Genomic DNA, 57,671 nt, shown 5'->3' with positions numbered 1-57,671 from the left:
TCATAGTCATTCATAATTTGACGGGCTGTAATAAGCTCTGTATTGACATCAATGAAACATGGACATTTAGAGACAACCATATCTTTGTAGATAGCCAAAGAGTATTCAACATGATTAAATCCAAGTCTTCTACAAATTTCACTAGCCAAGACTTCATTAAAAGGTTGTAGTGTTTCGCTTTTATACCCACCCTTTAATAAATAGCGAATACCATCTTCAATAATCCAAGCCTTTCTTAACATACCATCCGTTGTATTATTTGGAGAATATAATGAAGATTCATTTTGAATACAATTCGTATTCTTTGATAAAGAAGCATCCATGAATGGAGCGTATTCAAAATCGTTTTCAAAGAAATTGATCTTATCATGGGATATATTCAAATCTATTGGTTTCAACCAATATTGATCGGATAAAGATAAGCCAAAAGCCTTATCCAATAATTCACTTGGTGCATGTACATTCAAACGGTGCATTAACAAATCCAACCGGTATCTATAAGATGGAATTCCACGATTTTTAAACCATTCACTCAATTCAACACATGAAACACACAAACGATAAGGCATATAGTCCGTATTATACAACGCATATATATTCGTGAATACACCAACACCACTCATATATTCAGCCTCTAATACAGGTGTATTTTTATTCATTAAGATACATCTCATATTCTTTTCTCCAATAAACAAAAGAAACGGGTAGGCGTACAGACCTACCCTCAGTATACGGGCTCTTCACCCTAAATTTGAATAGATATACGGGCTCTTCACCCTAATACGTATCCTCTATGCGTATTATGCCTTACATGCCGCAGAAAATCAACTATTATCCCTATAAATACAGAATATAATAGAATCACTATCCCAAGGCTGTTCCATCTTTTTACCATTTTCCTAGACCCGAGTGTGAAATAGAATCATATCCGATAATCGATCTGCAAGTTGTATTCCCTTTCTTGCTTCTTCTGTTTTAACACGTGCCATAAGTGATTGAATCACCTTTGTGTCTATTGGTTTATCTGGCATTTTCATTAGAAAATGCATTGGTCTGTTTGCTAAATGATAATATACAATTGCAATGATGAGGAAAGCTCAAAAAAAATATTGGATAAACAAAACCATGACAACCAAAACAAAACCTACCTTCTAAAATGTACACGTTTAGAAAAGGTGTTTTGCCTCGTATCTGATTTGTTTGCGATAGCGGAAAATATTAGGGTGAATAAACTAAAAGTTTCCGAAATGGGAAAACAATATGATATTTTGCGTATACTGTGCCATACTGAGAAAAAAGAAGGAACGCAGATATTTCCACGTTTCTTTTGAGCGACTCTTTTTTCCATTCAATATCCTTGAAATTTACAACTGGCATAGCTCCATACCTTGCATTTTACGCATTAAAAAAGATACCCAAAGGTATCTTAGTTTTAACCAGCCGTATCATCATAACTATCTTCACCATAATAGTTATCGTCTGGATTGTAGTAGTTTGAATCATCATAGCTTGAATCATAGTTATTACTATAATCATAATCATAATCATTGCTGCTACCATAACTATAATCATTGCCATAGTCATAATCATAATCATAATCATTACTACTATAATTTGATGAAGATCCACTATTATTGATAATGCCCATCGCTTCAAGTTCAGCAGTATTACCAATCGCATTGTCTTTGCTTGGTGTTTGAGAGAATCCAGAAGGATCTTCTACAGTTTCAGAACTCTTGCCATCAATGACAGCTTGAATTTTCTTTCTTGCCACTTCATTCATAATATCATTTTGCACTACAACACTCGCATAGCTTTGTGCTTGATAACAAAATTTAGTATCTGAATCCGCAACGATTGCGTAAGATTCAATCTTCCATTTAGGCATTGAATTTAATTCATACTTCACAAACTTACTGATTTCATTACCAGATAGGTTTGTATCAAACGCAACCGCTAAGGCATCCATAAACTTACCATAGTTCGTGATCATCTTAGGTGAGATCATACGTTTAAACATGGCTTTAAATACTTTTTGTTGGTTACGAACACGCTGGTTGTCACCATCCGCATACGCATGTCTTTCACGCGCAAAAGCTAATGCTGTTTCACCATCCACATGATGCTTACCAACACTTAAACCAGGCTGAGAATTCGTATAGAAGATATCGACTTCTTCACCTTTTTTAATATCCAAATCAATACCGTCTAAAGCATCTACTAAACTTACAACACTCGAAAAGTTAATACGAATATTATAATTAATTGTGATTCCCAAAGCTTTTTCAATTGTCTTTTCCGTACTCTTAACACCCATTAAACCCGAATGTGTTAATTTATCATAACTACCCTCAGGACAAGCTTGTTCTTCATTGTCTGGACAAACAAGTTCTACATAATAATCACGAGGAATACTTGTCATTAAAATCGTACCTGTTTTAGGATTGACCGTTAATAATAAGTTGGCATCACTACGCGTATTTGAATCTTGTAACGTACCATACGAATCATTACCACTCACTAATACAGTAAACGTATCCTTAGTAATATTATTTACTGGATCACTTGGATTATCTGTCTTAGTAACTTTTGTATAATGCACATTTTGATGCACGACGCGAGAATCCGTTTGGAAATTAAAATAAGAATCCCCCTCATGCAAAATATCACGATACTTTTCATTTAAACAAATCGCATCTACTTCATTATCATATAAAGCTTCCATCATATCATCCAATGAAGAATAATCCTTCGTCGTATATTTGATCTTGTCTGAATCCAAATCCTTCAACATACGACTTGTAGCCTCTTCATCCATATCCATGATCGTACCAATCTTAGCACCAGCAAGATCCTTCTCTTTTTCAATCGAAGAAGCCTTTAAAACAACAATCGAAGTAGAAGTGGCCTTACTATCCGCAAGACTTGTCACCTTGTCAAAAGTATTATCCGTTTTAAAAATAAAATAATTGCCAAAAGCTAAACCAGCACACATACATAGTGCAATTAGTCCCATTAAAAGTCTTGAAAAAAACTTACGAGCTTTAAAATGCAACATTAATATAATAATCAAAGTCAATATGATTAAGACTAAAGACACTAAGATCATGAGTTTCATTGGTAATAAATTCAAATTAATGATTTGAAAAATCAATAATGCCAAAGCTGCAATCATGAATATTGTCAAAAATTTACTGATTACTCTATTTGATTTTTTACCATTCTTTACATTTTTTTTAGGCATAAAAATAATCTCCTATAAACTTCTATGTGGCTCACAATTTCATATTATATAATAATTCCAACCCTTTTGGCAAATCAGCTAAAAAAATGAGATGGTCAATATAACCATCTCACTACCTACATATATCTTTCACAACGATAAGCAAAACCTTTAAAGCCATTCTCTTTAGCCTGGTATAAATGCTTTTCATAACCCAAACATTCAGCTTTGTGTTTATAATCCAAAGACTTTTCTAAGTATCCATTCAAACTATCAAAGAAGAATAGAAATAAACCGCCTAGAGTACATACAATACTTGCTAGAACAAGCCAAATGACAGGGATAATAATATAAATTACATTTAGTACAATCACTGCCATAAATGAACTAAAACACGCAATCATTAGTCCAATATGAATCTTATGATACTTATCTGATAAACCCTCATACCTTCTTATACAAGGATCTACTTGAGAAGCAATATAATCATCGCTAGACATATTACTGAACATCCTCACTCGATTTTCCTGCAAGAACAGCATTAATTTTATCCTTAGCCGTTTTAACCGTACTTTGATCTGGAACCATAACAGATGCAGCATCACCAAGTTCAGCACACATTAAAGTATCACCTGTACCATCAACCATATACTGCTCCATCTTCCAAGTTGGATTGTTGTTTAATTGATACTTAATTAAAGCCGTAATCTCCTCATTTGACATTGTCGTAGAGAATGTATTTGCCATCGTATCCATAATGGCTGCATAATTCGTAATCACACTTGGTTTTGTAGCCTCTTTTACAATACCCATAAGAACTTGTTGTTGATTCTTAGTACGCTGACGATCTCCTTCTGTATAAGAATAACGCTCACGCGCAAACGCAAGTGCTTGTTCTCCATTTAAGTGATTGACACCTTCATGCACACTAAATTCTGAAGTCGTAGTAGCATATCCAGGCTCTACATAAACATCCACGCCACCTAATACATCTACAAGTTCTGTTACTGTATCAAAACCAACTTTGAATGTATAGTTGATTTCAATACCCAATAATTGTTCTACAGTACGCTTTGTCGTATTTGTACCATGAATACCTGTATGCGTAATCTTATCTAAAGCTCCTTGCATACATCCATCTCCTGCATCACAAGCTGTTGTGACATAGAAATCACGTGGTACAGAAGTTAAAAGAATCGTGTGTGTTTTAGGATTAACAGTCGCAACCATAATCACATCACTTCGTCCATTTTCATCAAATCCACCACGAGAATCTGATCCAGAGATCAATACATTAAATGGTTTGGAAGTAATATCACTTACAGAAGATGCAGAATCATTATTTTTAACTTTATAAGAAGTTTGATATACAACACGCGTATTCGAATCAAAGTTCGAATAAGCTTCCATATCCAAGATTTGACTACGACTTGATTCATTAATAATAATAGAATCCACTTCCCCATTATAGAAAGCTTCTAATAAAGCGGTCATACTATCATATTCAGTTTGATTTAAAACAATACCTTCACTATTCAATTCCTTAAGTGCTTTTTTAGAACCCTGTTCATTCAAGCGTAAACTACCAACACTTATACCATTCAATTGAGACTTATTCTTAATTGAACTTGATTCTTTGACAACCACACTCACTGTATTTTTGGCATGTTTGGCAACACTCGTAATATTACTCAAAGCACCTTGGGTTTTTGAAATATAATACCCACCCATGCAGGATGCAGCACAAACAACTAGAGTTAATACAATACAAATAATTTTAGAAACCACATTCCTACTAAAATACACAAGTAATAACACAAAGATGGCATCTAATACAACCACACCAATCGTAAGTGGAAATAAGAATTTAGATGGCAATACATTCAAACGAATTACTTGATACAATAAATAGAATGAAGAAATCACCAATACAATACTTAACAGAATACTTAATGCTTTAGAAAATTTACTCTTCATAATTAAACAGCTCCCCTTCCATATAAAACTTGTTTTACTGTCTTACAAAGCAATGTAACATCCAGCCAAAATGACCAGTTACGATAATAATACTCATCTAATACTAAACGTTGTTCAAAACTTACATCACTACGACCATGACTTTGCCACATACCCGTAATGCCAGGCTTACACGCAACCACGTCCTCATAATATTCACCCATATCACTTTTTTCTTTAGGCAAATACGGTCGAGGACCAATCAAAGACATTTGTCCAAAGAACACATTGATAAATTGAGGGAATTCATCCAAACTCTTCTCACGCAAGAAATGTCCTGCACTTGTGATACGAGGATCATTTGCGAGCTTTTTATTCTTTTGATACTCTTCACGAATCTTAGGATCACTTACCATTAAATCCTCTAGAATCTGATCTGCACCAAGCACCATTGTACGATACTTATACATCTTAAATTCCTTACCATTCTTACCAATACGCTTCTGCGTAAAGAAGACAGGCCCTCTATCGCCTTCCATACGATTCTTAAAGAATACATAAACCGTTAAAGGAATTAAAATGATCATTCCACAAAGCCCTGCACAAATATCCATACAACGCTTTAAAATATAAGATCCCAATTGATTGACACCACGAGAATTTGAAATCATTAAAATACCATCAAAATCCTCAACCTTCGTATCAAACGTAACTAAGCCAGTTACCTGAGGTAAATATTTAATATTCAATACCTTACCTTTAAATAACTCAAACAAGCGGTTTAAATTCTTTTTGTTGATTTCTGGAATCGCAATCAATACCGTATCAATATTATGCGATTGAATAAACTCATCCACCGAATCCAATTCAATCGTCTGCTTTTTAGAAACAACCTGCTCTTGATGAATCCCATACGATTTACAACTCACATAGCCCTGTACATCTAGTAATGAATAACTATTACCACGACACACAAAAGCCAATTGTGCAGCCGTATGACCCGTACCTACAATTAACGTATTATGTTTATAACGCTGACGGAATATTTTATGCGAATATCTTGAATTACAACCCGCAAACACAAATAAGACAAGCGTTAATAATAAGAACCCATATATTTTACGAACCGTCCAAGAACTAAATGGGAAAATCAAAAAACTACCAAAGAAAAAACCCAAATGTGAAAGAATCAATAAACGAATCTCATCATACATCAATAACACTTTTCCTTGATAACGCCCAATCAACAACTGCATTAAAAAATACAAAGCACAAAGCTTAATTGTATACTCTCCATAAAAACGCAAGACATTGATTTCTTGCAGGAAATTAATTAATATCCAATAAAATATAAATTCTATCGTTATCTTTAAAGTACCTATTTTTGACATAGTCTAAATCTCCAAATATAAAATCTTATATATTATATAAAAAAAAGAAGAAAAGCACAAATCTACGTACCCTCTTCCATCCTCTACTCATGACTTGATCCATTTTTTATTTTTATAATCGTATTTATAACCAAACACAATCAGAAAAGCATTTACCATTTGAAAATAAGTTATCGTATTATTAATATTACGAATTTCTTCAAGTTGTAAAGCCTTTGTAAATGAATCCAAAGTATATTCCTTTTGAAACTTTATACCTTGTTCAAAAGAATCATAACAATGTAAATTGTTTTGGATTATATCAAATACCTTAGTAAATAATTTTTTAATTCTTGGAAAATTCAGAATTAATAAATCAAATGCCAGAGGATTTTGTTTATAAATTTCATTTGCAGCATCATAAAATTGTTTAAGAAAATCAAGTGCTCCACCAGCACCAATACCGCCAAGTGTATCAACTAAAAATTCAAGATGATCAAATTCATAACCATATTCGTAAAGTTCAAAAATTTTTGCATCTATAGGATCAAAATTGGTCTTTAATACTCCATCATCAAAATAATAGGACATCCCTATAACACGAGTGTACTTATCATTAAATTGTTCATTTTTAAAGCATAAGTATACGTTTAAAGGTACCTCAATACCTAAAGGATCAAATACATCCCTTGCGGTTGTTGTATCAGTAATTGAAGCAGTACCATCATAAATCAGCGAATATTCGACTCCATTTTCAGTTTCTGAATTTCGATAAACAACAACTTTCATTTCTTTTGACATAGATACTACAACGTGCCCTCCTTCGTCTCCCTATTATAAATACGCACAAATTCCTTGTATTCACTTGAATCCTTGGACATAGGTGCTTTGATTACAGTATTTTCATATAGCGCAAAATCCGTATGAATAATATTCTTACTCTTATCCCATATATTTAATCCTGCAATTTTAATTTCTGCATTTTTGAACTCATTTTGAATCACATCCGCAAAAAGTGTATTCATTGTTTCCTTACCCTTTTTTATTCCGAGATCATTCAGCTTATATCACCTTTAAAAACAAGTTTCATAATTCCTATTGTTGATGATAATAGTGCACTAATAATACTCTTATTTACATCAAACCCAAATATTACCGTAATCGACACTATCATTGTGAGCTGAGTTGGAAACAAAAGTGCACAGTCAGAAAACGGAATAGGTACAACCACTTCACCTGCCGCTGCAAGCGCTGCGGTTACTACTATTGCCTGTGCATGAGTTTTTTCATCCAATGCTACTATCTGTACATTTTGAAGAGTATCAATCAGCTCGTCTGGTAACACCTCTCTTATATCTCAGATATTAAACTCGATACCATGCTGAGTATTTAAATCTACCTTTTAGAATTCTTTCAATGTGGTACATAACGAAAATGGTATGATTTGCTGCATTAGTGTTTCCTGATAAGCATCTTCTGCGTGCATATACTCAATAATGTCATTTGTTGTAGAATTCTTAAACTTATTAGCCACCTTGTAGATAATATCTATTTCTTCTGGTGTCAAAGCATCTAAAGACACTCCTGATTTTGCTTGAATATGGTAACTTACCATTTCCTCTCTCTCTATTTCTTCTACTGTCAATTGTGGAAGATAAATAATTTCTGAGTTTGCAATAGGCAATGCTCCATATTTTTTATGCTGATAAACCAATCCGGTTATTGCTCGACCTCTTTGTTTATAAGCCAATGCGTCTGCATACCAAAGCATCTTCATCAATTTTACTTTATATAAATTTTTACAATACTGTGCAAAAAATGCCATTGTTGCTCCAAGTTTGTTTAAATCCAATACCTGATATCCATTAAACTCACAAGGTCCATCGAATTGTACATAGCGATTTTCAATGGTTTTTCTGTTTAACTGTTCAATACCGATTGTCTCTATTCTATGCTGGATTGCACTTCGCAATATCTCGTACTTTTCCTTTGAGAACTTTTCACGCTGTTTTTTCAATCTCTCAAGTGCATAATACGGATCATCCTTTACCATACGAATCAGCTGATCATAGGTCTCATCCTGAATCGATTTTGTTTCATATCTTGTGATGGTTACTTCTCCCCATCCTAGTAGAACGGCCAAATCCGCTTGGCTCATTCCATATAATCCTCGAATTTCTGCAATCTCATAAGACGTAAGCAAACCATGCTTTTTTCGGTATGCATTTCTTGCACTCTGAAGATTCTGATTCATTAAATCTGCAGATACAAACTCATCTTCTTCATAATCAACACTCTCTGGACAAAAGAAGTAAACCTCCTCATAAGAGGTAACCTCATTTTTAATCAGCATTTCGCCAATTCTCTTTCTTTTTTCTACAAAGTGTACTTTGTCGCAAAGAGGGCAATATCTTTCAACTTTCTCGATCAAATAATTGTCCTTCATTTTGGTATCCTCCTCTCACAAAAATTTAACCCTCATATGGCAATGGGCTAGGTTTAGGATAACGGGCAAAATGGAAAGAAACACAAAATACTTTTCCAGTCGCCCTATCCCTAATTTTTACCTTAATATACACATACCTTGTCTGAATATTCCTATAGAACACAAAGAAAGGTGGAGCAGTCACATTTCTGTCATCTAACATCGTCTCAGCATAATCTTCTACCGTGATTGCTTTAAGTTCTTCACACACATCGTTCGCATCAAACTCTAAATCTGCCATTGTATTTATTGTTGTATAAGGATCCGTTGCACTTTCATTTCTCTTTTTAGGAAGAATATCCAAATCTCTTTCAATCTCAAATGTATCTGATTCTAATATCGCCTTTAACTCACTAAGAAACTGCTCTACGAATTCTTTGGAGTCAATTCTTGAATTTCTATTCGTAGCCACTCATCCTTTCTTTCCTTATTGACAGTATGTACTATCAATTGATAGTTGTCAAGACTTTTGCTATCTGATGATTCCTTGGCTGTTTCAATTTTTCACCGCATTAGGAGCATCATACATCGAAAATACTAAATGCCTTATTACCTATACGATATTTGCAATATGTTCTTTGAAGTCAAAATTTTCTATGTACCCCTTAATCATTATGTAGGTAACTCGCTAAACCATACATCTACGGATTTTGTTTATAAAGTTCCTTCTTTAGTTTCTTCATTATAAATACGCACAAACTCCTTATATTCACATGAATCCTTAGACATAGGTGCTTTTATCACTGTATTTTCATAAAGCGCAAAATCCGTATGAATAATATTCTTACTCTTATCCCATACATTTAATCCTGCAATCTTTATCTCTGCATTTTTAAACTCATTTTGAATCGCATCCACCACTTGTTTCATTGAATGCCCTGTATCAACAGAATCATCCACAACTAAAATACGATCAAAAGATTGTCCCTTTAACTTTTCTAAGCTTTCATGAAAATGAATCTTTCTTTCCGTATTCTTGTCATGCGTATTTGATTTTAATTCCATACTTATCAAGAAATTACGCACAAAATTAGGCATTAAAGAAATAATAGGACCCACAATCTCCTTTAATTTATTTCCCTCACGTGTTGCACTAATTCCTACCATTGGCACTTCAAAGACCTCACTCATCTCTTTACCAATTAAATAGCCTGCTCTAGCTACATAAATCACTAAATCCGGACAATATGTTTTCTTTAATTCTCTAGCCCAACTATTACATTCACTTTTTAATTTTTCTATTGATAACTCTGTGTATTTCATTGAAGTTCCCCTTTACGATCATTTTAATTAACTTAGCACATTTAGTCACCTTATGAGCCAACTTTATACATGGCTTTGTATGGAAAGTACAAGATTGAATAACACTCTTAAACTCTAAACTATTTCTAGGAATAAAATCCACTTCCATATAGTTTCTACCAATTTCCATTAAAGTATGTGCATCTGAACCTATTACTTTTACTAAGCCATATTTGTTGGCAATACGTTCCTGCATAACAGAATACTTCTCTTCTACATTTCTACCATTATAACATTCTATACAATCAATACGATATGAATTCGAAGAAATACAATCCTCATCTAGTACTGTTTTAGCTCTCTTTTCATCATAAGGGTGCGGTACATATACTACACCACCCTGACTCTTAATACGATCAATTGTTTCATCACAAGATAATCCAACAGGTATTTCTTCATTTAAGTAAAGTCCAATAATTTCTCCTGATGTTGTCATAATTTCTTCTCCAACAATCACAAAGACTCTATTCTTTCTTTTTGAACAATATTCTTTAAATTTTAATGCACCCTGAATATTATTATGTTCACAAATCGCAATCGCATCAATATGACACAAGCGACACTTCATATACAATAGTGAATGCAGAAGTAGACTATCTTTTGAATATCTTGTATGGCAATGTGTTTCTAAACGAATCATAAACTACTCCTTTACATATTGATTAACTAACTAATAAACACTTCTAATATTTTCTACGGATAGTTCTTTTTCCGTCAACATTTTTATGTCTTTATGATAAATTTTTGTACTTATTAAAGGTTGATCCAAAATAAATAAACCAACGACTTCCCATTCAACATCTTCAAGATTATACTGTATTTTAAAATCTTCAATATGATTACTACACCAATCTACACGACGGCTATGTTTATCGTAGAAACATCTTTTCTTTTTAGTGCTCTCAAACATTTTCTTATATTCTAAATACATTTCATATGGATTTCTTGATACATTAAATCCTTTAACCTCACCTGCAATAATTTTATGATATTGTTTATCAATAATCAAAACATCTATATCCCCTAATGGATTTTTGTTTTCCGCTATTTTATTTCTGTTTACTTTACTTACATTGGAGTATACATCAAATGTATTAAAACTTTTTAATTTTCGATAAACAAGTTCATTAAATTCAGCACCTCTGACATCACTTATTTCACCTATCAGTGATTCCATTTCTTTAGATTTTGTCTTTAACTTACCATTATCAATTAAATCCAATACAAATAGAATCATATGGCTTAATTGACGGTTTCCCCAAATCATTTCATCATCACGAATAAGTATAGGTCGTCGAACAAATGATAATTCTCTATTGAATCTCCAAGGATACACATCCTCATTTCTAAATGGTTTAGGGGCAGGAAGATATTTATCTCTTCGCTTTAAAGAAACAGATTCAATTATTAATGAAATTGTATCCTTGTCTAATTCTGAATAATTTGTAGTTAAATATTCTATGATTTCATTCGTTTTTGCCGTAAAAACCGTATCACCTTTTAATGTTTTACTATATTCATTTAAACCTTCCACAAAATCAACAAGCTGTTTTAAAGTATATCCAAACTCTTTTTCAAACACAATATCAATATCATTTAAATAATTTTTACGCTCCACCCATTGAATTGCATCTTTAAAAGTTGAAGAAGATAATAATTGATTTTTTCTGACAGTCTGATTCACAGTATACATATGTTCAAATTCACCGTGTTTCAAACCCACACGATGCGATTTTAGAATTTCAACTGGTGTATCAAATATCTTATAGTAGAATAAATCATTTTTATAAGACCAATCAATAATCAAGAAACAAATTGCCAATAATCGTTCATATTGACCTTCTCCAATTGGAACATTCCCCTTTGGAGGAATCGCTGCAACATATTCTACAAGGAATTTTAAAGCGACCGAAGTTTTATTGTCAGTATTGATTTTTTCTAAAATATCTTGTTCCTTTTCAGGATAACAAGCAATATCTTGAGCATATCTTTGATGAATCAATACATTTTTATATAAAAGCTTTTCTAAATCATCATAGAATATTTCCAGAAGATTCTTTGAATCTAATACACTAACCTCATCTTGCAGTTTTTTAAACAAAATATCAACTACAGCATGCATAAGGTCTGATTTTTGTTTACTATCACGAACAACACCAATACCCCACTGACCCGAACGTATTAATTCTTCTCCTATTTCATCAAGTAACATATCTTCATCTTCATCATGCACAAAATGATTGTCTTGATTAAAAACTGGCTTAAAACATGGATTATTTTGATAATTTATAAAATGAAGTTTCTTTCGCATAGGATTTATAAACAACGAATCTATATTTAAGTCTAATTTATTATTCCCAGTAATCATTTTATTTAAATGCTTGATTACGATTTGCATGAATTCTTTTTCTCTTGAATTATCATTACATTTTAAATATTGAAACGATTCAGGTGAAACCCATAATTCCAACACCGGAAAGGTATCACAAATTTCTAATGTTTCTTTCAATGAGTGTATGTCTTTGTCGAACAATTGATATTGATCTGCTTCATTCGTCAACACTAAATGAATCTCATAAGTTCTTTTACAACCATCAATTTGATTTAAAACAAACCTACATTCAGAAAGCCAATATGAAAGCATGTCTAACAGCATTCGACATAAATCTATTTGTTTTCCATCCTTAAAATCATTGGCTTTTATCCATAAATTAAAATGATCAAACACCAAATAATAACAAATTTCATTTCGATACACACAATTTGGTTCAATATAAATCTGTCTAATATCATCCTCAAGAACAACTTCTGCAAAAGTACTATTTTCCGTACCCTCAACACATCTTTTATCTTCCTTTTTAATAGCTCGGATAATATAATCAATGGAATCTCCTAGAGTAAAAATAGTTGTAACCTCACCAGCCGATATATCATCACTCATATAGAAAGAATGATTTTCCCGATACAACTCAATCGAATTCAATTCACTCACTAGACCCGTATCAATTGTGTTTAATTTACTTTTCGCCATTAAATATCTAGGTATAAACATAGTCGTACTTTTTTCATTTATACTGATACACATCAGTTCAAATGGATTTACTGATAATGGTGTATAATAATAAACATTTTTATTAAATCCAAAAGATATAGATCTTCCAATGGAATTTGTAATCACTGTAAAAAATACATCTTCTTTTTTTATTCCAAAATTTTCGATTTTAGAAAAAAGATAAGATAAACGACCATCAATAATTTCATTATCAACCGTTTCACCCTTTGAATGTAATGTAAATGCAGTATAATCCTTACAAAAGTCATACACATACATCACAATCATAAGCTGATTATTATGAACACTTGCGATATATTCCTTATACCCATCACAACTAAACAATTCAATATCCATTTGAGATTCTAGTATTTTTTTATGTCCTAAATTCGACAAATAATGCTTACACTCATTAAAAATACGCTGATTATAACTTTCCATTATGTTTTCATATATTCCATATTTTTTAGCTATAGTCAAAATCCAATATACTAGAGCCGTTGGTAATAACCCAGCATTTAGAAGAATGTATTGATCTAATTCCTCATTGTATAAAAATGGACACGTATAAAATGACTTATTATCCGAATCACTTTCAAACTCAACTCCAAATTCAATTGTAACAAGATCCAATAAATATTTATTATAATGAAGAAACTTTCTAAAAGTATCACCAACTAAAACAACTAACTCAGAATAATGATTTAATACTTCAGAAGAAGGTATAATTATTTCATTTCCTTCATCTTCTTCATGATTGTTTTCAATATCTTTAATAGAACAGACTATATCTTCTGAAATATGAAGCATAGCATATACCAATATATATACCTCATCCAAAAATTCTTTTGGATAAGAATTAACACCGACAAATAAACTAGATATCATTTGTTGAAGATTATATGCCGGGGTCTGATCAATTCCATTTAAAACTCTATAATTACCATAAAACATTACATTTTGTGCAAACATATTTTCAGGTGGATCAATCGAAAGTTTTAAGCTCGTGTTAGAAATTCCATTAATAATTCTACGAAATTTCCCTTGACTAATCTTATATTTAGAATCGAAACAATCTAAAGATTCATGTAACAATCCATCTATATATGTATCTAATAAAAGTGATTTTGATTGGTTTTGATGCAATAAGTTTAATGCCGAAACTCTAGAAATCAAATTAAACACATCATATTTTTTCGACTCTTCAATCATTTCTAAAAACTTATCATCTGAAGCAGTCATATCAAAAAATTTATCAACCATTTCTTCTAAAGAAAACGAATCCATTAGTTTACCTCTCCATTAATATATTCATCACATCAATTTTAACATACCAACACAAAATAAAAAAACCTCCCATTTCTGGAAGGTAGTATGCTTATCCTAAAATTGTAGATATTACAGTAAATGTAGCTGCATCCACAACAGCTGTAGTAGTAACACCATTCAATACAAATGTAACTGTATATTGGTTTGTATTTGAATCTAAAGAACAAGTAATATTCGTAACATCATCTTGTTCTAAGCCAGAATTTGCCAATACCGCATTGATTGCCTGTTGTTGACCTTCATCAAATGAAGTTGAAGACTTTTCTTCTTCTTTTTTACTAGTTGTTGATTTTTCTTTCTTAACTGGTTCTTCGACCTTTTCAGTTTCAGTAGTCTCTTCTTTAGCACCACGCTTAAAACTACGCTCTTTTATAATACCATCTTTACCAATCTTATATTCATAAGATCCACCATTTGTATTAAAAGAAACAATATATGAACCTTTTTGTTCTTTGATTGATACATTTTCACATTCACTTTTTGTGGCATTCGCATCATCTCTAGCTACTTCTAAAATATCATCTTTTGTGATTTCTAAACCAGATTTACTACAGCCTGTTAGAAGTAGACCAAAAGCTGTAAGGAATATTAAACTATTTCTTTTTACCATCATCGTCTCCTCCATAACCATATCCATATCCGTAGCCATAACGGTTTTCATCACTCATATCCACTTTGTTTAATACAACACCAATCACGTGTCCACCATTACGTTTTAAGTCATTGATAGCAGTTTTAACTCTACGTTTATCTGAAGATTTCGCATCCACTACATATAATACGCCATCACTCACATTACTCAATGGAATCGTATCTGATGCAATGGCCATTGGTGGTGAGTCTATAATAATATATCCAAATTCTTTACGAGCCTGTTCTAAAAAGCGTCCCATTCTTTTAGATCCTAATACTTCACTAGGATTAGGTACTCTATGACCTGCTGTAATAACAGTCAATGTTTGTCCACCATCATATTGAACTTGTTGAACACCCTCATAAGAATTAATACTTAAACCTTCTTGAAATTCAGAAATAATATTTGTTAGTCCTGAACGATTTGAAATATGTAACGTTTTATGAACCGATGCATTTCTTAAATCACAATCAACTAATAATACATTTTTATATTTAGCTGCCATAATACGAGCCAAGTTACAAGCTATAGTACTCTTTCCTTCATTTGGAACCGTACTTACACAAGTGATAACCTGCATAGCCTCATCCATTTGACTAAACTCAATATTTGTACGCAACCCACGATAAATCTCATCTACATCAAACTGATTTCTCTTTTTCTTTGCCATTTCTATCTCCTAAAGAAACTAAAACGCTTCTTTTTCTTTACAACCTCAATATTTAATATATCCATATCACTCAAGATACGCTTAGGATTCTCATAAAATAATATATCCGCATTATCAGAACCAATACGCTTTGAAACAACAGAATACGCATCACTCAATTTAGAAATACGATGTCCACTACATCTATGTGTATCTGTACCAATCACATCACAATATCCATCATCCAATAAAGATAATGCATTCGATTGAATCGTCTTTCCATGCATTCCTAAAATCGAAGTACGATTGATTTGTAGAACACAACCCATATCAATCCAATTATCAATAATTGAATAATCAAGTCCTGAATGAAAATAACGCTCAATATGCGCAATAACAGGAACAAAACCCTTTACCTTCAATTCATACAAACAATCATCTCTATAATCAATTGAATGAATATCACGAAGAACATTATATTCTACAAGCATATATCTAGATCCATTTAATGTAGGATATAAATCCATATCCAATCCATCAATAAATTCACTATTCATCATGACTTCCCCACCACAATAAATAGGAATCGGACTCATTTCCTTTAATTCCATTTGACGAGAAACAATCTCATTATAAATAGAAACATCTAATTGACCAGGAATAAAGTGTGGTGTACTACAGATTCCTACAAATCCATCAGAAAGAGCTTGATTCAAAGAACTTTGAGCATCCTCAATCGAAGGCATACCATCATCTATACCCCAAGCGATATGTGAGTGAATATCTATAAACTTAGCCATTATAATTCAGGAATCTCACAGAAAACAGGAATACCCAAATATTTTTCTGCCTCTTCTTTCGTACGCAAACGATTATCAAATAAGAATCTTAATACCGCATAACCAACACCAATTACACCACCAACTAAAGTAGCAAGCATTGTGTTCTTCTTAATATTAGGTCCACTAGGAACATAAGACAACTTAGCACGATCCACAACCTCAATATTACGAACATTCAAATTCTTCTGCATAGTCTTAGTAAAAGTACTTACTGTATCATTAGCGATATCCTTAGATAACTTAGGATCTGTAGTTGTAGCAGTAACGGTAATAATTTCTGTATTCGATTCATTACTAACACTAACAAGCTTTTTAACACTATCAGCACTTTCTAATCCAACATCTTTAGCTACCTCAGACATAATGTTATTCTGCGTTAATAAATTAACAGCATTCGTAACCAACTTACTATTCGCCATCTGCGAATTATAATCCAAAGATCCACTCTCACTAATCTGAGGTGTTAAATAAATCGATGTACTAGCTGTATATGTTGGAGCAATCAATAACTTAGTTCCAAAGAAACCACAGACTCCAAACAATATACATAACACAATAATCAATTTAATATATTTCAAAACCGCACGAAATAATTCTAATAAATCAATCTCTTCCATTTCATTCAGATCATTACTAGGCATACGATCTAATCTACTCTTTGCCATAAAAGCCCTCCCTTTTCATTCATAAAACATACTTAAATAATATATCATAAAAACAACTATATTTTTAATATAATTTAATCATATATGTAAACAATTGTTAATTTTCATGAAAAAATAAACTCTTTATCTATCAATCATGATCAAATAATGTCTACCAAGTGATGTAATTCGATAACTATCCGCTCCACTCACCCTTTTTAAATTAGGAACCTTTACATCATTTGGATTCTTTTTTCGATTCTCTCTTTTAACGTTTTCCAAATACTTTACAATCGCTTTTAAATTATCATCATTCATTTCTTCATTTCGACTCTGTAATAAACCAAATCTTTCTAGCTTCTCCTTGATAAAGCGGATTTGATCCAGTTCAAGATTTAATTCATTACATATTGAAACAATACTCTCACCTTCAGCTTCTAGATTTGAATACGCTTTTAATATACGAATATCCAAATCATTCAATTGAGACATTGTTTTAAAAAACATCAAACCCAAATCAATATTTGTATGATCTGATTTCAAGAGGTTGATATACCCATTCACATTATAATCAACCATTCTTTCCTGTATCTCATCCACTATATTATCCAATAATGCCTCTGTAATCTGTCTGGTATATAATGGATTATTTTCTAATAGCTCATTCATTCTATTTTCTAGTTCGGTTTGTCTACTCTGTATGATATTTAAAGCATTCAAAACATTTCTTTCAAGACGATGTTGGTTGAATGAAAGAAGAATATTATTCGCCACAGGTAGAACAGATCCAACTACTTGACAAGCTAACATTCCCACACCTCTATCAAACAAAATGTTTCCTGCTTCTTGAATAACTTGCGGTAATAGTTTTTCTACAACTTCTTTTCCAACTTCTTCTTTTGTCGCATCTATTAAATCCTCTAATTTATATTGATCCATAGTACCTCCTAATCCTTAAATAGTATATCTTTGATTTCATTCGTCCATTTCCTACAACTCGAAAAGACTTTCACTGTCTAGATATATGCCATGCCCGGCATACCAAAAAGGAAGAATTCAACAAATCCTTCCTAATATAAAGATTCACTACTTTTTCTTAAATGAGATGGTAACATTTGATTGAGTTCTTCGTTTGTAAAGAACTGTTCTTCTTCATTTTTTAATGCCTCTTGCGCCTTCATATAACTTCTAGAATTTGTCTTAGGCGTTTTTTTGTAAATTTCATAGGTTTTTTGTAACAAAGAATCTCTAGTAGATATTATATCTTCATTGCTTAAAATATCGAAATCTGTCATTAAAGAAACATATTTTTCTCTAATAAGCCACAATTCATCTGCTGCTAAAATATGTTGTTTTATCTCATTTTCTGGATTAAAATTTTTGAAAAACAAGTTAAAAACTAATAATACTGTTGAGAAAATACCTGCCACTACCGTACAAACATTTTTATTTGTAATAATTGCACCTAGAAATCCTCCAGTTGAACAGGCAGATAATACAATTTGGCTGTATTTTATTATTTTTAGATTCCTTTCTAAGGAATTCACTTGCTTTAAATGGCTGGTATATGTATAAACAACTCTACCAAATGAATTTTTTAGTTGTATTAATAATTTTTCTCTATATTGGGAATTTTGTTCCATAGATTTCCCTCCATTTACTATACCAAGTATACGAGTATCCTTTGTCATATGCATCAATAGCTGATAGAGATAACTCATAAGCTTTTTTTGCTTCGTTTTTAAAAGAATATTTTTTTGTGACATGTTTATTATCGCCGAATTTTACCCAATATTCTTTATCAGCATTATCATAAAGATATTTAAAGAAATCTCTAGATAACCAATCATAATAAAAATATGATTTATCAGCATATTCATAGTCCTGCATAAATCGATATGCAATAGTATCAATTAAAATTCCACTCATAAACACATTCATATTTGAGTTCCAAGCGCGTGCCATACGACATAACCGTTTTAGATTATTATTAGAAAGAGAATTTCTCCCATTAAAACATTTCATTTCTTCTTTTGGGTCCATATATTTCCAACTTCCTCCATTATGAGTGTCGGGATAAACATATGTACCATCATTAAGTTTAAAAGAAGGAACAATTTCAAATTTAACTCCATTTGAAAAATCAATAACTACTACTTGTCCATCACCACTTACATTGGATGATGAATAGGTTTTTTGAAGCGATGATTTTACGGACTGTAACAAAGCCGATTGCCCATTCCCAATATAATTATTATATTTTATATATTCAGACCACGGTAATTCAACAACGATATCTATATCACTCGTATATATTGCAGTACCTCGTCCATATGAACCTACATAAAAACTGTGGCTTGTTTCTGAATCTGTAAGCCAAAAATCTTTATTTATTCTTTTAGTAATAGCATGATAGCGTGTTTGAACATCTTTTACAATATAGTCGCTCATTCTAAGATTCTTACATAGTGTACTGAAATCTTGACTGACTGAAATATCTGACATTTTACCCCTCCTAATCTTGAAGATTATAAAATTATTTAACTAATACACTCTGTCGAGTGTATAACTTTTGTATTTCCTATAGCTCTTCTCCTCTTTGCTTTTAAGGGTTTAAGTATAAATGTTGTCCGAGCACAAAATCAGCTTTAAACAGTTTTGTGGTATATGCCGTCCTTTAAATTCTTGGAAAGCATAATCACCTAATCCCCATTCAAATTTATTGTACCAGAATTAACCGGTCTTTACCTATTATAATTTGATACCTATTCGGTCCAAGATTAAAGTAAGTTCCTTTCGTTTTTCTGGGTCTGATGTTCTGACTAAAGTATATCCTTCTTGTTGTATTCTTCGTAATATGTCAAATGTAATATCTGCTCTAGCATTTAATTTATTTAAAGTATCCTTAGTCATAGGAGATTTACGAAGATACCACCAGAAAGGTAAATCTAATTTACTTTTAGCATATTTTATAGTATTGACAAAGTAGGTATCCTCATTATAGTAAATAAAATGTGGCTTATCATTTAAAAGATGTTTTTCCATATTTTCATAGAAATCATCTAAACGATTGTCAACTAAGATCTTTACAAGTATTTGATGAGGAATTTCACTCAAATACTCTGTTATCATACCAGTATTCAAAATATTTAAAGGCGTATAATAATAATTCTTTTCAGCAGCAAGAACAATACTTAAGCCTACACTTTGACTATCAAATGCGTCAAAATATACATTGACATTAACATTGTTATATTGATAGTAGAATTTTAAACAGGTAGCCTTTGTTTTTTTAGGAATATTGTTATAAATATTTACTAAATAGTCTTTTGTACTTTCTTTCATAAGTAAATTTTTCTCCTTCTCCAAAAATTAAACAGTTAGATATAAACACCTCTAAGAACTTAACTCGAAAAATTGGTTTTCACAATATATAATCAAGTAAAATTTTCAAATTAAAAGGCTTAACAAGCAATTTGATGACATTGCTATAATTCTGTCACTTACACGAGTAACCATTCGTTCTTCAAATACATTAAACAAGTGATTTTAAAGATGTTTTTCAATCTTAGCAGTACGTACTGTGGAAACTGTTCACTGTATTTAAATGATTGAACTTATCATAAGACTCATGACTGATTAACACTTTCTTTGTGCAGTTCTTACTTTCTAAAAGTTCGTTGTAACTGTTAGATCCGTCTAGCATTACAAAAGACTTAGATTCAAGACATTCACCAAATCTTAATAGATCTATGGATGATGGCTTGCCATAATTTAATGTTCTGGCAATTGTATGTCCAAATCTCTGTATTGCAGTAATGATACATACCTGCTGATTCGATAATCCTCTTTTTGTGGCAGGTGTTCCACGATGTTTAGGTTCTACTCCATCAATCTTAGTTCCTTTATGATTGTATGGAGTATACTTTTCATCCATTTCAACTTCATTACCTACTGTGTATGGGATATTCCTCAGTACCTAGACTAACCAATAGTTTATGGCGCATATTAAAAACATTGCGTTCATTTACATTGATTTTAGCAGCCGTTTCTTTAAGAGATACACCATTCAATGTATCTAGAATAAGTTCATTCCATTTAGATTGGTCTTGGTGAGAATAAAAAGTAAGCTGACCGCGGTCAATAACAAAACGTTTACCGCATTCTTTACAACGAAGCATCTGTTTACCAGAGTTGGCAAAACCGCTTTTAACCAAACGAGGATGATAACATCCACATTTAGGACAGTAGTCAAAATGATACGTATTCATTTTACTGTTTGTATCTAAAAAGTCAGTGATTTCTCGATCAATCTTTTCGATTTGAAAAGCTTGTAAAGCAGCAATAGTATCTTGGTTTAAATATTTTGAAGTTCTTGTCATAAGTGTAGTCTCTCTTTCGTTTACACCTATACAATAAATCTTAAATCGACATTATTAATGTCGAATATATTAACAAGTCACCAATGTATCTGTTAAGCCTACATTAATCTCTTCTAAACAAATCACGAGTATATACTTTATCTTGTACATCATCTAAACAACTATCATAACGATTGGCGATGATGGCTTGACTTAAAGATTTAAATTTCTCTAAATCATTTACAACCTTACTTCCAAAGAATGTTTCTCCATCCTTTAAAGTAGGTTCATAAATAATAACTTTAGCACCCTTAGCCTTAATACGCTTCATAACACCCTGAATAGAACTCTGTCTAAAGTTATCACTATTTGATTTCATAGTTAAACGATAAACACCAATAACTACTTCATGTTCTTTAGATTCATCCCATGAATCATTAGCCTCATAAGCACCCGCAATTTCTAATACACGATCAGCAATAAAATCCTTACGAGTACGGTTTGATTCAACAATCGCTTCAATTAAGTTTTCAGGTACATCCTGATAATTAGCCAATAATTGTTTAGTATCTTTAGGCAAACAATAACCACCATATCCAAATGAAGGGTTATTATAATGAGATCCAATACGAGGATCTAAACAAACACCATTAATAATATCTTGAGTATTTAACCCTTTCATTTCAGCATACGTATCTAGTTCATTAAAGTAAGATACACGCAAAGCTAAATAAGTATTCGCAAATAACTTAACAGCCTCAGCTTCAGTAAAGCCCATAAATAAAGTATCAATATTTTCTTTAATAGCACCTTCCTGTAGTAAAGCAGCAAATTCATGACTTGCCTTAACTAACTTTTCATCATTCTCATCTGTACTCACAATAATTCTAGAAGGATATAAATTATCATATAAAGCCTTTGATTCTCTTAAGAATTCTGGGCTAAAAATAATATTAGAAGTATTATACTTCTTTCTTACACTCTCCGTATAACCAACTGGAATTGTTGACTTAATAACCATAATAGCATTTGGATTGTACTTCAATACTAATTCAATTACATTCTCTACTGCACTTGTATCAAAGAAATTCTTCTTACTATCATAGTTAGTTGGTGCAGCAATAACTACAAAGTCAGCATCCGAATAAGCATATTCTGCATCTAAAGTAGCCTCAAGATTTAAATCTTTTTCAGCCAAATACTTCTCAATATATTCATCCTGAATAGGCGACTTCTTAGAATTAATTAAATCCACCTTTTCCTTAATAATATCCACTGCCTTTACCTCATTATGTTGAGATAACAAACAAGCAATACTCAATCCTACATATCCTGTTCCTGCAACTGCTATTTTCATAAAACATCATCCTTCCTTTAACTAAATAGCTTTTTATTCTCACAATTAAACTGTATTGGGCCTACAGTCTTGTGCACAATTCTATCTAAAAACATATCGTAAGGCATTATCACCTTATTACTCACAATAAACCTCATTCCATCTGAAACATGAATTCCTTTTTCTTTCTTATTAAACTCATATTTCCCACCTGGTTTAAATGTATCATCAATCATATTTAATCACTCCTTTCTTAATTAACTAATAATAAAGCATTAGTGCAAACAACTATTTAAATTCTTCCTTATAAGAATTTAAAAACTGGTCATATATAGATTGGACCTCTTCTTCTGAAATTTTTTGATAAAATTTAAATAAAAAATTCTTTTCAAAATAACGAATTCGTGGAATAGATAATTTACATAATTTAAAAATCTCCCATTTTCTATGATTTAGTAACTTCTTATCCTTAATTGTCTTAAAAGACAATCGTAAAAATAAAGTTTCATACATAGCATAAACTTCAAAAAAGAAAGCCAGTGGAATAAAAACAATCATGTAAATAAATGGGATTAAAAATGAAATAAATGTATCTAAATTCAGTAGTTCATCGTATTGAGTTAAAATTGATCCAAATGCTTTTGCATAGAAATACAAGCCCAATATAACTAACAATATATTTGATAAATCATACACAATTTTATATTCAATTTTTTCCTTCGTAAATACATTAAAAATAATCAATAAACACAAAAACAACTGTAATAGTAATTCTACAAAATAAGAAAAAGTAAAATAGCTAACAATAAAATTTATAAATATAGAAAATTGTATATTCTGTTTTATATAATTTCTAATGTAATGTCCACTATTATCGCTATCTACACTTTTCATTACAAAATAGATACCGCTAAGTGTAAACCATAATACTATATCCTTTAAATAAGTGTTTTTCCAAAATGAGAGAATAGAAAACAAATATGTAACCACCAAAAAATAAATAACAAGTGTAATAATCAATATCCTTAATGGTTTACTTAATAAAGTTTTAAAAACATCAAAAATAGATTTTCTTAATTCTTGATTATGTATACTAAGAGTACTAATTAAAATAATAAATAAGATCAACCAAGTAGCAATTGCTAATTCCCGATTTGTAAATAACTCTAAAATATCACGTAAGTTCATAATAATAATTATACACTTTATCCAAGAATCATAAATACGTTAGTTATTTAATACAGGTGCATATACAAACTCTTTATGTTTAAAGGACTCTTCTCCACCTTCTAAATATTTTAAGATTCTGTTAAACTTATAGCCTCGGTCAATTTCGAAAGAAAATCTTCTTTTTGCATGAAGTTTATTAAATCATTTTCTAATTCAAAACCTATACAAGTTCCGTATGTATCTTTATTATTTACGTCAAAATAAACTATTTTTTCATTATCAGAAATTGTTTCAATATTAGAAACACTTAGGTTAAAATATACATACAACATATACAACGAAAAATTTATCTTGCATAATGTTATGCTTTCTTTATTCTCAAAACTAAGGGCAAAATCTCTTTTTTTATTTTCTAATAAATCTTTTATTTCATCTGGTGTTTGTGGCCAATCGTATTTCACATTTTTTAACTTTTCCTTTATTCTCCAAGGCTTTTTTTCAATTAAACTACGATACAAAATTTCCATGTTTTTGAAATCTGCTACAGTAACTGCATGTTGTTCAATTTCGAATTTTAAATTTAAAATTTGCTCTAATTCAACAATTTTCTTATAATAGTAAATTAATTTTGATATATTTTCGCTTTTTCTATTCTTAAAAGAAATTGGACCCGCATTATTAAAATAGAAATTTTTATATAGTTGATTTATTTCTTCTAGACAATCCAGATAATCCTGAGCACTATGAATATTTTCATCAACTAATGTTAAACTAATTCCAATAATATGATTTTCTAAAATCATTTTAATATGTATTTTTTCATTTGAATCTATACTCTCATATTTGAGTGCTTTTGCTGAATCAATAGGACGACGTGCAAAATGTCTTTTTATACCATTTGTTTTACTGGTTCCTATAAAAAAATAATAAGATTCATTCATGGCTTCAGGTGTTATAGTTAGTTTTTCAGTTCCTTTTACAATATTATATTTTGAAATTACTAAATCGGACAATTTTTTTTTCTGCCCATCTACAACTATATAAGAATTCTCTTTTTCTTTTAAATCAAAACTCTTTTGAGAATTATATGAATAAGAATAAATCTCATCAAAAGAAGGATTTTCTTTTTTCAATTTATTTTGATAAAGTTTCTTATTAATGATTTCAAAATCAACAAAACTTAAAGTACCTTTATTCTTTGGAACCAATATATACGCACTTTTATTTTCTTCATATTCAAAATTCTTAAACTGCTTATTTATTTCTCTTAACACAGATTCTGGTAGTTTATCGTTATGTGCATTTTTTTTAAAATTTTTAGAAAATTTAGCCATTATAAATCTCCTTCTATTTCTTCCCAAGATAAAATTCGTGTCTTTAATAAATTTTTTACGTCATTCGAAACAATTAATCTATCAATATGTTTTACCATGCTCTGTATTTGGGACTTTTTATTAACGATTAAATATTTAATATCTGAATATTCAAAGTTCAAAGCATAGATTTCACTAATTATTTTATTATATGTTTCTCTAACTGTTGAGTTAGTAAATGCTAAATCATCCTCTGTGAGAACTTCTGAAAAATCTAAATCAATATTTGGAACATATCTCCATTCTTTTTCATCCATAAATATTTTATTTTTGTTTGTTTTTAAATCTCTACCGTATACCGGTTTATAATACTTTAAATTATATCCAAGAATATCTCCCATAATATCTGCTTCATCATCAGAAAGACTGTCTAATGTTTTAAAATTTCTTTCAATCATTGATAGAAATTCATTATCTTGTTTATTGAAATAAATAACTGGCTGCAAACCCTTTGATAATCCCCATTCTTTACTAAAACCAATACAATAATTCCCATATTCTTTTTTATGCTCTTTTACTTGATGTAAAAGAATATCACAAAAACACTTTTCTGCAATATACAAATCATCAAAGCCTATATTAAACATTGAATAATCTTCTCTTGTAAATCGAGGACTTATTTGTTGTGTATCAAGTATTTCATAAATATATTTAATTTTATCAACATAATGAAAAAAAGTATTTGCAGACAAAACAGATTCTGGTATGTCATTAGATATATTAGGTTTTCCAGATTTATCGGTATTATGAAAGTTATTTGACATTGTTTCTCCTCTCAATAAAAAACATCATTTTACAAATATACTAGTATTTCAAAATATTAGCTTTTTATTTGTTTTAATAGATTTGGAATTTCATCATAGTCATTAACCCAAATAACATTTACTCCTAAGCTTTTGAAAAAATCCTCTTGTAATGACTCATTTACATTTTCAAAGCGCTTTATTGATTCAGATTTTCCAGAATTATTTATTTTAAATCGTCGCATAATGACATAATGTTGGCATAAATCATCATCATATTTTTTTTGAGCTGCTATTTCTAATAAGCGCCTCATATTCGGATCCGTCATAGATAATCCTATGAATAAACACGTATTATTTACCATAAAATTTAATTGACTAATATTAGCCCAATTATATGGATCTAACATCAATTTATGATATCCATCTTCAGAAAATACTAATAATGTATTTCCCAAATCATTATAATCTTCTTTGTCTTGTGGTAAAAAGCCATGTACATGATACACACCCAATGCATCCAAATCTGGATGCATTGCTTCTGCATATATGGATTGATGTTTTACTCTTAGCCTTTTTAAATTTTTTTCAATTAAATCATCAAAATTATAATCAATTATAGCTCGAATACCTAATTTACCTCTATTAGGTATACATAGTTGTCCAATTTCTTCTAATAAGCCTGATGCCTCTACAACATTTTTATATAAAATCTCTCTAACGGATTCATCAAAATTTTCCTTAAAACTATTTTTTAAAAATCTTGTTTGAATTAAGGGGGAGTTTCCATTCTGATTAATTACTGATTCTTTTATTTTCTCCTTATCTTCGTCATTTATTTCGATTTGATGAGTTTTTAATAGCTTATCAATTAAAGAAACATATAATTCAGATATTAAACTATTCCATGTTGGTATATTGGCCGCATAAGATGCTCCAGCTCCAACAAAAAGTACTATATTATCTTTTTTATATTGACTTTTCAATTGTTCAATATATTTTTTTCTTTTTATTAAATAATCATCATTATTAGCTTTGATTCCAGATTGGACTGTGTCCCTTAATAAAATCGAGTTTAAATTATTATAAGTATCAAAAAACAAAATCTCATTTTTACTGAATATACGAACTAAATCATCAATATCCCAAATTATCAATTCGAAATTTAATTGCTCTTCTTTTTCTTTTATACGTTCTCTTATTTCAGATGGTAATTCATTAACAAAAATTATTAAAAGTTTATTTATTTCTCCTCTATCAAACGCAAATCGTGTAATTGTGTCATATATAACTTTTAGACTCATCTGTTTTTGTCTCATACTTTTAATTTCAACAGCAATACAACCTTCTTCATCATCGATTCCAACCGGTAAAATCATATCAGGACCTTTGTAATGGTTTTCTATAACATGTTTATTTTGAGATTTAACGTAATCAGTGATCATAACAGTCACTAACTTCTCTATTGCGATATAAGAATATAAACCTTTAGTGTTATTTAATAAATCAAACATCTTTTCTTTTATATCTATATTTGCCATCTCTTAACCTCTAACAATTCTCATATACTTGATAAATTTTAGTGTTTCTTTTTATTGAATATAAACTGATCCATTCAACCAATTTACATTCAATAAAAAGAAGAACTAGTCTTCTTTCATATAAAATTCTTTATACCATTCTGCAAATTTTCTTAAGCCTTCTCTTAATGGAGTATGTGGTTTAAAGCCAAAATCTCTTTCTAAAGCACTCGTATCAGCATATGTTACTGGTACATCCCCTGGTTGCATAGCCACTAATTCTTTATGAGCTTCAAAATCATAATCTTCAGGTAATACACCTGCTCTTACTAATTCTTCAGAAAGAATTTGTACAAAGTCTAATAAGTTTTCTGGATTACTATTACCAATATTGTAGATAGCATAAGGTGGAATAGGAAGTCCATCTTCACCATTCTTCTTTTCTGGAGCTTTATTCATAACTCGAATAACACCTTCTACAATATCATCTACATATGTGAAATCACGCTTACAATTTCCATAATTAAAAATCTTAATCGTATCTCCATTCACTAGTTTATTTGTAAATCCAAAATAAGCCATGTCTGGACGTCCAGCAGGACCATATACAGTAAAGAATCTTAATCCTGTACTAGGAATATTGTATAACTTAGAATACGCATGAGCCATTAATTCATTACTCTTCTTAGTTGCTGCATATAAACTAACTGGATTATCCACCTTATCATCCGTACTATAAGGAACCTTTTTATTCGATCCATATACACTACTACTAGAAGCATATACTAAATGTTCTACTGGATAATTTCTACAAGCCTCTAAAATATTGTAGAAACCCAACATATTACTTTCAATATATGCATCTGGATTCGTAATAGAATAACGAACACCAGCCTGAGCACCCAAATTAACTACAATACTAGGATGATACTTATCAAAGATTGAATCAATCAATTCCTTATCTGCTAAGTTTCCCTTAATAAACGTATAATTCGAATAACCAGACAATTCATTTAATCTAGCCTCCTTAATACGCACATCATAATAATCATTCATGTTATCTAAACCGATAACCTTACATTCAGAATCCTCTTTTAAAATCCTCTTACATAAATTGGATCCAATAAATCCTGATGCACCAGTAACAAATATAGTTTTTATAATCATAGACTAACCTCCTCAGATTTCAACTTTCTAAATATATCTTTATTCGTCTTAAGTTCATTTGTAAAATCAAAATCAGGTTGTCCCTGTCTTCCATAAAATGATGAAAAACGATTTAAAATATTTTTAACAAAAGCTTCCTGTACTTTAAATTTAGGTTCCATAAATTTTTCATTAAAATCTTCCTGTGAATAAGATGATACTTTTCTAAAATTTATAAATCCACCTTCAAATAAAATATTTCTAGGTAGCCAGTGATAGTATCTTGTTCGATTATTTTGTATTATTTCTTCAATTCTTTTTTGTTTATCCTTCGAATTGGTAGCCTTTGAAATTAAATTTTTATTCAAATCGTCATAGCTATCTATTTCACAAAGCAAAATTCTATCACTTTTAAATTTACCCTTATGAAGAACTAAATCACACGGAGGTGATAAAATTATAAAATACTTTTCATTCTCATCTTTACCTTTTACAATTGCACCAGTTTGCACTCTATTAACAGAATCAACAGTATTTATATATTTAATATACATTTCTTCTGTCAAATAAATGTTATCAGACATTTCAGTGCCATTGTCTGTTATATCAAAGTGCTCCTGTATATTTGCAAGAGCATATCTTAAGAGCACTTTCTCTGTATTTATATCCTTAGATTTATATTCCATCCATAATTCTCGTAATGGATATAAATTTTCCCAAAAAATTTCTGTCATTTTCTGTTCAATAATACCCATTCTTCCAAGTACATTAAATAAACCTGTATCCAAAATATCACACAAATAATTAATTATTTCTTCTTGGGAAATTTCACTTTTTTTACAAACTTTCACAATCGACTCTAAATCATCTCGTACATCTGGAGTAGCTGTATACACAACAACTGGAACTCGAGTTTTTTTCATGATTTCATCAATGATTTCATTTCCACTTTTATTGTTATCTAATTGTATATCTACTATAATCCCATCGAATGTTTCATTGATTTTTTCCATCCCAGACGCAAAACTATCTGCTATGGCTAAATTATAAAAAATCTCCCCTTTTTTTTTATTTAAAACTTCAATAGTATCTTTAAAGGAATCTATTTCACCTTTATAATCGTCTATGAGTAAAAAATTATACATTTAACTATCCTCACTTTGTGTACTTATTATAAAATGTACACCATTGTCTATATGTGCTGCGGTTATTGACAAACCATTTCTATTTGCTGCTTCTCCAGCTATTGCCAACCCTAGTCCCATGCCGTCTGGCTTTGTCGTAAACTCAGGAGTAAAAATTACTCCTGTATTTAAAAATTCATCACTTATGCCTGGACCTGTATCATAATAATCAATTTTAAAACCATTTGATTCTACTATACCATTTATGCTAATTTTCTTAACTTTGCATTCTTTTTCTAACATCCAATATATACTATTGTCTATTAAATTTACAAAAATAGAAAATATATCTTCTTTCCATCCATTTAAAACAATATTCTCACTATACTGTAAATCTATATGTATATCATTATTTTCTAGTTCTGTTTTATAAATATCTAACGCATCTTCAATAGCATCACAAATTGAAAAATCATGTTTTGTTTCTCGCTTTTTAGCAGCTAAAGGATCTAAACGACTAAATAATTTTACAAAAGTCTGAGCATTCTCGCCAATACCGTTCGCTATTTTTCTGATTTTTTCATAAGAATAATCATCTCTTTTTTTAGCAAATTCATCAATATAAAACTCAAGATTCGGTATTTGATTTTTAAAATAACTAAGTGGACGTCTTCCTTCATGTAAAATTATATTAATTATTTTCCCTAAAGTTGCTTGTCCTTGGTAAATAGCTAATTCTTGTTTAATATCATCAAAATATTCATTCTTCTTAATATTGTCTTTAGAAATAATGTCTGAAATTTGATTAATCAAATCTTCAGATACTTCCGCCGTTTTTAATGTTTTAGATACTGAATCACTTAAATCTGTGCTATATAATTTTTCGATTTTCCATTTATTCTTATTGGAATTTAGTGATATGTCCATTTGTCGTCTAAAATTAAATCGTTTGGCTTCTAATTCTCTAATTATATCAATAGTTATTCTCTTTAAAGCTTCATAAGCTTCATTATTTTTTAAGCCATCGCGAGCACTTTTTTCTTCTAGCCCTGAGTCTTCTTCTGACTGAATATGTACATAACCAACAACCTGATTACTTCCTATTCTCATTGAAGGATTTTGCACACGCCGTCCACCTAATTTTAACCAATCAAACTCAGGATCTCCCAATGGACGTATTCTAAATCCATTTCTATATACTCCAATACCGTTTACACTATCCAATAAATGACGAGCTTGTAGTTTGCTTACATAATTACCATTCTCATCACGTAAACCTCTAGAAATCAATTGATTAATTGAATCTTTATCACGATCATAGACACGAATATCTATCTCGATAGCACCACATTGTGTATTTCCTTTATTTAATTCAATCTTTTCAATAGCAGCATTCTTTATTTTATGATTTTCATAGAAAAGATCTCCTATGCCATCTTTTGATACCTTTCCATAAATACGATAATCATAATAATCTAAAATTGGATACGGATTAATAGTTTCTTCTGTTACTTCATTATCATAAAAATTTACAAATTTAAGAAATATTTTAAACTCCTCTTCTATTAAATTATCTGGTTTAGGTGGAATTAATTTTTTTAATTCAAACCTTAATTTATTTATTCTGTCATCATTCCAATAGTTATTTTCACTTAACTTAGAACGCATAATTAAAGTAGTACCTGACGATTTTTCTGTTTGCCTTCTTTTTACCGGAATCTTAATTTGATCTAAATATTTATATTTAGAGATTTCATGCCATTGAATATACGCAGTCGTTTCTATTCCATTTTTGTCAATCGTAATTAAAGTTAAATCATCCGCTAATATACTAGATGCATATCTTCCTATACCTTTCCGTCCTTGCATAATACGTCCACGTGGGCTTTTACGAGCTTCTAATTTGTAATTTGTTGATGGAACAAGCCATTTATTGATAACATCTTCTGTTGACATTCCATGTCCATGATCCTCTATTCGTATTTCAAGACAATCTTCATCAAGTATTTTCTTAAATACAATCGTTGCATCAGGAGAATCTGCATCATAACAATTCTTTACGAGCTCAACAATAGCTGCATATTGATCTTGAATTAAATCTTCACCTATCGTTAATAAATGACGTCCAGTAGGACGAATCTCATATGAACTTAAATACGCACCATCAATTTTAGATACAGTTTGTAGTAATTCTTCTTTTTCTTTTTTTAATTCTTCTAATCGATTCTCTATAGATGAAATATCCTTTAAATTATTTTTTTCCATTACCACACCTCCAATAGCGCAATCGCTATTTTTTCAGCCAAAAGAACTGGAACTGCATTACCAATTTGTTTATAAGCTGTTGTTCTAGACGGTTTACCTGAAATGGACTCAAAATAATAATCATCTGGAAATGTCTGTAATCGAGCCACTTCTCTTGGAGTTAATGACCTATTCTGATTAATATCCGGATGTATAAAGTAATGACCATCTTTAGATATATGAGCAACTACAGTTTGTGAATATGTTAAGTTAGAGGCAACAACCTTAAAACGATCCAAAAAAGAAGTCATATTTTTTTGAGAACGAAGTCTTTCTGGTAATTCTACGTAGCTTAAGCGCTTTCCTTCGTTATTCCATAATTGTACGACTATTCTATATATTTCCAAATCTTGTTTAGAATGGGAACGAGCGCAATGTAGTGTTACAGGCTCTAAATCATATTTTTTTATCTTCGCTTCATACAAATATCTTCCAGAATAATGTAATGTAGACAAAAGACCATAGGATCCTCCCCCAGCACGTATTACAGGCAAATCGCAAAAAACTTCTTCAACAAAATAATGATTATTTGTAACAGGAATAGTAGGATAAAAGTCTTGATAATCTCCAAGCTTTCCAATAATAATAATTCTTTCCCTATTTTGAAGTATTCCGTAGTTTTTTGCATTTAGTCTTCTATATTCCACTGAATATCCACATTTTTTAAACAATGAGCACATTTTATTAAAATGTGATTCTCCATCTTGATCTTTAGCAGATAATAAACCAACAACATTTTCAAAAACAAAATATTTTGGTCGATATTTTTTTAAAAATTCTGCATATAAAATATATAAATAATTTCTAGAATCCCCAACCATGTTATTTTTATCACGAGCTCTTCCTATTATAGAATAGGCTTGGCAAGGAGGCCCACCAATGATTAAATCAACATTTTTTCCATCAAGCATTTGATCGATTTTTTGAAAAATCTCATCAAGATTATCTTTCGATATTTCATAGTTGAGCACACTTTCTAAAATCTTTTTGGGTATCGTTTCATAGAATTCATTTCTAGTTATACTATTATTCAAATATTGAATATAAGCCTCTTCATGAGAATTCTCGTGTAACCATTTATATGCCATACGAGTTTTTAAAGTAAAGCAAGCAGCTTTATCCATTTCGATATGAGCTATAGGCTTGTAACCAGCTCTTATAAATCCTTCCGATAAACCACCAGCACCGGCAAATAAATCAAGATAATTTAACATTCAAATCCTCCTAACATATTCTTTCGAGCACTGTCGAAAACTCTCGAAGCTGATAAACAGTGCTCTTTTTTATTAGCTTCTTTTTGCTTTCCCTCCACTTTTTTGCTTTTTCTATTGACTTATTCTCACTTTTCACGAATTACTTCGCTCGTATTCTAAAAAGGTGAAGGAGATCAGTTCTATGCTTAACCATATTTCTACTATTTGGGAGTATCGCGATTTCTTGTGTTTTCACAAATCTCATCTTGATGTTTCCCAGTTAAAACTTCTTAAATCTAAATATCGTCCTGCTTTATCTAAACTGCGCAAGCTCGATATTTCTCTTGCTTCCAATATTTTGTTTCCTCTTTATTCTCATACAGGCAGACTCGCTATCGATCCCGCTGTTTTAGTTCGTTCTTTCGTCTTGATGAATCATCTTAAGTATTCTTCTATCAAACTTTGGTGTGATGATCTTGCCAATGATTCTTTGCTTCAGTATCTCATCGGCTCTTTTGATCCTCCTAATTCTTCTCACTATAACTTTATCATTCGCCTTACTGGCTACGATCCTCATTTGTCAGACCTTGCTCCTCAATCTTTCATTACTAAGAAAAAATTTAAGAATAAGCCTGCCAAAGGTGAAAAACTTATTAAGTTTACCAAAGATAACACTTCTTCTATTTGCGATAAATACAGAAATGGTGCAGAGTTCGACATAGATTGCTTGTTATTTACCATGCAATCTCTTTTTAACGCTATCGTCGTGATTCCTTCTCTTGATATGGGCCTGATCGAACCTGCCAATTCGACTCTTTCTGGTGATGGCTCATGCCTTCATGTTCACGCTTCCTGTCACGGACATAAAGTTCAAGACGCTCCTGATCCTGACAATAACTATCGTTTCTCTGCACCGGATGCGGATATTGGGTGGGACAGTGATCTTGCTCAGTATTTTTTCGGCTTTACTTTCTACAATATCTCTTTCCACAACCCGTCTCTACACATTGATCTGCCTGTTTTTATCTCTCTGGAAAACGCATCTCGACATGATGCTTTGACCTGTGTTTCGGCTACGGCTCAGATGCTGGATATCAATCCAGATCTGAAACCTAAATATATGTATCTAAACTCCGCTTCTGACAGTAACTCAATTTATCAGTTTTTTCAAGAGAAGAATATCATTCCTTTGATTGATCATAATAAACGAATAAAATCGATTCAATCTAAAACCGGTGAATCTATCAATTCAGATGGTATACCAGTCTGCAGTTGCGGCCACACCATGATATATGATGGATATGACTATACTCGTTACAGAAAGAAATACCGCTGTCCTTTAAAAGCTGGCCTTATTGATTCCTGTACTTTTGCACAAACATGTTCTACCTCTGACTATGGAAGAGTTGTCTATGTTAAAGACAAAGACAATGAGCCTAGATTTAAAGGTCCTGTTTCTTATGGTTCACCTAAATGGAAATCTATTTACAAAGATCGTACCTGCATTGAAAGAATCAACAATGCAGTATTAAATACATACGGCTTACACAAGATACATCTATCTACGCAATGGTCCAAAGAATGGGTTCTTCTCAATCATTACAGGATAAATATCCATCTTGATGCGTGGTTGAAAGCAGAGGTTTAAAAATTGAAAATTTTAAAAATTAAGTGATTTTTCACTATTATTAGTGCGCCTTGTTTTCTATTCATAGCTTTATAAAGCTATTATTTATCTATTTCCAAGACTTTTCCTTTATTTACTTCCTACTTTTCAACTCTACTCTAAATTCTTAAATATTAAAAATTATTCTACAAATAATACTGGATTTTTTACTTCTAGAATAACATTTAACAACAAATAAATATGAAGAAAGTCTTATACTTTCTTCATATTATTTTAACTAATACTTACAAGATAATCATTTATATCCTAATCACCACATTAAATAACACATTTATAAAAATATAAGATTTACTTGTTTTTCTATATTTACGCTTTTTCTAAAATGTCTGCTATTTTTTTACAAGCAAATCCATCGCCGTAAGGATTACTAGCTTTACTCATTTTTTCATATTCTTCTTTATTTTCTAATAATTCTTTAAAATTTTTATAAATAGTTTCCTCATCAGTACCTACTAATTTTAAAGTACCAGCAGCAATTCCTTCTGGTCTTTCGGTCGTATCTCTCATAACTAATACAGGTTTTCCTAATGAAGGAGCTTCTTCCTGAATACCACCTGAATCAGTTAAGATCATATAACTATTTGCTAAGAAATTATGAAAATCTAATACTTCCAATGGATCAATGATACGTATTCTATCATCATCACCTAAAATACTTTGTGCTGTTTCTCTTACAACAGGATTCATATGTATTGGATAAATAGCTTTTACATCAGGATGTTCATCCATCACTCTACGAATAGCTCTAAACATATGACACATAGGTTCTCCTAAGTTTTCTCTTCTATGCGCAGTAATCATAATTAAACGACTGTCTTTAGCCCACTCTAACTCAGGATGTGTATAACCTTCTCTTACTGTTGTTTTTAAAGCATCAATAGCTGTATTTCCAGTAACATATATTGTATTTTCGGCTTTACCCTCTTTTAACAAATTATTCTTTGATAGTTCAGTTGGTGCAAAATTATACTTACTGATAATACTAACAGCTTGTCTATTAAATTCTTCTGGATATGGACTGTAAATATTATATGTACGCAATCCAGCTTCTACATGTCCTACTGGAATTTGTAAATAAAAACAAGCTAAAGCAGTAACAAATGTTGTGCTTGTATCCCCATGTACTAATACTACATCCGGTTTTTCCTTCTCAAGAACACTTTTTATTTTATTTAAAATATTTGTAGTTACATCAAATAAAGTTTGTCTATCTTTCATAATTGATAAATCATAATCAGGTTGTACTTTAAATACATCTAATACTTGATCTAACATTTCTCTATGTTGTCCAGTTACACAAACAATTGTTTCCAAATTTTTTCTAGTTTTTAATTCATTTACTAATGGACACATCTTAATAGCTTCTGGTCGTGTCCCAAATACTAACATGACTTTTTTCATAATTACCTTACCTCTAAATTAAATACTAACTATTTGTAATTTTATTTAAAATAATATTGTCACATTATTAAATCTTATTAAATATGATATACATCAGGTAAATTAATAATATTGTGACAATCTAAAATTACTTTTCCTTTAATTTTATCCAAATTTTGTTTGATTTCATCATGTTTTACCATAATTACGATCATATCAATATCTTTTAAAAATTCATCTAAATCATGGTATTGATATTCTACAACATCACTAGAAATAAAAGGATCATATACCTTCAATTCTGACGCTAAATGTTTATGTTGACTTTCAAGGAGTTGTAATGTAGGAGATTCTCTCATATCATCCACATTTTCTTTATATGTTAAACCATAAAGTCCAACTCTCTTTGTATCTTTAATATCATTTTCATTCATTATTTCATAAATTCTATTAAGTACATAATCAGGTTGTGTATCATTAGTCTTCATAGATTGATTAATTACGTTAGTTAAAGATGGATAATCTCCAACCAAAAACCATGGGTCTACTGAAATACAATGTCCACCTACGCCAGGACCTGGTTGTAAAATATTGACTCTTGGGTGCATATTACAAATTTTAATAATTTCATAAACATCCATATTATCATGTCGACAGATTCTTGCAAGTTCATTAGCAAATGCTATATTAACCGCACGAAAAGTATTCTCAACTACTTTTGTCATTTCAGCAGTTTTTATATCAGTAACCGTTATCTCTCCTTGACAGAATGAAGAATATATATTTTTTACTTTATTTCCTATAAATTCATCATCCGCGCCTATTGTTCGATTATTGTGAAGCAATTCATAAACCATATTTCCAGGAATTATTCTTTCTGGAGCATGTACTAGATGTATATCACTACCTAATTCGTAACCGGCGTTTAACACAGTAGGTCGAATAAACTTTTCCATAGTTCCAGGTGATACTGTAGATTCAATAACAATAATTGCTCCTTTCGTTGCAACTTTTAACACACTCTCAACTGCTTTAATTACATAACTTGCATCAATTTTTTTACTAAATTTATCATATGGTGTTGGAACAGAAATTATATACATATCTGTTGCTTGATAATCTGTACTAAAAGTTATTCCAGATTGCAATGCATCTTGAAATAAATCATCTAAGCCTTTTTCTTTAAAAGTAGTACGTCCTTCATTTAACGTTTTTACTAGTTCAATATTGTAATCCGTCCCTACAACATCAACACCATGAGAAGCCAACATTAAAGCCGTTGGAAGCCCAATATATCCTAAACCTATAACATTTACCATAATAATTACCTCACTTTTCTATTTTTAAATGCTTTTTTTAATAAATTAATAGTTTCTTCTTGTCTATATTCCATGTCAAAATATTTTATAATAAGTTTATTTTGATTTTTTAAATTGTTTTTGTTCTTAATATCTTCATCTACATAATTTAACCATTCATTAGAAGAATCAATTTTAATTAACTCACAATCTTTAGTTATTTTATCTAAGTCATTTAAAATACCGATTTTTCCGCTATAAAGAATCTTAACACCGGCAGTTAAATATTCTGCAATTTTAGTTGGAGCTGCAACAGAATTCACTATACTGTCATCTCTAATTATAATACCTAAATTCGTAAGAGCTAAATAATACTTCATTTCATAATGAGGAACTTTTTTTATTGTAATTTTCTCTCTTAATTCTTTTGGTAGCGAATTGACTTCATCAAAATCCCCATTAGACAATATAAAAAATCTAACATCTCTATCAAAATCAAAGATACTTCTGATTGTATCCATTAATTTATTTGATAATTGCCATGCTTCTGTTGAACCAACATAAGTGATTACATATTGATTTTCTAAATAATTTTCTCTTTTTTTTATTTTTTTCAAATAATCTTCATCTAATTTTTCTGCACTATATAAAGTTGGTATAATTGAATAAGGTATATTATCTAAATATCCATATTGTTGAATATCGTAATTACGCATTGAATTAGTAACAAAATTATATAAATCACAATGACTCTTTGAATATAAAATTGATTTTTTCTTAATCCTTCTATTTAAAGAATATATAGGACTATTTGAATTTTTCATTAATGATTCTTCAATAGGTAATCCTCGATTATCAAATAGTATACGACTATTTTCAAAAGTATAAAATCCTTTTGCCCCTATATATGTGGCAAAATCTCCACGACAAATCACAGCAATTTCTTCGTCTTCTTCATATTGCATTTTGATATATTTTTTAAATCTTAACACATCTAAATTTAATTGCAACATTGTTAAAGGTGGTGCTAATGTTGCAAAGGTTACATAATCATCAATATAATTAAGTATCTTTTTCTCAACATCCTTTTTGCAAGTTAAATTGTCTTGATGTCTAAACAAAACAAGTTTTACATGTTCAATATTTGGATTTGTTTTCAATTTTTTTAAATATTCTAAAACTTGCGAATCAAAAACCATTACATTATCTTCTCTATAAACCAGATAACATACTTTCATTTTAAACACTTCCTTCCTAACAACATCCCCATAGCCTTAATAGTTTCTTCCTTTCGCATTAATAAATTTAAAATAAATACGATTAACGTATCTATAATAAATATACAAAAAGCATAAACTACCCATTCGAAATATCCTTCAACCGCTACATTCACATTGTTTAAAATAAAAATAGATAATATATAAGTTATTAATGATGTTAAATATCGTTTGATTTGTTGAAACTTATTTAAATTTAAAATATTACTACTTAAAAATAATCCAAATGAAATTGATCGATATATCATTGCAAACAATGTACCAATAGCAACACCTACAAGTCCAAATAATTTGACCAATATACATGAAACAATAATATTGATTAGTGCTTCTAAATATGCTGATTTTTTTGTCTCTTTAAACTTACCAGCCGTTGTTATTATCGCATTATATGGCATTCTTAAACAATACATATATTCTGCAGTTAGTATTAAAACACCAAATAATGTTTGTTGATAATTAGCATCATTTACATTTTTCGTATATACGTGCACGAAATTAAAAATAGTTATACAAGCAGTTGAAAATATAACTGTCGATAATAAATGAATCAAACAATTATATGCATTAAAAGAACTACACAATTTTTCATTTTCTTTTAAAGCAATTATGTTTCCAAAAGCTGCACGAACTGCCTTGTCCACACATTCGATTAACGCAGTGAGGCCGGATGTAACTAATGCATAAACACTATATACAGAAACGTTACTTAAAGAAGAAAAAATTGTTAAAACAAACACATCTGTTTTAGAATGCACGAAATACGCAATTGCTTGAGCTACGCCATCCCAACGTTGTGAAATCATATCATTGTCTATTTCTAGATTAGTATTAATGTGATATTTTCTTTTCGCATAAATATTAATTGCTAAAGGTCTTAGTACAAAAAAAATAGAACTAATAAATTTAACAAATTGAATTGAATAATTTAAGTTGATTAAAACAATAGACGAGATTGTATTTAATATAATCGTGATAATTTGTACTAAAGAGTAAACGTACGATTTTTGATCTGCCTCTAGTAACATTTGATATGTTATTCCAAAAAAATATTGTGCTGCTGTACTTATTCCAACAATAATAACTAAAGAAAAAGTATATAAAAAGCTGAAGTTTCTAGTAATTATATATGGAAACAATAATGATAAAACTACAATATATAATATTGTAAAATAAGCAATCTTTTTGAAAAAACTTTCAGTAGTTTTTAAAATCACACATAAATCATGATGATTTTTTAGAGCTAATGGTTTGTATAATGCAGCTCTAATTACTCCTCCAACACCTGATTGTAATAATGTAATATAAGCAATAAAACTTGTTATCGAGTTCAATAACCCATTTGTCTCTGAACCAAATGTTTCTATAATCATTCTAGGTACAATGAATCCTGAAACAATAGTAACAAACTGTAACAACAAAGAAAAAACAATATTAATTATAGCTCTTTTTTTCACAGTTATCACCCTTTTTTTCTTTGATTAAAGAGATATATTCTAAATTTTTCATTGCTTTTTTTAGAATTTCATTTGATAACACAATTTTTTTATCATGATAATTTTCTAACATATTAAATACAATATCAGAATTAACCTTTTTTAGAGACAAACATCTTCCACTTTCACCAATTTGTTTATAATATCTCTCTACTTTTTCACGGTGAGTTGGAAATGCTAAAACAGATTTTCCCAATGATGCGGATAGTATTCCAACGTGTAATTTAGTAGTTATTACTAAATCACATTCATTTAATAGTGAAACTAAATCATGACTAGTACTATATTTATATCCTACTTTATTACTTGTAGTGATATTTTGATATGACTCATATTCATCAATACGTTTGTTTACAATACTATCATTTCCAGCAATTAAATAATATTCTGGATGAGTTTTTATAAATTTATTTAAAGCTTTAACAATATTCTTATTTATTAAAGAATCTTTTTTTTCATCTGATACCAAGTGTAAATATATAATTTTATAATTCTTTTCCTTTAGTTCTTGCATTATATTTTTCATTTCTGAATTAAGTGACAATTCATATATTCCTGAATAAATTTGTGCAGTATCACTAGTCACATATATATTACGAGTCACTCCATACTGTTCAAAATATGCTTTTGTTTCATAATCTCTAACCGTTACTACATCTGCTTTTTGTAATACATTTACAATTCTTTTTCGCAACCATTTTGACTCTATTGGACCACCTCCAACACCTAATACGTAAACTGATTTTTTGCACATAAGGAATAAATTTGGCCATAAAACATATCTGAAATATCTCTTTAAAGTATCTTTAAATGATGAAACGTCTTCACCTAAATATCCTCCAGACATCATAATTAAATAATCACATTTTAAAGCTTGAAACAACGATAATTTTTTTTCATAACCTACCTCACTTCGGCAAGTTTTTCCAATTCCATAAAACGGGATATTAAGAAAATAAGTATTTAACCCCAAATTTTGACATTGATTATAAAACATTTTTGCAAATAAAATATCTCCAAAATTTGAAGTGTTAGTTGCACCATGAATAACTACCTTTTTCAATTGTTAACCTCCATTAATTCTTGCATCCAATTTATAATATTTATTGCACGATTTTCTAAACTAAGTGTTTGCCCTTTTTTTAGAGCCCCTTCCTTTAGAAGTAAATATTTATTTTTATCAAAAAAAACTGTATCGATTGCATTTTTAATTTGATTAATATTATTTGGATCTACTCTTAAAGAACATGTATCATCTAATATATCATCATTAAATGCTAAATTAGAAGAAATAACTGGTACGCCACAAGCTAGTGCCTCGATAATTGAGTTACAGCAACCTTCATTTTGCGTAGGTAAAACAAACAAATCTACTGAACTCAAAAAATCTGGCATTCTAATGGGAGAAACACTCTCTTTAAATATGATATTATTACCCACTGGAACCTGTTCACCTTTACCAGCATATGCGATTTTAATATCTGAATGGGTTACAGATTTTTGTAAACGCAATGGTCCTTTTCTTTCAATAAAATGTCCAACAAAACCAATTATAAAATCGCTTTTATTAAAGCCAAATATTTCTCTTGATTTTTCCTTATCACGTGGGTAAAAAAAGTTTGTATCTACTCCGTTCGGGAAAACTTTAATTTTGGAATTATCAAGTACACTATTACTTATTAAAATTTCTTTGTTTTCAGTCGATACTGAGATAATACCTGTCAATTTATTTAATGCTGTTATCGTCTTTTCGCGATCATAATTATAAAAATCTTTGAATTCACTCTCACCGGCAGCAGCAAAAGTAGGAACTTTATAATACGTTCCAATAGTTGTAGCAGCTATAGCCGAAGTACCTACAAAATGTGAATATATACAATCAAATTTAATATGCTCCTTATTTATTACTTTCTTTACGGAATCAATATAATTTTGAACACTAAAATCACTAAATATGTCATTCTTAAATCTAGAAGTAAGATATAAACAAGTATATTTTGGAAAATATACATGTACTCGATTATTTTTATTGGTAGATTGTACTTCTTCATAACACGTAGATCCCTCATTAAAATGAAATCTTTTTGTTGGTGCAATTACTGTACATTCATGTCCTAAATCAACCATTTCATTAACCAGTCTTTGTAAAAAAACCAATCTACTTCTATTCTTATTTGATGGATACCCCATTGTTATAAATAGAATTCTCATTATTTCTCCCTTCCTTAATGATAAAAATATATAAAAATAAAAAAACTAAAATGTTTTGTATAGCAAAAGTATTAGTAAACCAATCTAACATCATACCTCTTGGTAATAATGGTATATATCTAAAAATATTAAATATGATTGAAAACTTTATTATACCAATAGAGTGTACATTATCAAATCTGCATAAAAATAATCCTATGGCAATATTTACTATAACTAATAATAAATATCCTCCATCATAGAATACTTCTGCTATATAAGTAGAACCAGAGCCAACTCCATTTAAATAAGATGTAGATGCATATGTATATCCATAACTTCTTAAAAAATTATCCCCGGATTGTGCATCTTCAATGTTCCTAAGTCTTACTTTTTTACCAGTAAATAATCGTGCAAAAACATTATTTTTAAGATAATATCTCAGTTCCCCTAGAACAAATGAACGCTTTCCATTTACTAACATTTCTATATCATAATCTAAATCATAAGCATTAGCTATTATTTTAACAGACCCACCTTGCGATTCTAAAAAATCTTCTACACTTTGAGTAATTGATACATCATATTCTTTTTGATCTCTAGAATATGATAAAGTTTCTAAACCGGTCATAAATATGGGAATAAGTAAAATACCCACAATTAGCATTTTTTTACTTATTTTTATATCATTAATATTATGTCTATTCCTATAATAAATATAAAAAACAGTCACAAATAGAGCACTAATTGGTTCTCCTCTTTCTCCGGACATTAAAATAATTAGTTCAAGAAATCCTAGTGTTATAAATGAAAATATGGTTTTCTTCTTATCTGGTAGTAAAGCCCAATACATAAATAAAGCGATATAATACAATGAAGCCGTATATTGTAATACTGATGGTAAAGAAGATAGATAATTATCACTAGCATAATATGTTACCCTTTTTACAAGATTATAAGTCTCAAAAGCACCTAGCAATTGACAAAAATAACTTAATATCAGAATCATAACTATTATTTGCTTTAACATTCTTGGTATATTAGAATCTTTTAATGTAATACTACAAATCTTTTTATCACTTATAGTTGACTTATTAAGATAAAAATAACTACAATTAACTAGGATTAGACATAACAATACACATTTCGAAGCATGAAGAATTGCTACTTCAGAACTTGTAAAATACGAATTTGCAAAGTAAACAAAATTGTGATTAATAATTAAACTGGTTGTATACCCACCCAATATAAATACAAAATATCCTACATTAAATGCTAATAAGGAAAAATGTTTCTTTAGATTAAATAAGCAATAAAAAAAATTAACAATCCAACATATCAACGAACAAATAGTATATACAATAGGATTATTAAGAACAATTGCACATAATAATAAAGATAATTCAAATAATATTAAAATCAAATTTTTTCTAGAAACAATAAAACTATTCATTTAATCATCCTTACTTGAAAAGTGTTTCCTAATATAAAAATCTTGAAGCCACTTTGCAGTCTCTACAATATCATAACCATTATTATGGATATATTCATACATGTCATGTCTATTAAATACTTCTATTTTTTGTAAAATTTTTCGTGCCCAATAAGCAGCACCTAAATCTAAATCTAAAAAATCTACATTACCAGTTATATCGGTTTCCGTAGTTACTCCAGTTGAAGTTATAACAGGAAGTCCTGCGGCCTGAGCTTCAACACCAACAACAGGCAAACCTTCATACAAAGATGGAAGTAAAAATAAATCCATAGCTTGCATTAAGTCAGGTACATCTGATCGGACACCTAAAAAAATAACATTATTTTCAAGATGAAGTAGTTTAACTTTTTTTTCTATTTGCTGTCGTAACTCTCCATCTCCTACAAGCATAAGTACAATATCAGATCTGATTTTTACAATTTCTTTCATGATGTCAATTTGAAAAGTATGATTTTTTTCTGTTTTAAATCGTGCTACATTTCCGATTACTATTTTATTTTCTAATCCAAATTTTTTTTTAATTTCTATACTTTTATTGTAATCAAAATAAAATTTTTTAGGATCTACACCATTTTTTATTATTTTAACTTTACCGCTTTTTATAGCATCTTCTGGAAATATCCATTTAGCTGCCATCTCAGAACAAGCAAAATAATCTGTAGCAAATTTTGGTATTGGTTTATGCAAAATATCAGTAATCTTTCCCGACAAACCAGGTCTTGATTGAGTTAAATGACTGTGTGCTATAAAACAACTTACGTTGCCATATTTTTTTGCAATAGGCATGTAAATAGCTGCTGTATTAGTCATGTGTCCATGTATTATATGATATTCGGGATGTTCAGTGAAAAACTTTTTTAATTCTCTTTGATACTCAAACAATTTCCAATAATACGTTTTCGTTAATGTTTTCAATACAGGCATCTTATATATTCTTCCACCCATACTTTCAATTTCGTCATTAAAAGAACCTTCGTAACTTGGTTCATGTTGCAAAAAATCAAATTGTACTTTAGTTCTATCTATATTTCTGTATATATTCATTATTAGTGTTTCTATTCCACCAGGGCTCATCTCCCCAACAATATTTAACACTCTAATTGGTTGATTCATATTAATTTCCTCTCTATTCAATTTCTATTCTTCTAATCGATTCTTTAAAATCAACTATACAATATTTAAAATCAAAATAATCAGACAAAGATAAATCATAACAATCATTTGCAAATGCACGTCTTATTATTTTAATTTTTTTATTACCAAGTTTTAAAATCCAATTAAACAATTTAGTGAATACAATCTTTTTATTATTATTTTCTGCAATTTCAGCAACTAAATCAGTTGTTGAAACTAACTCTTTATTTTGTGGAGTAAACACCCCCCCTAATTTATCATCAATAATAAGACGTATAAACTCACACAAATTATCAATATATATCATACTCTTCTTGTTTTTATAGTTTGGGAATATTGGAGTTAAGTGTGCAATTTTACTAATTGTATTAAAATTACCACTACATTTTTTTCCATACACAAAAGGTGGTCTAATATGTGAGACTATAAATAAATCATCACTTAATTTTTCTAATTCTAAATCTCCTTGTAATTTACTATCACCATAAAAACTGGTAGGATTTACAGAATCTCGATTCAAAACATTATCACAATAATCACCATATACATTCATTGAACTAAAGTGAATAAAATGAGATACACCATCTATTTTAGCTTTTTTACCTAATTCGTATGCTAGATCTCGATTAACTGAATAAAAAAGATTTTTCATATCTTCCTGAATATTGTTAATATGTGCAACACCTGTACAATTTATAACTGTATCAAATTTTGAAAAATCATAACTTTTCCATCTATCATCTCTAACTGAAATCGTAGACGTTTCATATTTTTCAGGATATTGATTTAACCACGCTTTTAAATTTTTACCAATATAACTATTTTTACCAATAATCAAAATATTCATTAGCTTAACTTTTCCCAGTTTTTTACCATTTCATAAAATGGTTCTAAATCATTTTCATTATAATAAAAACAACAATTTGCCTGTTTAAAATCAGCTAACCATTCACTAGGTGTAGATAATCCTAATTCCATTCTTTTACCATAATCAATTGGCTCAACCATAGCTGTAAATCCATCAGGAACTTCTTTATAGTTATCAGCACTTATGTTATTGTCTAACATACTTTTTACCCAAATGTATGGTAAAGGCATACCTGCTGCAGTTGCTGCATAACTCCATGTAGAATTTCTAAAATTGATTTCCAAAAAATATGGAACATCATTTTTATCCACTAAGAATTCAACCTCAAAAATACCTTCAAAACCAATTTCTGCAAACATTCCTTCAATAGATTTTTTCATTGACATATCATGTAAAGATTCGCATCGCATATATGGACTATAATAACCTTTAATTGGATATACATATGTTGATTTAATTGCTAATAATGTACTAGTTCCCTTATTAACAGTACATCCTTCAAATGCAATTTCCGTTTTCTTTTCTACATATTCCTGAATTAAGATAACATTACTAGTTATATGTTTATACGCTTCAACTAACTCATCTTCATTATTACAAATAAATACATCGGATTTCCATCCTCCAGCATTTGGATTAATATCCTTAGTAATAACAGGATATTTCAAACCTTCTGGAATTTCACCTACATTAACAACAACAGATTTAAGAACATTTAAACCATGTTTTTCAGCAAGGTCTAATATATTCTTTTTATCCATATATTCCATAATTCTTCCCTGTGTATTGTTTGCATTATACGTAATAAATTTATCTTTTACTTCATCTAAATGTAAATCAAAATACCCAGTTGTTTTATCATCTGAAAATAATACAAATGGTTTCTTTCCACTTTTATATATTTCACCATAATTATCGATTAATACTTTATATCCTTCTTCAATAGTATCAACACTATGAACTTTTTCAACATACTTACTCTTTGTTCCAAGTTCAACTCTATGTTTAACAGCAATATAAATAGGATTAATACCATTTTCTCCTAAACTTCTAATTACGCCTAAAGGATTATAATGATCAATCGCAAATACTATAACTAAATGTCCATTATACATAAAATACCTCTCCTCTTATTTTTTATTTCCTACTTCTTCATGATATACATTTTTACCACTTAAAACAGGAGCAATAATACTAAAGAATGTTTTTATATCTAAAAATAAACTCATATTATTAACGTAATCTGCATCCATAGTAAATTGTAAATCTCGATCTGATGAAGATCGATAGTCTATATCTACTGTACAAAACATGCCCGGCAATGCATCATATCTACGAACATACTTTTCATTTGATTTATATTCTTCAAACTCAATAGGTAATATTGGTCTAGGTCCAATAATTGCCATTTCACCTTTAATTATATTAAACATTTGTGGCAATTCATCTAGACTTGTTCTTCTTAATATATTTCCTACTTTAGTTATTCTTGCATCATCTGAACGAGTAGCAACACCACCCATTTCATAAGCATGATTGCACATTGTTCTAAATTTATATACTGTAAACACTTTTTGATTTTTACCTAAACGCTCTTGCTTAAATAAAACAGGTCCTTCACTATCAAAATGTATTAATAATGCAATTATTGCCATTGGAATGCAACAAATAATCAATCCAATAATTGACAAAACAGTATCTATAATTCTTTTACCAACCAATCTATACATTAATCAAACTCCTACTTTGAACTCATCTTTGTCTTAATATCATAAATGATCATAAAGAAAATTAGAATAAACCCTAAATAACCATTAAGTCCATATAATACATTTACTAAACCTTTATACGGAATAAAGCATGCAATAATACAACCTAAAATACCAGCAACAACAGTTATAAGTTTATATTCTTTTGTTCCTTCATGACTAATTTTTCTAACTCCAGTCCATAACAATGGTACAGCAGACGTATAAATTCCAGCACAGATAACAATAGCAAAAATCTGTGCCACAATTGGAGAAATCTGTTTTGCCAGTTCTAAAGCTGGAATGTCAGAAGCTGCAGTAACATCAATATGGCCAATTAAAGCAATACAACATACACTTGCTGCTCCAAAAATAAAAAATGTAGATAGCAGCATTCCGATATTTACATCTTTTAATTTGTTTTTAGCTCCAATTTCAGCTAAAAATGCTGCAAACCATAAGATTACAAATCCACCATATGATGCACCTGAAGCGATAGGATTTCCATTCCCCACCTGTTTCATTACATTCGTATAATTTCCTGCATCAACACTAGCCATGTTAGATGCTAAATCCGGCAACCCTGTAATTGCTGTTATGATTGAAACAAATAAAATCATAATGATAATAATAGGACCGATTTTACTTAAAGAATTCAATATCCCATCTAATCCAAAAACAACAGTAGAAATTACTAGAATAGTTAATAAAATAGCACCAACTCCAATTGGTAAACCCCATTGTTGAGAAACAGTTGAATTGGCTCCTCCACACATAACAACAAAGCTCATATAACAAAATAATGCAGAAAAATAATCAAAAAACTTTGCGGCTACATTACCAAACTTATGTCCAAATACACCACAGTAAATTCCATAAATGTCTCCACCACGTTTTAAATTTAATCTATTTCCATTTGTCGCAAAAGATAAATTTGTATATACATAAATTAAGGCAGCAACAATTATTGCTACAATAAATAAAGAGCCATATGATGCTTCATATTGAACGACTTCTTGCATAGTCGCAAACCCAGCACCTATATAAAAAGAAATACACGCTCCACAAAATCCAACAATTGCTAATATATTAATACTTTTTTTCATTAAAACAACCACCTATTAAAATACTTGAAAAACAACTTCAAAAGCTTCTGCATAATTACAGCCAGATTGAGCACCTCTATATGCTGCTAAACCTTCTAGCGCTTCATTTGAACGTGGATGTGGATAAGGACGCATTACCCCCTTATACTTTGATAATGCTTTGATTTTTAAATCGACTCCTTCTTTACCTACTTCCACAAAATAATTTGGCATGAAACGATTTGCCGAAGAATCAAATGACCATTCTGTACTAGAAAGTACTTCCATATAAAGAAGTTGTTTTAATTGAGGAAGATGTTCTCTTCTTTGAAACAATCTGCTTGCTGCTTGTACAGCATAAGAGGTTTGAACATGATCATTATTTGTATCTGAAGGATGATGTGTAATAATCGCATCAGCTGAAAAATCTTCAATACATTTCTCTACAAATTGCACTAAATCCAAATGTGCAACAGTATTCATCTTAATGTTCGGAAAGTTTGCATGATATACTTTATTAACACCCAACAAATTCAACGCCTCTTCTTCATCAGAAGTTAATGTTGAAGATAAATCTTTTCTAGCTGCAGCCTGAGATACCATAATGGCTACTGCTACATTGTGTCCTTCTTTAATTAATTTATGAATTGTAGCCCCCGCTCCTAGTACTTCATCATCAGGATGTGCTACTACTATTAAATAATTCATGTTCTTTACTTCCCTTCTATGCTACTTGCTTATTTATTTCTTCTGGTCTTCTAAATGTTGGTACAACACTTCTTAATGCTTCTCTAGCATCATTGTCATCCTCAGATTCAATTGCGTTTCTTAATACTTCAAGTTTTTTGTCAATTTCTTCTTTAGATAATGGTGTATCCTTTTCAATGAAGATCAAGTCGTTATCTGTTTTTGTTAATGTTTGACTATTGATTAATAGTTCTTCATATAATTTTTCTCCAGGACGCAATCCTGTTTCTACAATTTCAATATCATGAGCACCTGATAGTTTAATCATGTTTTGTGCTAAATCTAAAATCTTTACTGGTTGACCCATATCAAGTACAAATAATTCTCCATTGTTTGCCATAGCACCCGATTGTAGTACTAATTGACTAGCTTCTGGAATAGTCATAAAATAACGAATAATTCGTTTATCTGTTAATGTTACAGGACCACCTTTGGCAATTTGTCTTTTAAATAACGGAATTACACTTCCTGCACTTCCTAAAACATTTCCAAAACGAGTTGCACTATATTTTACTTTTCCATAAGTACTAGCAGATTGAACCATCATTTCACACATACGCTTTGTGGCTCCCATCACATTGGTTGGGTTTACTGCTTTATCAGTAGATACCATCATAAAGCGTTGTGCTTCATATTTTTCACAAAGTTCAATTAAATTCTTTGTTCCAAATACATTGTTATAAATAGCTTCCACACAATTATGTTCCATTAAAGGAACGTGTTTATGTGCAGCTGCATTGATCACAATTTGAGGATGATATTTCTTAAATACTTTTTCTAATGCTTTTTTATGTGTAATTGAACAAATCTCAATTTGAAGATTTAAATCATTGCCATAGGCAATCTTTAATTCTTGTTGTACATCATAAGCACCATTTTCATAAATATCTAAGATAATAATCAATCGTGGTTCCATCTTAGCAAGTTGTCTACAAAGTTCAGATCCAATGGATCCTCCACCACCAGTAATTAAAATTACCTTATCTTTATAATAAGCATTCGTAGCTTCATTTGTGACAGCTAATGGTTTTCTAAACAACAATTCTTCAATATCAAATTCTCTTAAGTTACGCTTACTTCCTGCTGTATAAAGTGTTGGATAGTCATATACCTTTACTTTATATCCAGCATTCTTATAATGTTCATATAAACATTTCTTTTTGTTTACATCCATAGTTGGAATCGCAAATACAATTTCCTGTACTTCATAAGCCTTTAACTTTTCTAAAGTCGTATCATCCGCATACCATACTGGAATGCCATGCACTTCTCTACCGGCTTTGTCTTTATTAATATCAATAAAACAACGTGGTGTATAAACTGCATTTTCATCATTTAATAAATCTTCTGCAAAACTAGCACCAACACGGCCTGCACCAACAATCGCAATCTTGATTTTTTGAACTTCTTTATTCGTATCCGTTTCAATATTTGAAAATCTATATAGTAACTTAGCAAGAAACTTACCTTTTTTCGTTACGTTATCACTATATAAATAACAATATCTATAAATCATACGAATTGTAATTGAACCCAATAAGTTTACACATACTAAACTTAGCGTTCTCGCAAAACTCATTCGTTGAATTGGCATTGCCATTTGAACTACATATAGAAGTATAAATGCGATACCATCTGAAACAATCATACGAATATAGCCTTGAATACCGCCATAACGCCAAATCTGACCATAAATATGTCCAATTAAACGACATACAAAGATAATCGCAAATGCCAGGATTGTTAGTTTTAAAGATTCTGAATTTGTTAATGATTCGTTTCCACCATACAACCATATTAATAATAAGGAAGATATCGCATAAACAATCACATCATACACAACCAAAGACCAACGCGTATTATTTTCTTTTCTATTTTTACTCATCCAAATCTCCCATTCCATAAAAAAAACTCGCAAAAAACACGAGTCAATACATAATCATTCTATAAATAGATACACTTCTCCCTACCTAAAGCAAATAAAAAGATGAACAATTCAATTAAAAATGCGGAAAACCAGCTATTTTTAATATTCTATACATGTACCCTATAAATATTGATTCCAAAAAATAACCGTACCCTTCCCAAGAATAACAGTTGCTAATATATTTTACCCTAATATAAACCATTGTCAATGAACATTAGTTACTTAAACTTAGGTTAAAACATTAAATATATTTAATATTACCCATATTTAAATACATAAACATTATATAACAATTCAAAAATATTTTTTAGTAAATTTACTTTATATAAAGACATTTATCAATAAAGTTAACAACTGTTTTATAACCATAGTAATGTAATCGGTTACACTTAATATATGTCGAATTCTCTATCTTTCAGCAATCAACCAATATATTGTTCCTTATTCGTCATCATAACACGAATAATTACTTAAAGAACTTTCAACATACTGAATAAATTTTTTAGAATCTTTCGTAAAAACCATTGCTCCTATAACGGTACTAGTATAATTATATGTATAATTCTTTATAAAAATCGCATCATACAAATCTTTTAAGTCCTGTTTTATTTCAAGATAATTATTTATACCTGCATCTTTATTTATGTCCATGCCATTTCTTAATTGATAAATTACATATTCACCCAAATCATTCATATATAGGTCTAATAATGGTTGAATGTTTTTACCTTCAATAAATTCATCATGCAAAGTTATATTTGTGATTTTCAACGCTAAACAAAGCGTAACTATATATTTAAACATAAAGTCTTCCGTTTCATTAAAATAACTTTTCATTCCAGATACTTTCACTGAATCATAAAATTTACAAAGCTCTCTTAAAGACATGTTAAAAGTTTGTTGTATTCTCATCAACACTCTATCAATTTCAACATTATTACTTAGATTTAAAGAATTATAATACTTAGTAGTATTTATTGGAGTTAAAGATATACGTAAATCAAAGAAACGATCCAAGTATCTACATGCATCAAAATTATTACCATAAAAGTTCTTTATTGTATGTTGTAGTTGTTCCAAATTTGCAGAAAAAACAAATGTAATACGATCATTTATAAAATAATGTTCAATACGTTCTAGTAAGCGAACGGCATAACTTGGTCTACATCGATCTAATTCATCAATAAAAATAACAATTTTTTCTGCGTTCTTGAACAAACCTTCTTCGAAGAATTTTGTTATAGTTGTGTTCAATCCTTGACTCTTATAAATTACATCCAAGAAATCCTTACCTTTTGCACATTTTAAAACATTAGAAATTGGTCTATCCATAATCGCATCTGCAATTGCTAAAATTAAATCAGCAATACATTCCTTATCAAATTTATTCGTTTTTAAATCCAATTGTTGAGCAAGTCGATAAATCAATGATAAAATTGGATCTTCTTCTGAATCATTTTCCCATGCATCAAAATATACAGCTAATAACTGATTATCGTGTAGTTCATCAAAAGAATTTAATTTTTTCGTTATTTCTAGTATAGATTGTGCAAGATTCCTATCTATATTGCTTAAAGAATTGTTCGCATTAATTAGTAAAGCACATTGCTTCACAAAAAATGTTTTACCACTACCCCACCGACCATCAAGTGCAATGCTATTCATTGAATTTTGAGTGCTTAATAAATGACAAAAGCTATTTAACTCTGCATTTCTATCTAGTATATCTTCTTTAATTGTTAAAAGTAAATTTTCATCTGTTGGTAATAATACTGATTTTTTCATTTCAACCTCCTACATCTATTCAAACTTTTCACCATAATATATATCAAATAAATCTTCATATATATCATGCATTAATTTTGCTAATGGTCTTTTACCAAAGGATTCTTCATCTATATAATTACCAAACACTAATTTATATAATTCTTCTTTAGAATCAAATAGATCTTTGTATTCTGTACATAAATAATCAAGATAATCTGGATTGAAAATCATTGTTTTCTTTATGCATTCCTGCACAACATCTGTATGCAATTGATATACTTCATCTAACATCATAGCTTTTATATTTTGATTAAAATCTTTATCTCCATCTAACTCTATTTTTAAATCCTTATCATTAAATAGATAATCCATTCCAATTATTGAAAAATCAAAGTTTACCAAATCATTCGTTTTATATTTTTTATCATGAGGCGAATACTTAATTTCATTTTCTCCCTTAGCATGATTACAACTACTGCAAACCGGAATCAAATTATAAAAAGAAACTGCCAACAAAGGATATTTATTTTTGTTAAAGAAGTGATCAAATTGACACATTGTCCTTTCTTTAGTAGAGTTTACAAAATTTCTATTACAATACGGACATACAGTAATTCCTAAACTATCCATAAATTCCAATCTATACTTTTTATCCGAAAATCTTTCTTTGTATAAATAATCAATAAGAAAGTCTTTATCATCATCAGGGATATTTTCTCTTTCAAGAATACTCACAATTTTTGTTAACGTCTCAAAATCCGCCTTTACAACTTCTCCAAAGCTAAGACTTTTACCATCAATAATAATATGTTTTTGACACCATTCATTTATTCGTATCAAATTTCGCTTGTATTCATTTTTATTCTTTTGACTAGGTTTTCTTTTTAATAAATCACCACATAGTTTTTGAACCACATCTTTTTCATTACCTTTAAAACGCACCGGTATCATATTATTCACCTTCTAATTGCTTGATTCTTTCTCTATATAACTTAATTTTCTTTTCTTTTAAACTCATTTCATCATTAAATTTAACTCTTACCAACATAGAAATCAGCTTTTCTCGAATCAAAGGTTCACCAATCATAGATATTTCTTGTTTTAATCGATTAATACGCTCAGCATCTAATTTATCCACATTTCTTACTTTGTCAATCAAAGTTTGAATTTTCCCTTTTGCAAATTGACCAACCTGACCTTGTTTCTCCAAGAAAAAAGCATCATCAAATAACTTATATATATTTGTACCAAAAGTTTCCTTATGATTTTCTTTTCCATCTATAACCAATTTTCCATCTTGATGCTTCAAATATATAATGTTTGATCTAGGCATATCCGATAATACAATAGGACTATGTGTTGTAAATATAATCTGAACATTTTTACCTTTAAAGTTTAGTTTCGCTTCTTGAATCAAATAATACAACAATTTTTGTTGCCAACTCGGATGGCAATATAAATCAATTTCATCAATCAACAATAAAATGTTATCAAATAGACTTTTTTCTATTTCTGTTTGAATTTTATTAAAATATGGAAGTATATGCATCCATGAGAAAAAGTTTAGTAAAGCTCTTTCTCCACTAGAAAAATCAAGTCCTCCAATGTCAATATATTTTAAAACAAACGAACTTTCGCTATTTAAAAATGCGTCCTCAACTAAATCCAAAAATTCAGAAAGCTCTTTACTTTTCGGTTTAATGATTTTATTAAAAACATAACCCGAATCATCCCTAGGCAATAAACAAGGATACTGCATACAATTATTTAAGCATTTTTCATAAGCCTTTATTTCATTATAGGCATTCTTAAAATACAAAGTATCGTTTATAGATTTTACATTTGATTCAATATATTCAATCATTTCTTGGTTACTACCAAATACTCCTATATTTTTTATACCTTTATATGTGATTAATTCAAAAAGCAAATTTTCGTATAAATTTAAAGCTATATCAACATTGTGTGATTCTCCCTCAACTTTTACTATTGATTTTACCCATGTATCACGAAATGAAATCAGACCAGATTCATCCTTTTTATAATGATTCAAATACTCTTCATCCCATTTATCTAAATACACCTTAACATTTTTAAATGAAATCGTTATATCTCGATTCACGAGATTTTCAAATATACTTTTTTCATTCTTACTTAAAATATATTTTGTATACCACAGATCTAATATATTCTGAAAATCCTTTGTATCTTTATATCCAGATAAAATGGTAGGTATTTTATTAAACGCATCATATTTCGATTTATCAAAACAAACGCTTTTTTCAAAAAATGAATTTTTCAACCCATTTATGGTATTTGGATTTAACGTAATCGTATCAAGACGCCCCTGTTTTGATATTTCGTTTTTTGAATATAAACTATTTGTTAAAGAGATTTTAGTCATATTCTTAAATCCAGTATTATTTTTTAAGTTATCAATAAATTCTTTATCTTTATTAACATTAATATACTTTATCCGTGGATCTTTAAATTCTATAAAATTATTAATACTATGATAACAAACCAATTCATCGCCATCTTTATAAATCACGATTTGTTTCTTATATTCAAACTCATCCATATAATAATCATAGTATTCTTTATTTTTATTTTGTTTTACACTTAAACCTGATAAAAGAATATAATCCAAAAGAGTAGTTTTTCCTGCACCATTTTCACCAACTATAGCTGTGATATTCGTAATACACCTATCTTTATCAAAAAAATCATCTGAAACCGCTACCTCTTGTTTGTTTTCAGAAAGTTCATAATAGCCATCTTTATAATTAACCTCAAAATCATAATTTGGAGAAAAATTAAAACCACTTTTTTCGATAAAGTTACTTCTTGATAAATTTACATACAAAAACACCAATTCCATGTTCAGACCTCTCTTCATTTTCTGTTATAAAAATTGTAACATTTTTATAACCAAATCCATCAAAAAAATAAAAAAATGAAACATTCCAAATTTAGAAATCATATTTCAGAAACTGATTCTCTTATTATTCGATCAAAAATTTGTTTACATGATGCTTTTGTTTATAAAAGTTTAAGCTTAATTCAAATTAATGCCACTCATAATGTCAATTATTCATATACCATATTAGGAAAACAAGAGGAGGAAATATAAGAATGAACATTGAACTCGAGCACATTCAAAGAATGTTGGATTGGCTGAAAACCAAACTTTATTTAGATTCTATTGCACAAAATGCAAGTACAAGAACTATAAAAAGAGGACAAGTTTATCGCTGTAATTTTGGTTGCGGTATTGGAAATGAAGTGCAAAAAGAAAGACCAGCACTCATTATTCAAAATAACGTTGCGAATTCACACTCAGGTAATACAATTGTAATTCCGATCACCCATGACAATAGCACATTACCTTGTGTAGCTAATATTACCCCACAAACAGATAGCATGGGCACGATTATTTTAGATGGTCAAGCAAACACATCCAATATAATGTGTGTTAGCAAAGCAAGACTAGGAGATTATATTTGTTCATTGCCAATGACAGATATGAAAAAATCGATAAAGCCATTGCTAAAACAGTTGGTCTATTCGTTTACTATTTTGATTTAAAAAACCGTTTGAATGACAAATTAAACTACATCACGAAAATAAAAGGCCAGCGTAATAAAGCACAGGATGAACTATCAGAAATAAGAAAAATTCTTGAATTATCAGATGATATCTCATTAAGAGAATATATTTTAAATTTAAAATCATCTATTCCCGTTTTCGACAGTTATATAACGCAACAATGAGCGCAAACCTTTTGTTTAAAGGCCTTACGCTCATTTTTTACTT

At 29.8% G+C, this 57,671-nt stretch carries 52 protein-coding genes (1 of these 52 running past the window's edge); 2 read left to right on the top strand and 50 right to left on the bottom strand.

Features of this window, described 5'->3' with window-relative positions; translation table 11 throughout:
• The 33 genes from Q0E86_RS03055 to Q0E86_RS02895 all read right to left on the bottom strand — a co-directional run.
• Positions 1-659, bottom strand: the 5' portion of a protein-coding gene (locus Q0E86_RS03055; RefSeq protein ID WP_295754466.1) for a hypothetical protein. 430 nt of this gene lie to the left of the window's left edge; 659 of the gene's 1,089 nt are visible here — the first part of the coding sequence; it begins with the start codon at positions 657-659; the stop codon falls past the left edge of the window.
• 773 nt (positions 660-1,432) lie between these two features.
• Positions 1,433-3,244, bottom strand: a complete 1,812-nt coding sequence (locus Q0E86_RS03050) for an LCP family protein (protein WP_295754465.1) — start codon at positions 3,242-3,244, stop codon at positions 1,433-1,435.
• Positions 3,245-3,360: 116 nt separating this feature from the next.
• Positions 3,361-3,723 carry a hypothetical protein gene (locus tag Q0E86_RS03045; RefSeq protein ID WP_295754463.1) on the bottom strand — a complete coding sequence of 121 codons (363 nt, stop codon included), beginning with the start codon at positions 3,721-3,723 and terminating at the stop codon, positions 3,361-3,363.
• A gap of 1 nt (position 3,724) precedes the next feature.
• Positions 3,725-5,200, bottom strand: a complete 1,476-nt coding sequence (locus Q0E86_RS03040; protein ID WP_295754462.1) for an LCP family protein — start codon at positions 5,198-5,200, stop codon at positions 3,725-3,727.
• 2 nt (positions 5,201-5,202) lie between these two features.
• Positions 5,203-6,570, bottom strand: coding sequence for an exopolysaccharide biosynthesis polyprenyl glycosylphosphotransferase (locus tag Q0E86_RS03035; RefSeq protein ID WP_295754461.1), 1,368 nt, complete (start codon positions 6,568-6,570; stop codon positions 5,203-5,205).
• An 87-nt stretch (positions 6,571-6,657) separates the two neighbouring features.
• Positions 6,658-7,350: a hypothetical protein gene (locus Q0E86_RS03030; protein WP_295754460.1), complete on the bottom strand. Its 693-nt coding sequence runs from the start codon at positions 7,348-7,350 to the stop codon at positions 6,658-6,660.
• 5 nt (positions 7,351-7,355) lie between these two features.
• The gene (locus Q0E86_RS03025) at positions 7,356-7,574 is read right to left on the bottom strand and encodes a hypothetical protein (protein WP_118011531.1); all 219 of its coding nucleotides are present in this window, start codon (positions 7,572-7,574) and stop codon (positions 7,356-7,358) included.
• A 32-nt stretch (positions 7,575-7,606) separates the two neighbouring features.
• Positions 7,607-7,894, bottom strand: coding sequence for a hypothetical protein (locus Q0E86_RS03020; RefSeq protein WP_295754459.1), 288 nt, complete (start codon positions 7,892-7,894; stop codon positions 7,607-7,609).
• 57 nt (positions 7,895-7,951) lie between these two features.
• A complete protein-coding gene (locus Q0E86_RS03015; protein ID WP_295754458.1) occupies positions 7,952-8,995 on the bottom strand; it encodes a type II TA system antitoxin MqsA family protein in 1,044 nt (347 codons plus the stop codon).
• A 25-nt stretch (positions 8,996-9,020) separates the two neighbouring features.
• Positions 9,021-9,446: a hypothetical protein gene (locus Q0E86_RS03010; protein ID WP_295754457.1), complete on the bottom strand. Its 426-nt coding sequence runs from the start codon at positions 9,444-9,446 to the stop codon at positions 9,021-9,023.
• Between the two features lie 242 nt (positions 9,447-9,688).
• Positions 9,689-10,297: a phosphoribosyltransferase gene (locus Q0E86_RS03005; protein WP_295754456.1), complete on the bottom strand. Its 609-nt coding sequence runs from the start codon at positions 10,295-10,297 to the stop codon at positions 9,689-9,691.
• Positions 10,257-10,976: a PHP domain-containing protein gene (locus Q0E86_RS03000; protein WP_295754455.1), complete on the bottom strand. Its 720-nt coding sequence runs from the start codon at positions 10,974-10,976 to the stop codon at positions 10,257-10,259. The genes Q0E86_RS03005 and Q0E86_RS03000 overlap by 41 nt, the downstream gene beginning before the upstream one ends.
• 30 nt (positions 10,977-11,006) lie before the next feature.
• Positions 11,007-14,675 carry a hypothetical protein gene (locus Q0E86_RS02995; protein WP_295754454.1) on the bottom strand — a complete coding sequence of 1,223 codons (3,669 nt, stop codon included), beginning with the start codon at positions 14,673-14,675 and terminating at the stop codon, positions 11,007-11,009.
• A gap of 91 nt (positions 14,676-14,766) precedes the next feature.
• On the bottom strand, positions 14,767-15,330 hold the full coding sequence (locus Q0E86_RS02990; protein WP_295754453.1) for a hypothetical protein: 564 nt from the start codon (positions 15,328-15,330) through the stop codon (positions 14,767-14,769).
• A complete protein-coding gene (locus Q0E86_RS02985; RefSeq protein ID WP_295754452.1) occupies positions 15,311-16,021 on the bottom strand; it encodes a CpsD/CapB family tyrosine-protein kinase in 711 nt (236 codons plus the stop codon). The genes Q0E86_RS02990 and Q0E86_RS02985 overlap by 20 nt, the downstream gene beginning before the upstream one ends.
• 2 nt (positions 16,022-16,023) lie before the next feature.
• Positions 16,024-16,800, bottom strand: coding sequence for a tyrosine-protein phosphatase (locus Q0E86_RS02980; protein WP_295754451.1), 777 nt, complete (start codon positions 16,798-16,800; stop codon positions 16,024-16,026).
• Complete coding sequence (locus tag Q0E86_RS02975) at positions 16,800-17,507, bottom strand: YveK family protein (RefSeq protein ID WP_295754450.1); 708 nt, start codon at positions 17,505-17,507, stop codon at positions 16,800-16,802. The genes Q0E86_RS02980 and Q0E86_RS02975 overlap by 1 nt, the downstream gene beginning before the upstream one ends.
• 123 nt (positions 17,508-17,630) lie before the next feature.
• Positions 17,631-18,425, bottom strand: coding sequence for a hypothetical protein (locus Q0E86_RS02970; protein WP_295754449.1), 795 nt, complete (start codon positions 18,423-18,425; stop codon positions 17,631-17,633).
• A 131-nt stretch (positions 18,426-18,556) separates the two neighbouring features.
• Positions 18,557-19,129, bottom strand: coding sequence for an SLATT domain-containing protein (locus tag Q0E86_RS02965; protein ID WP_295754448.1), 573 nt, complete (start codon positions 19,127-19,129; stop codon positions 18,557-18,559).
• Entirely contained in the window at positions 19,107-19,991 is an 885-nt protein-coding gene (locus Q0E86_RS02960; protein WP_295754447.1) for an SMODS domain-containing nucleotidyltransferase, read from the bottom strand. Before Q0E86_RS02960 ends, Q0E86_RS02965 begins: the two co-directional genes overlap by 23 nt.
• 246 nt (positions 19,992-20,237) lie before the next feature.
• Complete coding sequence (locus Q0E86_RS02955) at positions 20,238-20,831, bottom strand: hypothetical protein (RefSeq protein WP_295754445.1); 594 nt, start codon at positions 20,829-20,831, stop codon at positions 20,238-20,240.
• Positions 20,832-21,054: 223 nt separating this feature from the next.
• Positions 21,055-21,423 carry a hypothetical protein gene (locus tag Q0E86_RS02950; protein WP_295754444.1) on the bottom strand — a complete coding sequence of 123 codons (369 nt, stop codon included), beginning with the start codon at positions 21,421-21,423 and terminating at the stop codon, positions 21,055-21,057.
• A gap of 10 nt (positions 21,424-21,433) precedes the next feature.
• A complete protein-coding gene (locus Q0E86_RS02945) occupies positions 21,434-21,868 on the bottom strand; it encodes a hypothetical protein (protein WP_295754443.1) in 435 nt (144 codons plus the stop codon).
• 103 nt (positions 21,869-21,971) lie between these two features.
• Positions 21,972-23,204 (bottom strand): nucleotide sugar dehydrogenase, encoded by a 1,233-nt coding sequence (locus Q0E86_RS02940; RefSeq protein ID WP_295754442.1) that lies wholly within the window; start codon positions 23,202-23,204, stop codon positions 21,972-21,974.
• Positions 23,205-23,221: 17 nt separating this feature from the next.
• Positions 23,222-23,419, bottom strand: coding sequence for a hypothetical protein (locus tag Q0E86_RS02935; protein ID WP_295754441.1), 198 nt, complete (start codon positions 23,417-23,419; stop codon positions 23,222-23,224).
• 52 nt (positions 23,420-23,471) lie between these two features.
• Positions 23,472-24,371, bottom strand: coding sequence for a hypothetical protein (locus Q0E86_RS02930; protein ID WP_295754440.1), 900 nt, complete (start codon positions 24,369-24,371; stop codon positions 23,472-23,474).
• 110 nt (positions 24,372-24,481) lie between these two features.
• Positions 24,482-25,687 (bottom strand): abortive infection system toxin AbiGii family protein, encoded by a 1,206-nt coding sequence (locus Q0E86_RS02925; RefSeq protein WP_295754439.1) that lies wholly within the window; start codon positions 25,685-25,687, stop codon positions 24,482-24,484.
• Positions 25,687-26,490, bottom strand: coding sequence for an abortive infection system antitoxin AbiGi family protein (locus Q0E86_RS02920; RefSeq protein ID WP_295754438.1), 804 nt, complete (start codon positions 26,488-26,490; stop codon positions 25,687-25,689). The genes Q0E86_RS02925 and Q0E86_RS02920 overlap by 1 nt, the downstream gene beginning before the upstream one ends.
• 56 nt (positions 26,491-26,546) lie before the next feature.
• Positions 26,547-28,010 (bottom strand): SIR2 family protein, encoded by a 1,464-nt coding sequence (locus Q0E86_RS02915; protein ID WP_295754436.1) that lies wholly within the window; start codon positions 28,008-28,010, stop codon positions 26,547-26,549.
• Positions 28,011-28,115: 105 nt separating this feature from the next.
• On the bottom strand, positions 28,116-29,156 hold the full coding sequence (locus Q0E86_RS02910; protein ID WP_295754435.1) for an NAD-dependent epimerase/dehydratase family protein: 1,041 nt from the start codon (positions 29,154-29,156) through the stop codon (positions 28,116-28,118).
• Entirely contained in the window at positions 29,153-30,280 is a 1,128-nt protein-coding gene (locus Q0E86_RS02905; RefSeq protein ID WP_295754434.1) for a hypothetical protein, read from the bottom strand. Before Q0E86_RS02905 ends, Q0E86_RS02910 begins: the two co-directional genes overlap by 4 nt.
• The gene (locus tag Q0E86_RS02900; protein ID WP_295754433.1) at positions 30,281-32,524 is read right to left on the bottom strand and encodes a sensor histidine kinase; all 2,244 of its coding nucleotides are present in this window, start codon (positions 32,522-32,524) and stop codon (positions 30,281-30,283) included.
• Positions 32,524-33,777 carry a DNA cytosine methyltransferase gene (locus Q0E86_RS02895; protein WP_295754432.1) on the bottom strand — a complete coding sequence of 418 codons (1,254 nt, stop codon included), beginning with the start codon at positions 33,775-33,777 and terminating at the stop codon, positions 32,524-32,526. The genes Q0E86_RS02900 and Q0E86_RS02895 overlap by 1 nt, the downstream gene beginning before the upstream one ends.
• A 181-nt stretch (positions 33,778-33,958) precedes the next feature.
• Here Q0E86_RS02895 and Q0E86_RS02890 point away from each other — a divergent pair, with 181 nt between their 5' ends.
• On the top strand, positions 33,959-35,404 hold the full coding sequence (locus Q0E86_RS02890; RefSeq protein ID WP_295754431.1) for a hypothetical protein: 1,446 nt from the start codon (positions 33,959-33,961) through the stop codon (positions 35,402-35,404).
• A 345-nt stretch (positions 35,405-35,749) separates the two neighbouring features.
• Here the strand turns inward: Q0E86_RS02890 and wecB are convergent, their stop codons facing one another.
• From wecB to Q0E86_RS02805, 17 genes are all read right to left on the bottom strand, one after another.
• Entirely contained in the window at positions 35,750-36,844 is a 1,095-nt protein-coding gene (gene wecB / locus Q0E86_RS02885) for a non-hydrolyzing UDP-N-acetylglucosamine 2-epimerase (protein ID WP_295754429.1), read from the bottom strand.
• A gap of 77 nt (positions 36,845-36,921) precedes the next feature.
• Complete coding sequence (locus Q0E86_RS02880) at positions 36,922-38,142, bottom strand: nucleotide sugar dehydrogenase (protein ID WP_295754428.1); 1,221 nt, start codon at positions 38,140-38,142, stop codon at positions 36,922-36,924.
• A gap of 5 nt (positions 38,143-38,147) precedes the next feature.
• Positions 38,148-39,359: a hypothetical protein gene (locus Q0E86_RS02875; RefSeq protein ID WP_295754427.1), complete on the bottom strand. Its 1,212-nt coding sequence runs from the start codon at positions 39,357-39,359 to the stop codon at positions 38,148-38,150.
• Entirely contained in the window at positions 39,356-40,855 is a 1,500-nt protein-coding gene (locus Q0E86_RS02870; RefSeq protein ID WP_295754426.1) for a lipopolysaccharide biosynthesis protein, read from the bottom strand. The genes Q0E86_RS02875 and Q0E86_RS02870 overlap by 4 nt, the downstream gene beginning before the upstream one ends.
• Positions 40,833-41,957: a polysaccharide pyruvyl transferase family protein gene (locus Q0E86_RS02865; protein WP_295754425.1), complete on the bottom strand. Its 1,125-nt coding sequence runs from the start codon at positions 41,955-41,957 to the stop codon at positions 40,833-40,835. Before Q0E86_RS02865 ends, Q0E86_RS02870 begins: the two co-directional genes overlap by 23 nt.
• Complete coding sequence (locus tag Q0E86_RS02860; RefSeq protein ID WP_295754424.1) at positions 41,954-43,105, bottom strand: glycosyltransferase; 1,152 nt, start codon at positions 43,103-43,105, stop codon at positions 41,954-41,956. Before Q0E86_RS02860 ends, Q0E86_RS02865 begins: the two co-directional genes overlap by 4 nt.
• The gene (locus Q0E86_RS02855; RefSeq protein ID WP_295754423.1) at positions 43,065-44,537 is read right to left on the bottom strand and encodes an O-antigen polysaccharide polymerase Wzy family protein; all 1,473 of its coding nucleotides are present in this window, start codon (positions 44,535-44,537) and stop codon (positions 43,065-43,067) included. The genes Q0E86_RS02860 and Q0E86_RS02855 overlap by 41 nt, the downstream gene beginning before the upstream one ends.
• Positions 44,538-45,692 carry a glycosyltransferase family 1 protein gene (locus Q0E86_RS02850; protein WP_295754421.1) on the bottom strand — a complete coding sequence of 385 codons (1,155 nt, stop codon included), beginning with the start codon at positions 45,690-45,692 and terminating at the stop codon, positions 44,538-44,540.
• A 13-nt stretch (positions 45,693-45,705) separates the two neighbouring features.
• A complete protein-coding gene (locus Q0E86_RS02845; protein WP_295754420.1) occupies positions 45,706-46,560 on the bottom strand; it encodes an NAD-dependent epimerase/dehydratase family protein in 855 nt (284 codons plus the stop codon).
• The gene (locus Q0E86_RS02840) at positions 46,560-47,696 is read right to left on the bottom strand and encodes a biotin carboxylase (RefSeq protein WP_295754419.1); all 1,137 of its coding nucleotides are present in this window, start codon (positions 47,694-47,696) and stop codon (positions 46,560-46,562) included. The genes Q0E86_RS02845 and Q0E86_RS02840 overlap by 1 nt, the downstream gene beginning before the upstream one ends.
• Positions 47,697-47,711: 15 nt before the next feature.
• A complete protein-coding gene (locus Q0E86_RS02835; protein ID WP_295754418.1) occupies positions 47,712-48,311 on the bottom strand; it encodes a sugar transferase in 600 nt (199 codons plus the stop codon).
• Positions 48,312-48,322: 11 nt separating this feature from the next.
• Positions 48,323-49,435, bottom strand: a complete 1,113-nt coding sequence (locus tag Q0E86_RS02830; protein ID WP_295754417.1) for a hypothetical protein — start codon at positions 49,433-49,435, stop codon at positions 48,323-48,325.
• Positions 49,436-49,450: 15 nt separating this feature from the next.
• Complete coding sequence (locus tag Q0E86_RS02825) at positions 49,451-50,122, bottom strand: PIG-L deacetylase family protein (RefSeq protein ID WP_295754416.1); 672 nt, start codon at positions 50,120-50,122, stop codon at positions 49,451-49,453.
• Positions 50,123-50,138: 16 nt separating this feature from the next.
• Positions 50,139-52,046, bottom strand: coding sequence for a nucleoside-diphosphate sugar epimerase/dehydratase (locus Q0E86_RS02820; protein ID WP_295754415.1), 1,908 nt, complete (start codon positions 52,044-52,046; stop codon positions 50,139-50,141).
• A gap of 483 nt (positions 52,047-52,529) precedes the next feature.
• Positions 52,530-53,873: a P-loop NTPase fold protein gene (locus Q0E86_RS02815; protein WP_295754413.1), complete on the bottom strand. Its 1,344-nt coding sequence runs from the start codon at positions 53,871-53,873 to the stop codon at positions 52,530-52,532.
• A 15-nt stretch (positions 53,874-53,888) separates the two neighbouring features.
• A complete protein-coding gene (locus Q0E86_RS02810; RefSeq protein ID WP_295754412.1) occupies positions 53,889-54,806 on the bottom strand; it encodes an HNH endonuclease in 918 nt (305 codons plus the stop codon).
• A gap of 1 nt (position 54,807) precedes the next feature.
• Positions 54,808-56,736, bottom strand: a complete 1,929-nt coding sequence (locus Q0E86_RS02805; RefSeq protein WP_295754411.1) for an AAA family ATPase — start codon at positions 56,734-56,736, stop codon at positions 54,808-54,810.
• A gap of 254 nt (positions 56,737-56,990) precedes the next feature.
• Here Q0E86_RS02805 and Q0E86_RS02800 point away from each other — a divergent pair, with 254 nt between their 5' ends.
• The gene (locus tag Q0E86_RS02800; RefSeq protein ID WP_295754410.1) at positions 56,991-57,443 is read left to right on the top strand and encodes a type II toxin-antitoxin system PemK/MazF family toxin; all 453 of its coding nucleotides are present in this window, start codon (positions 56,991-56,993) and stop codon (positions 57,441-57,443) included.
• The last annotated feature ends 228 nt before the right edge of the window (positions 57,444-57,671 follow it).

This window comes from uncultured Holdemanella sp. (assembly GCF_934754935.1).
GTDB lineage: Bacteria > Bacillota_I > Bacilli_A > Erysipelotrichales > Erysipelotrichaceae > Holdemanella.
This window is presented reverse-complemented; position numbering and strand designations above follow the sequence as displayed.

What these genes read in the sequence shown, in the direction of transcription:
- Q0E86_RS03050 (WP_295754465.1), bottom strand. Translation starts at nt 3,244, where the DNA reads ATGCCTAAAAAAAATGTAAAGAATGGTAAAAAATCAAATAGAGTAATC.
- Q0E86_RS03045 (WP_295754463.1), bottom strand. Translation starts at nt 3,723, where the DNA reads ATGTCTAGCGATGATTATATTGCTTCTCAAGTAGATCCTTGTATAAGA.
- Q0E86_RS03040 (WP_295754462.1), bottom strand. Translation starts at nt 5,200, where the DNA reads ATGAAGAGTAAATTTTCTAAAGCATTAAGTATTCTGTTAAGTATTGTA.
- Q0E86_RS03035 (WP_295754461.1), bottom strand. Translation starts at nt 6,570, where the DNA reads ATGTCAAAAATAGGTACTTTAAAGATAACGATAGAATTTATATTTTAT.
- Q0E86_RS03030 (WP_295754460.1), bottom strand. Translation starts at nt 7,350, where the DNA reads ATGTCAAAAGAAATGAAAGTTGTTGTTTATCGAAATTCAGAAACTGAA.
- Q0E86_RS03025 (WP_118011531.1), bottom strand. Translation starts at nt 7,574, where the DNA reads ATGAATACACTTTTTGCGGATGTGATTCAAAATGAGTTCAAAAATGCA.
- Q0E86_RS03015 (WP_295754458.1), bottom strand. Translation starts at nt 8,995, where the DNA reads ATGAAGGACAATTATTTGATCGAGAAAGTTGAAAGATATTGCCCTCTT.
- Q0E86_RS03005 (WP_295754456.1), bottom strand. Translation starts at nt 10,297, where the DNA reads ATGAAATACACAGAGTTATCAATAGAAAAATTAAAAAGTGAATGTAAT.
- Q0E86_RS03000 (WP_295754455.1), bottom strand. Translation starts at nt 10,976, where the DNA reads ATGATTCGTTTAGAAACACATTGCCATACAAGATATTCAAAAGATAGT.
- Q0E86_RS02995 (WP_295754454.1), bottom strand. Translation starts at nt 14,675, where the DNA reads ATGGATTCGTTTTCTTTAGAAGAAATGGTTGATAAATTTTTTGATATG.
- Q0E86_RS02990 (WP_295754453.1), bottom strand. Translation starts at nt 15,330, where the DNA reads ATGATGGTAAAAAGAAATAGTTTAATATTCCTTACAGCTTTTGGTCTA.
- Q0E86_RS02985 (WP_295754452.1), bottom strand. Translation starts at nt 16,021, where the DNA reads ATGGCAAAGAAAAAGAGAAATCAGTTTGATGTAGATGAGATTTATCGT.
- Q0E86_RS02980 (WP_295754451.1), bottom strand. Translation starts at nt 16,800, where the DNA reads ATGGCTAAGTTTATAGATATTCACTCACATATCGCTTGGGGTATAGAT.
- Q0E86_RS02975 (WP_295754450.1), bottom strand. Translation starts at nt 17,507, where the DNA reads ATGGCAAAGAGTAGATTAGATCGTATGCCTAGTAATGATCTGAATGAA.
- Q0E86_RS02970 (WP_295754449.1), bottom strand. Translation starts at nt 18,425, where the DNA reads ATGGATCAATATAAATTAGAGGATTTAATAGATGCGACAAAAGAAGAA.
- Q0E86_RS02965 (WP_295754448.1), bottom strand. Translation starts at nt 19,129, where the DNA reads ATGGAACAAAATTCCCAATATAGAGAAAAATTATTAATACAACTAAAA.
- Q0E86_RS02960 (WP_295754447.1), bottom strand. Translation starts at nt 19,991, where the DNA reads ATGTCAGATATTTCAGTCAGTCAAGATTTCAGTACACTATGTAAGAAT.
- Q0E86_RS02955 (WP_295754445.1), bottom strand. Translation starts at nt 20,831, where the DNA reads ATGAAAGAAAGTACAAAAGACTATTTAGTAAATATTTATAACAATATT.
- Q0E86_RS02950 (WP_295754444.1), bottom strand. Translation starts at nt 21,423, where the DNA reads ATGGATGAAAAGTATACTCCATACAATCATAAAGGAACTAAGATTGAT.
- Q0E86_RS02945 (WP_295754443.1), bottom strand. Translation starts at nt 21,868, where the DNA reads ATGACAAGAACTTCAAAATATTTAAACCAAGATACTATTGCTGCTTTA.
- Q0E86_RS02940 (WP_295754442.1), bottom strand. Translation starts at nt 23,204, where the DNA reads ATGAAAATAGCAGTTGCAGGAACAGGATATGTAGGATTGAGTATTGCT.
- Q0E86_RS02935 (WP_295754441.1), bottom strand. Translation starts at nt 23,419, where the DNA reads ATGATTGATGATACATTTAAACCAGGTGGGAAATATGAGTTTAATAAG.
- Q0E86_RS02930 (WP_295754440.1), bottom strand. Translation starts at nt 24,371, where the DNA reads ATGAACTTACGTGATATTTTAGAGTTATTTACAAATCGGGAATTAGCA.
- Q0E86_RS02925 (WP_295754439.1), bottom strand. Translation starts at nt 25,687, where the DNA reads ATGGCTAAATTTTCTAAAAATTTTAAAAAAAATGCACATAACGATAAA.
- Q0E86_RS02920 (WP_295754438.1), bottom strand. Translation starts at nt 26,490, where the DNA reads ATGTCAAATAACTTTCATAATACCGATAAATCTGGAAAACCTAATATA.
- Q0E86_RS02915 (WP_295754436.1), bottom strand. Translation starts at nt 28,010, where the DNA reads ATGGCAAATATAGATATAAAAGAAAAGATGTTTGATTTATTAAATAAC.
- Q0E86_RS02910 (WP_295754435.1), bottom strand. Translation starts at nt 29,156, where the DNA reads ATGATTATAAAAACTATATTTGTTACTGGTGCATCAGGATTTATTGGA.
- Q0E86_RS02905 (WP_295754434.1), bottom strand. Translation starts at nt 30,280, where the DNA reads ATGTATAATTTTTTACTCATAGACGATTATAAAGGTGAAATAGATTCC.
- Q0E86_RS02900 (WP_295754433.1), bottom strand. Translation starts at nt 32,524, where the DNA reads ATGGAAAAAAATAATTTAAAGGATATTTCATCTATAGAGAATCGATTA.
- Q0E86_RS02895 (WP_295754432.1), bottom strand. Translation starts at nt 33,777, where the DNA reads ATGTTAAATTATCTTGATTTATTTGCCGGTGCTGGTGGTTTATCGGAA.
- Q0E86_RS02890 (WP_295754431.1), top strand. Translation starts at nt 33,959, where the DNA reads ATGCTTAACCATATTTCTACTATTTGGGAGTATCGCGATTTCTTGTGT.
- wecB (WP_295754429.1), bottom strand. Translation starts at nt 36,844, where the DNA reads ATGAAAAAAGTCATGTTAGTATTTGGGACACGACCAGAAGCTATTAAG.
- Q0E86_RS02880 (WP_295754428.1), bottom strand. Translation starts at nt 38,142, where the DNA reads ATGGTAAATGTTATAGGTTTAGGATATATTGGGCTTCCAACGGCTTTA.
- Q0E86_RS02875 (WP_295754427.1), bottom strand. Translation starts at nt 39,359, where the DNA reads ATGAAAGTATGTTATCTGGTTTATAGAGAAGATAATGTAATGGTTTTT.
- Q0E86_RS02860 (WP_295754424.1), bottom strand. Translation starts at nt 43,105, where the DNA reads ATGAGAATTCTATTTATAACAATGGGGTATCCATCAAATAAGAATAGA.
- Q0E86_RS02855 (WP_295754423.1), bottom strand. Translation starts at nt 44,537, where the DNA reads ATGAATAGTTTTATTGTTTCTAGAAAAAATTTGATTTTAATATTATTT.
- Q0E86_RS02850 (WP_295754421.1), bottom strand. Translation starts at nt 45,692, where the DNA reads ATGAATCAACCAATTAGAGTGTTAAATATTGTTGGGGAGATGAGCCCT.
- Q0E86_RS02845 (WP_295754420.1), bottom strand. Translation starts at nt 46,560, where the DNA reads ATGAATATTTTGATTATTGGTAAAAATAGTTATATTGGTAAAAATTTA.
- Q0E86_RS02840 (WP_295754419.1), bottom strand. Translation starts at nt 47,696, where the DNA reads ATGTATAATGGACATTTAGTTATAGTATTTGCGATTGATCATTATAAT.
- Q0E86_RS02835 (WP_295754418.1), bottom strand. Translation starts at nt 48,311, where the DNA reads ATGTATAGATTGGTTGGTAAAAGAATTATAGATACTGTTTTGTCAATT.
- Q0E86_RS02830 (WP_295754417.1), bottom strand. Translation starts at nt 49,435, where the DNA reads ATGAAAAAAAGTATTAATATATTAGCAATTGTTGGATTTTGTGGAGCG.
- Q0E86_RS02825 (WP_295754416.1), bottom strand. Translation starts at nt 50,122, where the DNA reads ATGAATTATTTAATAGTAGTAGCACATCCTGATGATGAAGTACTAGGA.
- Q0E86_RS02820 (WP_295754415.1), bottom strand. Translation starts at nt 52,046, where the DNA reads ATGAGTAAAAATAGAAAAGAAAATAATACGCGTTGGTCTTTGGTTGTG.
- Q0E86_RS02815 (WP_295754413.1), bottom strand. Translation starts at nt 53,873, where the DNA reads ATGAAAAAATCAGTATTATTACCAACAGATGAAAATTTACTTTTAACA.
- Q0E86_RS02810 (WP_295754412.1), bottom strand. Translation starts at nt 54,806, where the DNA reads ATGATACCGGTGCGTTTTAAAGGTAATGAAAAAGATGTGGTTCAAAAA.
- Q0E86_RS02805 (WP_295754411.1), bottom strand. Translation starts at nt 56,736, where the DNA reads ATGGAATTGGTGTTTTTGTATGTAAATTTATCAAGAAGTAACTTTATC.
- Q0E86_RS02800 (WP_295754410.1), top strand. Translation starts at nt 56,991, where the DNA reads ATGAACATTGAACTCGAGCACATTCAAAGAATGTTGGATTGGCTGAAA.